Origin of the sequence: Kitasatospora sp. NPDC088548, from assembly GCF_044753005.1 — a bacterium.
In the GTDB taxonomy this organism is placed as follows: Bacteria; Actinomycetota; Actinomycetes; order Streptomycetales; family Streptomycetaceae; genus Kitasatospora.
In genome coordinates, this window is record NZ_JBIVMI010000018.1 from 1 (window position 1) to 54,279 (window position 54,279).

At 72.8% G+C, this 54,279-nt stretch carries 56 protein-coding genes and 1 tRNA gene (1 of these 57 only partly in view); 38 read left to right on the forward strand and 19 right to left on the reverse strand.

Translation table 11 applies throughout. The features are described 5' to 3' along the window. Nucleotides 1-483: 483 nt before the first annotated feature. Both ACIP82_RS22460 and ACIP82_RS22465 read left to right on the forward strand, forming a co-directional pair. On the forward strand, nt 484-1,134 hold the full coding sequence (locus ACIP82_RS22460; protein WP_363606603.1) for a helix-turn-helix domain-containing protein: 651 nt from the start codon (nt 484-486) through the stop codon (nt 1,132-1,134). A 37-nt stretch (nt 1,135-1,171) separates the two neighbouring features. Continuing rightward, entirely contained in the window at nt 1,172-1,978 is an 807-nt protein-coding gene (locus tag ACIP82_RS22465) for a S16 family serine protease (RefSeq protein WP_400655547.1), read from the forward strand. Between the two features lie 42 nt (nt 1,979-2,020). On the opposite strand, the gene ACIP82_RS22470 is transcribed toward ACIP82_RS22465, so the two are convergent. Continuing rightward, the gene (locus ACIP82_RS22470; RefSeq protein ID WP_363606607.1) at nt 2,021-2,584 is read right to left on the reverse strand and encodes an Lrp/AsnC family transcriptional regulator; all 564 of its coding nucleotides are present in this window, start codon (nt 2,582-2,584) and stop codon (nt 2,021-2,023) included. A 200-nt stretch (nt 2,585-2,784) separates the two neighbouring features. On the opposite strand from ACIP82_RS22470, the gene ACIP82_RS22475 reads away from it, so the two are divergent. Continuing rightward, complete coding sequence (locus ACIP82_RS22475) at nt 2,785-3,315, forward strand: VOC family protein (protein ID WP_363606608.1); 531 nt, start codon at nt 2,785-2,787, stop codon at nt 3,313-3,315. A gap of 7 nt (nt 3,316-3,322) precedes the next feature. Here the strand turns inward: ACIP82_RS22475 and ACIP82_RS22480 are convergent, their stop codons facing one another. Then, entirely contained in the window at nt 3,323-3,880 is a 558-nt protein-coding gene (locus ACIP82_RS22480; RefSeq protein WP_400655550.1) for a hypothetical protein, read from the reverse strand. A gap of 178 nt (nt 3,881-4,058) precedes the next feature. Between ACIP82_RS22480 and ACIP82_RS22485 the strand changes: the two genes are divergently transcribed. From ACIP82_RS22485 to ACIP82_RS22500, 4 genes are all read left to right on the forward strand, one after another. Continuing rightward, complete coding sequence (locus ACIP82_RS22485; protein WP_363606611.1) at nt 4,059-4,784, forward strand: response regulator transcription factor; 726 nt, start codon at nt 4,059-4,061, stop codon at nt 4,782-4,784. Beyond that, on the forward strand, nt 4,781-6,322 hold the full coding sequence (locus ACIP82_RS22490; protein ID WP_400655552.1) for a sensor histidine kinase: 1,542 nt from the start codon (nt 4,781-4,783) through the stop codon (nt 6,320-6,322). The genes ACIP82_RS22485 and ACIP82_RS22490 overlap by 4 nt, the downstream gene beginning before the upstream one ends. Before the next feature lie 242 nt (nt 6,323-6,564). Then, entirely contained in the window at nt 6,565-8,163 is a 1,599-nt protein-coding gene (locus ACIP82_RS22495) for a cellulose binding domain-containing protein (RefSeq protein WP_400655554.1), read from the forward strand. Nucleotides 8,164-8,338: 175 nt separating this feature from the next. Next, nucleotides 8,339-9,742, forward strand: coding sequence for a glycosyltransferase 87 family protein (locus ACIP82_RS22500; RefSeq protein ID WP_400655556.1), 1,404 nt, complete (start codon nt 8,339-8,341; stop codon nt 9,740-9,742). Between the two features lie 71 nt (nt 9,743-9,813). On the opposite strand, the gene ACIP82_RS22505 is transcribed toward ACIP82_RS22500, so the two are convergent. Continuing rightward, nucleotides 9,814-10,230, reverse strand: coding sequence for an SsgA family sporulation/cell division regulator (locus ACIP82_RS22505; protein WP_363606615.1), 417 nt, complete (start codon nt 10,228-10,230; stop codon nt 9,814-9,816). Nucleotides 10,231-10,633: 403 nt separating this feature from the next. Here ACIP82_RS22505 and ACIP82_RS22510 point away from each other — a divergent pair, with 403 nt between their 5' ends. Next, nucleotides 10,634-12,148 (forward strand): RDD family protein, encoded by a 1,515-nt coding sequence (locus ACIP82_RS22510; RefSeq protein ID WP_400655559.1) that lies wholly within the window; start codon nt 10,634-10,636, stop codon nt 12,146-12,148. Between the two features lie 78 nt (nt 12,149-12,226). Further along, nucleotides 12,227-12,955, forward strand: a complete 729-nt coding sequence (locus tag ACIP82_RS22515; RefSeq protein WP_363606617.1) for an RDD family protein — start codon at nt 12,227-12,229, stop codon at nt 12,953-12,955. 38 nt (nt 12,956-12,993) lie between these two features. Here the strand turns inward: ACIP82_RS22515 and ACIP82_RS22520 are convergent, their stop codons facing one another. Next, the gene (locus ACIP82_RS22520; protein WP_363606618.1) at nt 12,994-13,251 is read right to left on the reverse strand and encodes a hypothetical protein; all 258 of its coding nucleotides are present in this window, start codon (nt 13,249-13,251) and stop codon (nt 12,994-12,996) included. Between the two features lie 202 nt (nt 13,252-13,453). On the opposite strand from ACIP82_RS22520, the gene ACIP82_RS22525 reads away from it, so the two are divergent. The 4 genes from ACIP82_RS22525 (at nt 13,454) to mycP (ending at nt 17,666) form a co-directional block, all read left to right on the forward strand. Next, on the forward strand, nt 13,454-14,173 hold the full coding sequence (locus ACIP82_RS22525) for an endonuclease V (protein WP_400655562.1): 720 nt from the start codon (nt 13,454-13,456) through the stop codon (nt 14,171-14,173). 139 nt (nt 14,174-14,312) lie between these two features. Continuing rightward, a complete protein-coding gene (locus ACIP82_RS22530) occupies nt 14,313-14,759 on the forward strand; it encodes a hypothetical protein (protein ID WP_363606620.1) in 447 nt (148 codons plus the stop codon). Between the two features lie 37 nt (nt 14,760-14,796). Next, nucleotides 14,797-16,251 (forward strand): WXG100 family type VII secretion target, encoded by a 1,455-nt coding sequence (locus tag ACIP82_RS22535; RefSeq protein WP_400655564.1) that lies wholly within the window; start codon nt 14,797-14,799, stop codon nt 16,249-16,251. A 170-nt stretch (nt 16,252-16,421) separates the two neighbouring features. After that, entirely contained in the window at nt 16,422-17,666 is a 1,245-nt protein-coding gene (gene mycP, locus ACIP82_RS22540) for a type VII secretion-associated serine protease mycosin (RefSeq protein WP_400655566.1), read from the forward strand. A 105-nt stretch (nt 17,667-17,771) separates the two neighbouring features. Here the strand turns inward: mycP and ACIP82_RS22545 are convergent, their stop codons facing one another. Continuing rightward, nucleotides 17,772-18,260 (reverse strand): GNAT family N-acetyltransferase, encoded by a 489-nt coding sequence (locus ACIP82_RS22545; protein WP_400655569.1) that lies wholly within the window; start codon nt 18,258-18,260, stop codon nt 17,772-17,774. A 152-nt stretch (nt 18,261-18,412) separates the two neighbouring features. On the opposite strand from ACIP82_RS22545, the gene ACIP82_RS22550 reads away from it, so the two are divergent. Continuing rightward, nucleotides 18,413-18,991 (forward strand): DinB family protein, encoded by a 579-nt coding sequence (locus ACIP82_RS22550; protein ID WP_400655572.1) that lies wholly within the window; start codon nt 18,413-18,415, stop codon nt 18,989-18,991. A gap of 53 nt (nt 18,992-19,044) precedes the next feature. On the opposite strand, the gene ACIP82_RS22555 is transcribed toward ACIP82_RS22550, so the two are convergent. Together ACIP82_RS22555 and ACIP82_RS22560 are read right to left on the reverse strand one after the other, a co-directional pair. Beyond that, on the reverse strand, nt 19,045-19,488 hold the full coding sequence (locus ACIP82_RS22555) for a hypothetical protein (protein ID WP_363606626.1): 444 nt from the start codon (nt 19,486-19,488) through the stop codon (nt 19,045-19,047). 342 nt (nt 19,489-19,830) lie between these two features. Further along, nucleotides 19,831-19,962, reverse strand: a complete 132-nt coding sequence (locus ACIP82_RS22560) for a hypothetical protein (RefSeq protein ID WP_400655575.1) — start codon at nt 19,960-19,962, stop codon at nt 19,831-19,833. A 36-nt stretch (nt 19,963-19,998) separates the two neighbouring features. Between ACIP82_RS22560 and ACIP82_RS22565 the strand changes: the two genes are divergently transcribed. Continuing rightward, complete coding sequence (locus tag ACIP82_RS22565) at nt 19,999-20,877, forward strand: cation diffusion facilitator family transporter (protein ID WP_400655577.1); 879 nt, start codon at nt 19,999-20,001, stop codon at nt 20,875-20,877. Between the two features lie 39 nt (nt 20,878-20,916). Here ACIP82_RS22565 and ACIP82_RS22570 read toward each other — a convergent pair whose 3' ends face one another. Then, a complete protein-coding gene (locus ACIP82_RS22570; RefSeq protein ID WP_363606629.1) occupies nt 20,917-21,462 on the reverse strand; it encodes a hypothetical protein in 546 nt (181 codons plus the stop codon). A 255-nt stretch (nt 21,463-21,717) separates the two neighbouring features. Between ACIP82_RS22570 and ACIP82_RS22575 the strand changes: the two genes are divergently transcribed. After that, nucleotides 21,718-22,746, forward strand: coding sequence for a hypothetical protein (locus ACIP82_RS22575; protein WP_363606630.1), 1,029 nt, complete (start codon nt 21,718-21,720; stop codon nt 22,744-22,746). Nucleotides 22,747-22,790: 44 nt separating this feature from the next. Here the strand turns inward: ACIP82_RS22575 and ACIP82_RS22580 are convergent, their stop codons facing one another. Beyond that, the gene (locus ACIP82_RS22580) at nt 22,791-23,381 is read right to left on the reverse strand and encodes an isochorismatase family protein (protein ID WP_363606632.1); all 591 of its coding nucleotides are present in this window, start codon (nt 23,379-23,381) and stop codon (nt 22,791-22,793) included. A gap of 161 nt (nt 23,382-23,542) precedes the next feature. Beyond that, complete coding sequence (locus ACIP82_RS22585; protein WP_400655581.1) at nt 23,543-24,859, reverse strand: nicotinate phosphoribosyltransferase; 1,317 nt, start codon at nt 24,857-24,859, stop codon at nt 23,543-23,545. Between the two features lie 145 nt (nt 24,860-25,004). Here ACIP82_RS22585 and clpS point away from each other — a divergent pair, with 145 nt between their 5' ends. From clpS to ACIP82_RS22620, 7 genes are all read left to right on the forward strand, one after another. After that, entirely contained in the window at nt 25,005-25,298 is a 294-nt protein-coding gene (gene clpS / locus ACIP82_RS22590; protein WP_363606635.1) for an ATP-dependent Clp protease adapter ClpS, read from the forward strand. Between the two features lie 57 nt (nt 25,299-25,355). Then, entirely contained in the window at nt 25,356-25,934 is a 579-nt protein-coding gene (locus ACIP82_RS22595; RefSeq protein ID WP_363606636.1) for a DUF2017 domain-containing protein, read from the forward strand. 186 nt (nt 25,935-26,120) lie between these two features. Further along, the gene (locus tag ACIP82_RS22600; RefSeq protein ID WP_363606637.1) at nt 26,121-27,563 is read left to right on the forward strand and encodes an amino acid permease; all 1,443 of its coding nucleotides are present in this window, start codon (nt 26,121-26,123) and stop codon (nt 27,561-27,563) included. A gap of 55 nt (nt 27,564-27,618) precedes the next feature. Next, the gene (locus tag ACIP82_RS22605) at nt 27,619-28,050 is read left to right on the forward strand and encodes a Mov34/MPN/PAD-1 family protein (RefSeq protein WP_400655583.1); all 432 of its coding nucleotides are present in this window, start codon (nt 27,619-27,621) and stop codon (nt 28,048-28,050) included. 139 nt (nt 28,051-28,189) lie between these two features. Beyond that, on the forward strand, nt 28,190-28,309 hold the full coding sequence (locus tag ACIP82_RS22610; RefSeq protein ID WP_363606640.1) for a putative leader peptide: 120 nt from the start codon (nt 28,190-28,192) through the stop codon (nt 28,307-28,309). 102 nt (nt 28,310-28,411) lie between these two features. Further along, a complete protein-coding gene (locus ACIP82_RS22615; RefSeq protein WP_350544771.1) occupies nt 28,412-28,690 on the forward strand; it encodes a MoaD/ThiS family protein in 279 nt (92 codons plus the stop codon). A gap of 89 nt (nt 28,691-28,779) precedes the next feature. Next, the gene (locus ACIP82_RS22620; RefSeq protein WP_400655586.1) at nt 28,780-29,748 is read left to right on the forward strand and encodes a PLP-dependent cysteine synthase family protein; all 969 of its coding nucleotides are present in this window, start codon (nt 28,780-28,782) and stop codon (nt 29,746-29,748) included. Nucleotides 29,749-29,784: 36 nt separating this feature from the next. Here the strand turns inward: ACIP82_RS22620 and ACIP82_RS22625 are convergent, their stop codons facing one another. Then, a complete protein-coding gene (locus tag ACIP82_RS22625) occupies nt 29,785-30,225 on the reverse strand; it encodes a type II toxin-antitoxin system PemK/MazF family toxin (RefSeq protein ID WP_363606644.1) in 441 nt (146 codons plus the stop codon). A 185-nt stretch (nt 30,226-30,410) separates the two neighbouring features. Between ACIP82_RS22625 and ACIP82_RS22630 the strand changes: the two genes are divergently transcribed. After that, nucleotides 30,411-30,602 carry a MerR family transcriptional regulator gene (locus ACIP82_RS22630; RefSeq protein ID WP_363606646.1) on the forward strand — a complete coding sequence of 64 codons (192 nt, stop codon included), beginning with the start codon at nt 30,411-30,413 and terminating at the stop codon, nt 30,600-30,602. Nucleotides 30,603-30,787: 185 nt separating this feature from the next. Beyond that, nucleotides 30,788-31,534 carry an MBL fold metallo-hydrolase gene (locus ACIP82_RS22635; protein ID WP_363606647.1) on the forward strand — a complete coding sequence of 249 codons (747 nt, stop codon included), beginning with the start codon at nt 30,788-30,790 and terminating at the stop codon, nt 31,532-31,534. A gap of 36 nt (nt 31,535-31,570) precedes the next feature. On the opposite strand, the gene ACIP82_RS22640 is transcribed toward ACIP82_RS22635, so the two are convergent. Next, nucleotides 31,571-32,485 carry a branched-chain amino acid transaminase gene (locus tag ACIP82_RS22640; protein WP_400655590.1) on the reverse strand — a complete coding sequence of 305 codons (915 nt, stop codon included), beginning with the start codon at nt 32,483-32,485 and terminating at the stop codon, nt 31,571-31,573. Between the two features lie 142 nt (nt 32,486-32,627). Here ACIP82_RS22640 and ACIP82_RS22645 point away from each other — a divergent pair, with 142 nt between their 5' ends. Next, nucleotides 32,628-33,701 (forward strand): LuxR C-terminal-related transcriptional regulator, encoded by a 1,074-nt coding sequence (locus ACIP82_RS22645; RefSeq protein ID WP_400655592.1) that lies wholly within the window; start codon nt 32,628-32,630, stop codon nt 33,699-33,701. Between the two features lie 52 nt (nt 33,702-33,753). On the opposite strand, the gene ACIP82_RS22650 is transcribed toward ACIP82_RS22645, so the two are convergent. The 4 genes from ACIP82_RS22650 to ACIP82_RS22665 all read right to left on the reverse strand — a co-directional run bounded on the left by ACIP82_RS22650 (nt 33,754) and on the right by ACIP82_RS22665 (nt 39,907). Beyond that, nucleotides 33,754-35,040, reverse strand: coding sequence for an LLM class flavin-dependent oxidoreductase (locus ACIP82_RS22650; protein WP_363606652.1), 1,287 nt, complete (start codon nt 35,038-35,040; stop codon nt 33,754-33,756). Continuing rightward, a complete protein-coding gene (locus tag ACIP82_RS22655) occupies nt 35,037-36,080 on the reverse strand; it encodes an LLM class flavin-dependent oxidoreductase (protein ID WP_400655596.1) in 1,044 nt (347 codons plus the stop codon). Before ACIP82_RS22655 ends, ACIP82_RS22650 begins: the two co-directional genes overlap by 4 nt. Before the next feature lie 407 nt (nt 36,081-36,487). Further along, entirely contained in the window at nt 36,488-37,759 is a 1,272-nt protein-coding gene (locus ACIP82_RS22660) for a PTS transporter subunit EIIC (RefSeq protein WP_363606655.1), read from the reverse strand. Between the two features lie 858 nt (nt 37,760-38,617). Further along, nucleotides 38,618-39,907, reverse strand: a complete 1,290-nt coding sequence (locus tag ACIP82_RS22665; RefSeq protein ID WP_363606657.1) for a PTS transporter subunit EIIC — start codon at nt 39,905-39,907, stop codon at nt 38,618-38,620. A gap of 403 nt (nt 39,908-40,310) precedes the next feature. Here ACIP82_RS22665 and ACIP82_RS22670 point away from each other — a divergent pair, with 403 nt between their 5' ends. The 4 genes from ACIP82_RS22670 (at nt 40,311) to rdgB (ending at nt 42,568) form a co-directional block, all read left to right on the forward strand. Next, nucleotides 40,311-40,544, forward strand: a complete 234-nt coding sequence (locus ACIP82_RS22670; RefSeq protein ID WP_030060521.1) for a glucose PTS transporter subunit EIIB — start codon at nt 40,311-40,313, stop codon at nt 40,542-40,544. Nucleotides 40,545-40,644: 100 nt separating this feature from the next. After that, nucleotides 40,645-41,370: a ribonuclease PH gene (rph, locus tag ACIP82_RS22675; RefSeq protein WP_400655600.1), complete on the forward strand. Its 726-nt coding sequence runs from the start codon at nt 40,645-40,647 to the stop codon at nt 41,368-41,370. Between the two features lie 172 nt (nt 41,371-41,542). Beyond that, on the forward strand, nt 41,543-41,932 hold the full coding sequence (locus tag ACIP82_RS22680; protein ID WP_363606660.1) for a hypothetical protein: 390 nt from the start codon (nt 41,543-41,545) through the stop codon (nt 41,930-41,932). A 30-nt stretch (nt 41,933-41,962) separates the two neighbouring features. Continuing rightward, a complete protein-coding gene (gene rdgB, locus ACIP82_RS22685) occupies nt 41,963-42,568 on the forward strand; it encodes an RdgB/HAM1 family non-canonical purine NTP pyrophosphatase (protein WP_400655603.1) in 606 nt (201 codons plus the stop codon). 67 nt (nt 42,569-42,635) lie between these two features. Here the strand turns inward: rdgB and ACIP82_RS22690 are convergent. Continuing rightward, nucleotides 42,636-42,722, reverse strand: a tRNA-Leu gene (locus ACIP82_RS22690). 272 nt (nt 42,723-42,994) lie between these two features. Between ACIP82_RS22690 and ACIP82_RS22695 the strand changes: the two genes are divergently transcribed. Further along, nucleotides 42,995-45,508, forward strand: coding sequence for a chitinase C-terminal domain-containing protein (locus ACIP82_RS22695; RefSeq protein ID WP_400655605.1), 2,514 nt, complete (start codon nt 42,995-42,997; stop codon nt 45,506-45,508). 132 nt (nt 45,509-45,640) lie between these two features. Here ACIP82_RS22695 and bcp read toward each other — a convergent pair whose 3' ends face one another. Next, complete coding sequence (bcp, locus tag ACIP82_RS22700; protein WP_363606664.1) at nt 45,641-46,117, reverse strand: thioredoxin-dependent thiol peroxidase; 477 nt, start codon at nt 46,115-46,117, stop codon at nt 45,641-45,643. A 144-nt stretch (nt 46,118-46,261) separates the two neighbouring features. Between bcp and ACIP82_RS22705 the strand changes: the two genes are divergently transcribed. From ACIP82_RS22705 to ACIP82_RS22715, 3 genes are all read left to right on the forward strand, one after another. After that, entirely contained in the window at nt 46,262-46,603 is a 342-nt protein-coding gene (locus ACIP82_RS22705; protein WP_363606666.1) for a DUF3618 domain-containing protein, read from the forward strand. Between the two features lie 209 nt (nt 46,604-46,812). Then, a complete protein-coding gene (locus ACIP82_RS22710; protein WP_148645002.1) occupies nt 46,813-47,115 on the forward strand; it encodes a co-chaperone GroES in 303 nt (100 codons plus the stop codon). A 135-nt stretch (nt 47,116-47,250) separates the two neighbouring features. Beyond that, entirely contained in the window at nt 47,251-48,432 is a 1,182-nt protein-coding gene (locus tag ACIP82_RS22715) for a winged helix DNA-binding domain-containing protein (protein ID WP_400655608.1), read from the forward strand. A gap of 31 nt (nt 48,433-48,463) precedes the next feature. Here ACIP82_RS22715 and ACIP82_RS22720 read toward each other — a convergent pair whose 3' ends face one another. Next, a complete protein-coding gene (locus ACIP82_RS22720; protein ID WP_400655610.1) occupies nt 48,464-50,797 on the reverse strand; it encodes a transglycosylase domain-containing protein in 2,334 nt (777 codons plus the stop codon). Between the two features lie 328 nt (nt 50,798-51,125). On the opposite strand from ACIP82_RS22720, the gene ACIP82_RS22725 reads away from it, so the two are divergent. The 4 genes from ACIP82_RS22725 to ACIP82_RS22740 all read left to right on the forward strand — a co-directional run. Next, a complete protein-coding gene (locus ACIP82_RS22725; protein WP_363606669.1) occupies nt 51,126-51,986 on the forward strand; it encodes an ABC-2 family transporter protein in 861 nt (286 codons plus the stop codon). Next, on the forward strand, nt 51,979-52,905 hold the full coding sequence (locus tag ACIP82_RS22730) for an ABC-2 family transporter protein (protein ID WP_363606671.1): 927 nt from the start codon (nt 51,979-51,981) through the stop codon (nt 52,903-52,905). The genes ACIP82_RS22725 and ACIP82_RS22730 overlap by 8 nt, the downstream gene beginning before the upstream one ends. 42 nt (nt 52,906-52,947) lie before the next feature. After that, nucleotides 52,948-53,907 (forward strand): ATP-binding cassette domain-containing protein, encoded by a 960-nt coding sequence (locus tag ACIP82_RS22735; protein ID WP_400655612.1) that lies wholly within the window; start codon nt 52,948-52,950, stop codon nt 53,905-53,907. 201 nt (nt 53,908-54,108) lie between these two features. Further along, nucleotides 54,109-54,279, forward strand: partial view of a DUF445 domain-containing protein gene (locus ACIP82_RS22740; RefSeq protein ID WP_363606674.1) — the 5' portion only. It continues 1,125 nt past the right edge of the window; 171 of the gene's 1,296 nt are visible here — the first part of the coding sequence; its start codon is at nt 54,109-54,111; the stop codon falls past the right edge of the window.

Below are 54,279 nucleotides of genomic sequence, written 5' to 3' on the forward strand. Positions count from 1 at the left end.
ACGTCGGACTCGCCCTGGTCACCAACCAATAGCGAACAGACAGGCGATAACCCGAACGCCACAGAAGATGATCACCGGAGGTAAAACGACAAGCTGAGCCGGCGGGCGTCCGGGGCCGGGCACCCGGGGCGGCCGGTCCGGGCGTGGCGCCCCCCTCCGGTCCAGGTGTCCGAACTTCGGACTGTGTTCGAACTGACACCCGGTCACGCCTTGTGATACGTGGGCATTTGCCCGGATTTGCCGGGCGCGTTCAAATCGATCATGCCCGAATTTTGGACAACCACTTCCGTCGCGACATTTCCTTCACTACCTTTCCCACACGCTCTTCCGCCGGGTAACCCCCGGGGACGGGCGCCGCAGGACCGCCAGGGCGTCAAGGACGACACACCGCGGCCCGAGCGCGGTCACCCACCTGCGCGCGACACCTGAGTCCCGGACCGGCGCCGCCGCTCCGGCGACCGCCGCGGAAAGGAATTGCGCGTCGTGACTGCAGAGACCTCCCAGACCCTGGACCGTGGCGTCCGGGTCCTCAAACTCCTCGCCGACTCCGAGCGCGGGCTGACGGTCACCGAACTGGCCGCCCGGCTCGCCGTCAACCGGACCGTCGTCTACCGGCTGCTGGCCACCCTGGAGCAGCACGGGCTGGTCCGCCGGGACATCGGCGGCCGGGCCCGGGTCGGCCTGGGCGTCCTGCGCCTGGCGCACCGGGTGCACCCGCTGCTGCGCGAGGCGGCCCTGCCGGCCCTGCGCAGCCTGGCCGAGGACCTCGGCGCCACCGCCCATCTGACCCTGGTGGACGGCAACGAGGCGCTGGCCGTCGCCGTGGTCGAACCCAGCTGGACCGACTTCCACGTCGCGTACCGGACCGGCCTGCGCCACCCGCTGGGCGAGAGCGCCGCCGGGCGGGCGATCCTGGAGGCGCGCGGGTTCCCCGGCCAGCGCCGGCCGGACCAGGGATTCGTCATCACCCGTGCGGAGGAGCAGTCCGGGGCGTCCGGCGCCGCGGCCGCGCTGCTGGGGCTGAGCGGGATCGAGGGCAGCGTGGGCGTGGTGATGCTGAACGGACTGGTCCCCGAGCGGGTCGGCCCCCGGGTGGTGGAGGCGGCGACCGAGGTGGCCGACGCCCTGCGGTAGTGCCCGGCGGGAGTGCCGGGTGTGTTTGGATGCCTCTGTGTCCGACTCCAAGCTGCCCAAGGCCCTGACCGCCCCCCGTACCCGCGCGCTGGCGCTGTGCGGGGCGCTGGTCACCGCGCTGTTCGGCGTGGCGGCCTTCGTCCCGCTGCCGTACACCCTCACCTGGCCCGGCGTGACGGCGGACACCCTCGGCAGCTACCAGGACCGGCCGGTGCTCACCATCACCGGAGCGCCGGTCCGGGCCACCGACGGCCAGCTGCGGATGGTGACCATCTCGGCGACCAGCCCGGGGGAGCGCACCACCTTCTGGCGCTCGCTGCAGGCCTGGTTCGACCGGGACGAGGCGGTCCGGCCGACCGACACCGTCTACCCGCAGGGCAATCCGGCCAAGGCCGAGGAGGTCACCGCCCGGCAGATGGCCGAGTCGCAGAACAGCGCCGCGATGGCCGCGCTCTCCTACCTCCACCTCTCGCCGGACCAGGTGAAGGTGAAGGTCGACCTCGGCGACATCGGCGGCCCGAGCGCCGGCCAGATGCTGGCGCTGGGCATCGTCGACAAGCTCGCCGGGGACGGCAAGGGCGGCGACCTCACCGGCGGGCTGAAGATCGCGGGCACCGGCACCATCGACGACCAGGGCACCATCGGCGCGGTGGGCGGCGTACCGCTGAAGACGCAGGCCGCCGCCCGGGACGGCGCGACGGTGTTCCTGCTGCCCAAGGACGAGTGCACGGACGCCAAGGTGAACACGCCCGAGGGCCTGCGGCTGGTCCCGGTGGGCACGCTGGGGGAGGCCGTCTCCGCGCTGGAGGCGCTCAGGAACGGCGGCGGCGTCCCGAGCTGCTGACGGCCGACGGCGGCCGGACGGCGCGGGTGCCGGGCCGGGCGGCTACTCCGCGGCGGCCTGGTCCACCAGCGGCAGGATCCGGTAGGGCACCGGGTTCTCCAGCGCGATCGCCGTCGAGGACCGGACGATCCCGTCGAAGCCCACCACCCGGTCGATCACCCGTTGCAGATCGGCGTTGGAACGGGCCACGATCCGCACCATCATGTCCCCGTGCCCGGTGATCGTGTGCAGTTCCAGCACCTCCGGCACGCCCACCAGGTGCGCCCGCACGTCCGCGCCCTGCCCCTGGGAGATCTCCAGCGTGGCGAACGCCGTCACCGGGTAGCCCAGCGCCGCCGGGTCCACCTCCGGGCCGAAGCCGCCGATCACCCCCTTCGCCTGGAGCCGGTCCAGCCGCGCCTGCACGGTGCCCCGGGCCACCTGGAGGCGGCGGGAGCACTCCAGCACCCCGATCCGGGGCTCCTCCGCCAGCAGCCGGATCAGCCGTCCGTCCAGCGGGTCGATCGCGTCGTTGCCGCCGCCCGCGCCCGCCGGCGGCGCGGAAGGGCTCGGTGCGGCAGGGGAGTCGGCCGAGCCGGGGGAGCTCGGGGAGTTGGCGGGGGGCATCGCGGGCTCCGTCCTCCGGTGGGCATTCTGTACAGCGGTGCGGCCGATTCTCCCGCCCCGGCGCACACCTTGACCAGGAGGAAACGGAACAGTTGCGCGGCGGTCGGCTCGGCGCCACCCTCCAGCCACACCCCCGTGAGCCGGTCCCCGCACCGCGCCCGGGCTGATCGTGGTCCCGTACGCCTACCGGGAGGGCCGTCATGACCGACACCGCCGCCGAACCCGTTCTGCTCGCCGCGGGCCGGGAGGAGCCCGACCTCGTCCCGATGGGGCGCGCCGACGCGGTGGTCTTCGCGGTCGGGGACGCCGAGCGCGCGGCACGCCGCTACGCCGCCGCGCTCGGCCTGCGATGTACCGCCTACGCGGGGCCCGGGACGGGCGAGCCGGAGACCGTCTCGTACGTGCTGCGGGCGCCCGGGACGCGGTTCGTGCTCACCTCGCCGGTCCAGGTCGTCGGCCCGCGCGGGCGGGAGCTGGCCGCGTACCTGGCCCGGCACGGCGACGGGGTGGTGGACCTGGCGGTGGCGGTGCCCGACGTCCACTACGCGTACGACTTCGCCGTCGACCGGGGCGCCGGCTCGCTGGCCGAGCCGTACGAGGTGCGGGACCGCTACGGCACGGTGGTGCTCGCCGCGATCAGGGTGCCCGGCGGCACCCGGCACACCCTGGTCGACCGCTCCCGCTACACCGGGCCCTATCTGCCCGGGTACCTGCCGTTCGAGGGGTGGTGACGGGAGGTCAGCGGATCACCGGGTCGACAATCGGCGGGTGGCCGTTCCAGTAGGCGATGACCGAGTTGGTCTGGTCGTCCTTGGTGAAGTCCACCCGCAGCCACTGCTCGCCGTTCCAGACCCGCATCGTCCAGCCGGGGTCCGGTGTGGCGGAGACCAGCGAGGCACTGTCCGACCGGATGTCCAGGGCCACCTTGCCGCCCGGGACCGGGTAACTGCGCACGGTGGACGTGGGGGTGGCGGTCGGTACGGGCCGACGGGAGGGGGGCTGGGCGGTGGCCGCGGTGACGGGACTGCGCTGGGTGGTCGGGGCGGCGGGCGTGGACGGCGGGGCGGGCGGCTGGGGCTGGGGCGTCGACGACGCCTGCGTCTGGGCCTGCGCGGACGTGGGCGTCGGCGTGGGTGTCGGCCTGGTCCCGCTGGAGGCCGGGGAGGGCAGTGGCAGCGCCGTCGGCTGCTCGAACGCGGCGCCGGTCAGCACCGCGTGCACGCCGAGCCAGGACAGCGCCACCGCCGCCCCGGTGGCTGCCGCCCAGGCGCCGAGCTGTACCAGTCCGTTCCGCATCGTGCGCACATCCTGCCGTATCCCGGGGCGCGGCAGGTGGGCACCCCTGCTATTCGGCAGGGTAGTTGCACAAAACCCCGGCCGCGGGCCGGACCGGGTCCGGCCCCGCCCGCGGCCGGGGCCGGACCCGACCCCGAGGTACAGACCATTGCATGCCGATGGCGTACCGTGCAGCCCCATGGCAACAGTGCTCGTGGTCGAGGACGACCCCTTCGTACGCTCCGCCCTCATCCGGCACCTGGCCGACACCGGCCACGCGGTCCGCAGTGTGGGCACGGCACTTGAGGCGCTGCGCGAGGTCGCCCAGGTCGGCTGTGACCTGGTGATCCTCGACCTCGGCCTGCCCGATCTGGACGGCAGCGAGGCGCTCAAGATGATCCGCGGCCTGACCAATGTGCCAGTCATCATCTCCACCGCCCGCGACGACGAGACCGAGATCGTCCGGCTGCTCAACGACGGCGCCGACGACTACTTGGTGAAACCTTTCTCCGGTGAGCACCTCAGCGCCCGGATGGCCGCCGTCCTGCGCCGGCTCGGCGGCGGCGTGGCCCCCGTGGCCCAGGTGCTCAGAGTCGGCGGGCTCGCCATCGATCTCCAGCGGCGCGAGGCCGCGCTGGACGGGCGGCCGCTGGATCTGACCCGCCGTGAATTCGACCTGCTGGCCTTTCTCGCCGCCCGCCCGGGGGTGGTGGTGCCGCGCAAGGAGATCCTGGCCGAGGTCTGGCGTCAGACCTACGGCGGCGACCAGACCATCGACGTCCACCTCTCCTGGCTGCGCCGCAAGCTCGGCGAGACCGCCTCCAGCCCCCGTTACCTGCACACCGTGCGCGGCGTCGGGGTCCGGCTGGAGGCGGCCGGGCACCCCACCGGTCCCGGGCCGGCCCACGCGGAGCGCCGGACATGAGGAAGTTCGGCCACTCGCTGCGCTGGGCCCTGATCAAGGCCGCCGTGGCCGGTACCACCATGGTCGCGCTGGCCTTCCTCATTCCGCTCGGGCTGATGGTCCAGCAGACCGCCCGCGACCGGGCGTTCACCGCGGCGGAGCGTCAGGCCGCGGCCCTCGGCCCGGCGCTCGCCATCACCACCGGCCAGGAGGCCATCACCCGCGCCGTGGCCAGCACCGACGCGGGCGCGCAGCGCCGGATGGCGGTCCACCTGCCGGCCCCGGCGCGGACCGCCGCCGGGGCGGACGGCGCGGCGGCCACGGCACCGGCCGCGGTGCCGGGCGTCCTGCCCGGCGCGGCACCGACCGCGGTGCCCGGCGTGCCCGCCGCGGCGGGCGGGGAGCCGGCCGGCGCGGGTGAGGGGGGCGGGCCGACCATCGGCGACGCCCACGCGCTCGCCGCCGACGTGGCCAGCGCCGCCGGCCAGGGCCGCTCGTTCACCGTCGAGGTGCCCGGCGGCTTCGCGCTGCTCCAGCCGGTCGCCGTCGACACCGGCCGGACCGCCGTGGTCGAGGTGTTCGTGGCCGACGTCGACCTCACCCGGGGCGTCTCCACCGCCTGGCTGGTGCTGTCCGCCGTCGCACTCGCCCTGGTCGCCATCTCGGTGCTGGTCGCCGACCGGATGGGCGCGCGGATCGTCGCCTCCGCCCGCCGGCTGGCCGGCGCCGCCCGTTCGCTCGGCGCCGGCAACCTCGCGGTCCGGGTGCCCACCGACGGCCGGCAGACCGCCGGCAGCCCCGAGGAACTGCGCGAGGCCGCGCACGCCTTCAACGCCATGGCCGACCGGGTCGTCCACCTGCTCGCCGCCGAGCGGGAGCTGGCCGCCGACCTGTCGCACCGGCTGCGTACCCCGCTCACCGTGCTGCGGCTCAACGCCGCCTCGCTCGGCGAGGGCGACGCCGCCGACGCCACCCGGCACGCCGTCTCCCAGCTGGAGCGCGAGGTCGACCAGATCATCCGCTCGGCCCGCCGGGCGCCCGAGGACGCGCCCGCCGTCACCGTCGGGTGCGACGCCGCCGAGGTGATCCAGGAACGGGTCGGCTTCTGGTCCGCACTCGCCGAGGACGAGGGCCGCCGCTGGCAGCTCGCCGGCGCCGACCAGCCGGCCCCCGTCCCGGTCCAGCGCGGCGACCTCGCCGCCGCCGTGGACGCGCTGCTCGGCAACGTCTTCCGGCACACCGCCGTCGGCACCGCCTTCTCGGTGGACGTGCTCGCCGCCGACAGCTCGGTCATCGTCCTGGTCGGCGACGCCGGCCCGGGCTTCACCGACCCCGAGGCCGCCCTGCAGCGCGGCCAGGGCCACGGCGGCGAGGGCTCCACCGGCCTCGGTCTGGACATCGCCCGCAAGCTCGCCGAGGCCACCGGCGGCGATCTCGCGCTCGGCCGCTCCGCCGTGCTCGGCGGCGCCGAGATCCGGCTGCGGCTGGAGGCGCGCCCCGACGGCGCCCCGGTCCGGGCCGGCCGCCGCCGCAGCCGCAGCGCGCTGTTCCAGCGGTGAACCCCGGCGACGCCCCCGGCCTCTTTCTTAAGCGGGCCCTAAGGGACCTGTACCCCTCGCTCAGCAGGCCGGTTCCGGTCCTCGGGCACCGCTAGCGTCGTCCGCGCCGGTCACCCGACCGAGCCGGGTCGCAGGCCCGCGACGGGTCCACGCACCCTCGCCCGGCCGCTGCGGCCCCACGGCCCCACCTTGCCTCCCCCACCCTTTCGGGCGGGGAGGTTTCCCAGCGGAGGTACGCCCCTATGACGACCCAGCCCAACCGCCGTCCAGGCCGCCGCCGACGCAGCCGCAAGGGGACCGTCATCGGCGCCTCGGCGGTCGCCGCCGCGCTGGTCGCGGGCGGTGTCGTCGTCCTCGCGTCCTCGGCCAGCGCCGCCTCGCTGGGCGCCGTCTACAGCCGCACCAGCACCTGGGACGCCGGCTACACCGGCCAGTACCTGGTCACCAACCCCGACAGCGGCGCGATCGAGGACTGGACGCTCTCCTTCGACCTGCCCGCCGGAGCGAAGATCGACTCGCTCTGGAACGCCACCTTCAGCGCCACCGGGCAGCACATCACCGTCAAGCCCGAGTCGTGGAACAAGCGGCTGGAGCCCGGCAGGAGCGTGGTGGTCGGCTTCGTCGCCCAGGGCTCCGGCGCCGCCCAGGGCGAGCCCGGCAACTGCCTGATCAACAACGTCTCCTGCAAGGCCGGCGACGGCACCGCGCCCACCCCCTCGGGCCGGCCGACCACCTCGCCCAGCGCCAGCGCCACCGCGACCGCCGTCCCGACGTCGGCCACCCCGACCCCGACCGCGACGGCCCAGCCCACCACCGCCCCGCCCAGCCCCACCGCCACCGTCAAGCCCACCACCCCGGCGCCGACGCCGACCACGGTCCCGACGCCCACCGCCACCGCGACCGGCACGCCCGTCCCGGCCACCGGCGCCGGCTTCGCCCCGTTCGTGGACACCTCGCTCTACCCGCCGTACGACCTGGTCGCCACCGCCAAGGCGAGCGGCGTCAAGAACTTCACCCTGGCCTTCGTGGTCTCCGGCGGCGGCTGCGTCCCCAAGTGGGGCGGCGTCAGCGACCTCTCCGCCGACGCGGTGGCCGCGCAGATCGGCGCGCTGCGGGCGATCGGCGGCGACGTCCGGGTCTCCTTCGGCGGTGCCAACGGCAGCGAGCTGGCCCTCGCCTGCTCCTCGGTGGCCGACCTGACCGCCGTCTACCAGAAGACCGTCGACACCTTCGGCCTGACCAAGATCGACTTCGACGTGGAGGGCGGCGCGATCGGCAACACCGCCGCCAACACCCGCCGCGCCCAGTCCATCGCCCAGCTGCAGAAGAACGCCGCCGCCAAGGGCAAGGCCCTGGACGTCTCCTACACCCTGCCCGCGCTGCCCTCCGGCCTCACCCAGGAGGGCGTCAACCTGGTCGCCGACGCCAAGAACAACGGCGTCGCGATCGGCGCGGTCAACATCATGGCGATGGACTTCGGCGACGGCGTCGCCCCGAACCCGCAGGGCCAGATGGGCAAGTACGCCATCGCCGCCGCCACCGCCACCCAGGCCCAGGTGAAGAGCGTGCTCGGCCTGGACGACGCGTCCGCCTGGCGCAAGGTCGCCGTCACCCCGATGATCGGCGTCAACGACGTCGCCAGCGAGATCTTCACGGTCGCCGACGCCAAGCAGCTCGCCGACTTCGCCACCGCCAAGCACCTCGCCTGGCTGGCCATGTGGTCCGGCACCCGGGACAAGGCCTGCGACGGCGGCGCCAAGGCGTACGCCGACGCCAGCTGCAGCAGCATCGTCCAGCAGCCGCTGGACTTCACCCGGGCCCTCGGCGCCTACGCCGGCTGACCCGTCGACCGCCCTCCCCCCGGCCCCGGCCGGCCGCGCACCGACCGCAACGGAGCGTGGCCGGCCGGGGCGTTTCCCTCAGGGTGGACACTCTCCGTGACCGAACGGCGCCGGGCCGGGGTGCCGGGCATCCGGTATCGTCGCTGGTTGGTCGAGCGGTGGACGGAGCGGAACAGTGACAGCGGTGCAAGACGAGCGCAGCCCGGTGCGAACCGCACCCGACCCGGCGCCCGCCCCCCTGTCGAACCGGCTGAAGGCCGCCCTCGGCGCGCCCGTCCAGGCCCTGCGCGAGGCGCCGCGCCGACCACTGCTGGCCGTCTCCGCCGTGGCGCTGCTGTCCCTGGTCGTCTACGCCGTCGTCCGGCACTTCGTCCACACCTCGATGGTCGACATGATCGTCTACCGGGCCGAGGGCGCCGCCGTCGCCAACGGCACCGATCTGTACGGACTGCGGGTCACCGAGTGGAACCTCCCCGCGACCTACCCGCCGTTCGCCGCGATGCTGTTCGTGCCGACCACCTGGTTCCCCGTCCCCTTCCTCCGGGTGGCGATCACACTCGGTAACCTCGGGCTGCTCGCGCTGCTCACCCACCTGTCGTTCAAGCTGGTCGGCTGGCCACGCCGGGAACTGCGCCCGCTCGGCGTGATCCTGGTCACCGGCGGCGGGGTCTGGCTCGAACCCGTCTTCACCACGCTGCGCTACGGCCAGATCAACCTGGCCCTGGCCTGCCTGATCCTCTGGGACCTCACCCGCCCGGACGGGCGCCGCAGCAAGGGCGTCGCGATCGGCATCGCCGCCGGCATCAAGCTCACCCCCGGCCTGTTCGCCGTCTACCTGCTGATCACCGGCCGGGTCCGGGCCGCGCTGGTGGCCGGCTTCACCTTCCTCGGCACCTTCCTGATCGGCGCCCTCGTCCTGCCGGACGCCACCTGGGGCTTCTGGACCAAGTACCTCTACGACTCCTCGCGGGTCGGCAAGACCGAGATCGTCGACAACCAGTCGGTGCGCGGCGCCATCGCCCGCCTGCTGCACACCGCCGACCCCGGCACCGTCGCCACCCTCGCCGGCGTCGTGGTCGCCGTGGCCGGTCTCGGCGTCGCCGCCTGGGCCTCCTACAGCTCCCGCTGGCTGCCCCGCGCCGAGGCGTGGGGCGTCTGCTGCGCCGCCGTCACCGCCGTCCTGATCTCGCCGATCAGCTGGACCCACCACTGGGTCTGGTGCGTGCCGATGCTCGCCCTGCTCGCCTGCGAGGCGTCGATCGAGCACGCCCGCCCGGCCGCCGTCCGCAAGCTGCGCTGGCGCGCCGCCTTCTGGGCCACGCTGGTCGCCTTCTTCTCCTTCGCGATGTGGGCCGTGCCGCACCACGGCGACCTCGACCTGCACCTCCCGCCGGCCAGCCAGCTCCCGGCCTCGGTCTACCCCTGGGTCGGGCTCTGCTTCCTGCTGGCCGCCGGGCTACGCATAAGGGCCAGGAGGCGCGCCGCCGGCGCTCCGCTGGTCCGGCTGCCCGGCCAGCGCGACGGCGGTGGCCACCCGGGCCCCGCGCACGACCGTCAGCAGGCCCCCGCGGCCCGCTGAGTCGTCGGGGCCGCCTGGGCCGGCGAAGCGGTCCGGGCCGCCGGGGTCGTGCGCCCCGGGGGCGCGGCCGGTCACGCGAGCAGCTCGGCGAGCGAACCGTCCAGGTCCAGGGCGGACAGCTCGCTGCCCGGCGGCACCAGCCGGTGCGCCCGCTCCAGCCAGGCCGCGACGGCCGGCAGCGGGGCCTCCAGCAGCGCGTCCCCGGCCGGCGAGCTCAGCGCCAGACAGAGCACGCTGCGCCGGCCCGAGCGGGTCGGCCAGATCCGCACGTCCCCCTGGCCGCACGGCCGGAAGGTCCCCTCGACCAGCAGCTCGCGGGCGAACACCCAGGTGACCGGCGAGCCGGTGTCCAGGTGGAAGGTGATGTGCACCGCGTACGGGTCGTGGCTGCCGTACGACAGCCGGGCCGGGACGGGGACGCTGTGCTCGGGTGAGAGCACCAGGTTGAGTTCCAGCTCGTGCTCGACCACGCTCGTCGCGCGCTCCATGATCGGCTTCCTCTCTGCCTGCGGTTTCGTGCCCGGTTCCGGGCCCTGCCCCCTTCCAGAGCGCGTCCGGGGTCCGTTCTTACTCGGGTTTCCGAGATTTCTTCGCGGACTTCCGTGGACTTCGGTGAGGAGTGGTGAACACGGTGGAGTGAGCGCGTGTTCGTGGGCGCGCGCCGGGGCGACCGCAGGCCGGCCTTACCCCGTTCGAACCCGCTCCGTCCGATGATTGACCAACTTTCCACCTCGGGGCCGCCGAGGCACTACCCTTTGTGACTGTCCGGCGACTGTCCGCCCATGCGGTGGTGCCCCCGAGCGCGCCAACGGCGCAGCCGCCGCCCCGCCCCGGGGCGCCCGCGTGCTCGCCGGGCGCGCCGCATCGGCCCTGCCAGGAAAGAAGACCCCCATGACGGACCGGCCCTTCGTCGGCGGTACGGACACGGCCGTCGGCCCCGCGCCGGGCTACTACCCCGACCCCTCGATCCCCGGCTTCGTCCGCTACTGGGGCGGCACCGCCTGGGTGCCCGGCACCAGCCGGCCCGCCCCCGCGGCGGGTGAGGTGCTGGAGCCGCCCCGGTTCGCGTCCCGCAGGCCGGTGCAGGGGGGTGCCGGAGTGGGTGGCGGTGCGCGGTTCGTGCCGCCGCCGGTGGCGCCGGAGGCCGACGGGGAGGGGGCGGGGTTGCCGCCGGGGGCGGGATCCGGGGAGGCGTTCGCGGCGGGGTCCGCGGTGGCCGCGGGGGAGACCGGGCCGGTGTACCTGGACCAGACCGAGGGCAGGGCGTCGTTCAGCGTCGGGCCGCCGGTGGAGCCTGCGGGCGGCCCGGTGTTCCTGCCCGCGCGTGGTGAGGCGGGGGCGTCCGCGGCGGTGGGGTACGAGTCCGTCCCGTCGGGCTGGCAGGTCGACCCGCGGACCCAGCGCGGACTGCTGGACACGGGTGACGCGCCGCGCTGGGTCTCCTGGGGCGTGCTGTCCGGGGCCGGCCCGGCTCCGGACTCCGTGGACTCCGCGCACTCCATGGGCTCTCCGGACTCCGAGGGTTTCCCGGAGCTCTCGGGCGTCCCGGGCTTTCCGGGCTTCCCGGGTGCGGGCGAGTGCGTCGCGGACGAGCGCGGGCCGGCGGCCGGATCGGGGGCCGCGCTCGGTCCTGTGCCCGGCCCCGGCGCCGCTTCCGGGCCCGGCGCAGGCCCGGTGGCGGTTCGCTCCGTCGTTCCGGCGGCTGCCGTGCCCGGTCCCGTACCGGCTTCCGCGGCCGCCTCGCCGTCCGCCCCGTCCGCCCCGTCGGTCCCGTCCGCCCCGGTGGGGTCGGCCGAGTCGGTCCCGGTGGTACCCCCTCCTGCCGCAGCCGCCGTCCGGCCGGTGGCGGAGGCCGCCCCGCGCCGCCCGACCGCCCCGCGTCGCCCGACCGCCCGGCGCCGCCCCACCCGGCGGACACCCGCCGGCCCGGGGCGCCGGCTGGCCGCCCGGCTGGTGGACACCGCCGTCCTGGCCGTGGTCGCCGCCGCCGCGGGCCTTCCGCTCGGCCGCGAGGTGTCCGCCCACCTTCAGCGGAAGCTCGACCAGGCCCGGATGGCCAGCGTCCTCACCCACCACCAGGTCCAGGTCTGGCTGGTGGACGGCGTGGTGGTGGGCAGGCTCGCCGTTCTCCTCGGCATCCTGGCCTTCGTCGGACTGCTCTACGAGGTGCTGCCGACCGCCCGTACCGGCCAGACCTTCGGCAAGCGCCTGGCCCGGATCCGGGTGGTGGACGCGGCCCCGGCGGCCGCCCGCGCCCGGCTGGGCTTCGGCCGGTCGCTGCTCCGCTGGACCGTCGGGCAGCTCGCGGCCCTGCTGCTGATCGGCCTGGTCTGGCCGCTGCTCGACCGCCCGGCCCGCCGCGGCTGGCAGGACCGGGCGGCGCGCACCCGGGTCGTCCGGGACTAGGACGTGTTGTGCGGGTCGAATAGGCAAAACGGACTAAATATCCCAACCCCATAGAATGCGCGATGTTCTACTCGGGGCATGAGCACCCACGACCCCTCAGGCCCCGAGCCGGAGGGGGGCGGCCAGCCCTCCTTCGACAAGCGGCCCCCGCAGTCGGGCGGCGGCACGCCGGAAGGTAAGCCGTCGGACCCGTACGGAAACCCCCCGCCGTCGTCCGGTGGCCCCGAAGACCGGCCCGGCGCGTACGGCGGTGAGTACGGCGGCGCCCCCGGCGGGTCGCCGTACGGGCAGAGCCCCTACGGCCAGTCGCCGTACGACCAGCCGCCGCCGCCCGGCTACGGCCCGACCGGACACGGCACACCGGGCGCCGGGCCCCTGCCCGGGATGCCGCCGCTCGGCAGCTGGCCCAACCGGATCCTCGCCCGGCTGATCGACTACCTGCTCGTGCAGGTCGTGGCGATCATCGTGGTACTCCCCTTCGCCAGCCTCGGTGACCGCTCCGGTTCGACCGGCGCGTTCTGGCTCGCCTGCGCGCTCTACCTGGTCTACGAGGGTCTGATGCTCAGCCGGGACGGCCAGACGCTCGGCAAGAAGGCGATGAAGATCCGGGTCGCCATGCTGGCCGACGGCAACTCGCCGGCCCCGGCCGCCGCCTGGACGCGGGCCGCCGTCTTCATCGTCCCGGCGGTCGTCTGCTGCGCCGCCCTCTGGTGGCTGATCGACGGCCTGTTCGGCGTCTTCGACAAGCCGTACCGCCAGTGCCTGCACGACAAGGCCGCGAAAACCGTGGTGGTCTCCACGGCCTGAGCGCGAGCCCTTCGGGTCCGGTGCCGCCAGGTGGTGGGTCAGCGCTGCCGGGCGTACTCGTGCCCGGCGGGGCCCGCGGCGGGTGCGGGCGCCTGGGCGGTGGCGCCCGCCGGACGCCGGCGGGCGGCGGTGGACAGCGACAGCAGGGTCACCAGCGTGCCGAGCGCGAGCGCGAAGCCCAGCAGGACGGCGGTCTCCAGGACACCGGTGGCGCCCGAGACGGCCAGCAGCGCCACGGTGGCGGCGACGACGGTGAAGGTGCCGAGGCAGATCTGAGCGGTGGTCGGGCGCGGCATGGCGGTGGTCCTTCGCACGTCGGGGGGAACGGGCGGTGCCGGGGGAGGTGCCAGGAGCCATGCCCGGCACGGGAGTTCGGTACGTTCAGGCTAGCCCGCCGGCTCCGGGGCACAGGGGGCGCACAGGCTCACCCGGGGGTCGTCCGCCCCACTCGGTACGGTGGTCGCGACCCGACCGCCGACCCTCGCAGGGAGAACCGCCGTGCCCGTCCCCGCCGACTGGCCCACCACCGAGGCCGAGGCGCTCGTCGAGCAGGAACGGCTGCGCCCGCTCGTCCAGCCGTACGGCGACAGCCCCACCGCCGACACCGGCGAGCGGCCCGACGAGGCGCTGGTCGCCGGCGTCGACGTCGCGTACGACGACGAGCGGGACCTCGTGGTCGCCGCCGCCGTCCTGCTGGACCGCGACACCCTCGCCGTCGTCGAGGAGGCCACGGCCGTCGGCCGGATCGCCTTCCCCTACGTACCCGGCCTGCTCGCCTTCCGGGAGCTTCCCGCCGTCCTGGACGCCCTGGCCGCACTCACCCGCACCCCCGGCACCGTGGTCTGCGACGGGTACGGCCTCGCCCACCCGCGCCGCCTCGGCCTGGCCAGCCACCTCGGCGTGCTCACCGGCCTGCGCACCCTCGGGGTCGCCAAGACCCCGTTCACCTTCGACCACCGCGCACCGGACGCCGCCCGCGGCTCCTGGACCCCGCTCACCGACCCCGCGACCGGCGAGGAGGTCGGGCGCGCCGTCCGCACCCGGCCCGGCGTCAAACCCGTCTTCGTCTCGGTCGGCCACCGCATCGGCCTGCCCGAAGCCGTCGACACCACCCTCGGCCTCGCCCGCCAGTACCGCCTGCCCGAGACCACCCGCCGCGCCGACTCGCTCTGCCGCCGCGCCCTCGCCGCGCTGCAGGAGAGGACGCCCACGAACTGACCCCGGGTCAGGCGGTGTGGCGTTCACCGGCGATGCCGTTCTGCCGGCCCGGGCCATGTGTTAGACATGTGTTCCCGGGCGCCGCAGAGGGCCGCGCGGGACGAACGTACGGGACGGACGCACGGGGGAGGCGCCGGGAGTGGGCACGGGGACCGGTTCGAGCGGCGGGGCCGGCGGCGGCTACCGCGTCGAGGTCGAGCAGCTGCGGGCGTTCGCCGCCCAGGTCCGGGTGCTGCTGGCCGAGTTCCAGCACTACGCCGACGGCACCACGACGCACGGCCGGAGCGGCGTCGGCAAGAACGCCTTCGGCACCTTCGCCGAGGCCACCGAACTGCACGGCCGGTACCAGGCGATGCGGGACGGCCTGCGGGACGTGCTCAACCAGCTCCAGGAAGCCGTCGACGACGCCCAGAAGAAGGCCGAACTCACCGCCACCAACTACGAGGAGCAGGAGCGCCGCACCGCGGGCAGACTCAAACTCGGCGACGACGGCTGGTCGGTGGCGGTCCCGTCCGCCACCAGCGCCGCCGCGTACGCCCGGACGGTGGCCCCGCCCCGGCACTCCGGCGGGAAGTCCGAACGGTGAGCACCGAACAGCCGAGGAAGAGCGGAGGCGACCACCGGTGAACTACACCGACTTCGGCGCGTACAGCCACGGCCAGCTCCGGAAGATGGCCGAGGCCCTGAACCCCGGCGAGGTCATGGCCGCCAGCGACCCCTGGCGCCGCGCCGCCGACACCCTCAAGGCGATCCGCACCACCCTCACCCGCGCCAGCACCGAGGCGGCCGTCAGCTGGGAGGGCAGCACCAGCGACGCCTTCCACGCCCGCATGCTCCAGCTCGCCGCCACCATCAACAACACCGCCGCCTACGCCAACGACGCCGCCATCACCCTCAAGGCCATGTCCGAGGCCATCGCCAAGGCCAAGCGTGACATGCCCGAAGAACCCAGCGGCTGGGACCAGTTCAAGGACGGCGTCGGCGACACCGTCTCCTCCCTCTTCGGCGGCGACGACGAGGACACCAAGACCGCGGTCGTCGAGCAGAAGAAGGCCGAAGCCGTCGCGGTCATGCAGACCCTCGCCATGCACTACCGCGTGGCGACACCGATGCTGAAGCCGCCGCCTCCGCCGCCTCCGCCCGGAAAGCGCGGGGACAACCGTGATCCGGTCTCGCAGGACGACCCCACCGGCTCGGCGGCGGTCGGTGCGATGATTGCCGGAACCGCCATGGGCAGTACCGGAACGCCCTCTTCGGTGACGAACAGCCCGGCACCGCAGAGGCGGAAGCCTCCGGACCAACTTGCGGCGAAGCGCCCCGCCGCGTCGGCAGCGGCCGCGCCGACCGACTCCGGGATCAAGGGTGGTGCGGCGCGCACACTGCCGAAGTCTCCGGGCACGACCAATATCGGCCCCGGTGTGGGCATTGACGGTACGAACGCGAGCATCCCCGGTAGGTCCGGCAGCGGTCTTCCTGCTTCGGGCACCCAGATCTCTGGAAACGGCTTCTCGAACCCTGCTGGCCCCGCAGGTGGATCTACGGGTGGTGGTCCCGGGGGCGGGACCTTCGGCAGTGCAGGGGGGACGGTTGTCGGTATCCCCGGTGGTATCCCCAGTGGGCCCGGGGGACAGAACAAGGCCGGTGCGCCTGGCGGGGAGCCGCCCGGTCGGGAGAACCTCCCCGGTAGGTCCGCAGTGCGCGGCGGTCAGGCCTTTGGTGCCGGAGAGGTCTACGAGGGTGGCTACGGAGCCGGCGGTCGTGGTGCCCCGCGGCTCAGGGACGGCAGCGGACCGGCAGGGCGGACCGGAGGCGTCATCGGAGAGGGCGGTCGCCCGAGTGTTGGGTCGGGCGGGAAACAGGCGTTCACCGAAGGCGGTTCCGGCCTGGGCGCCCGGAACCGAGTCAGGGGGGAGCTCGGCGCCGGAACGGGGGGTGGGCTTGCTCCGGGTATGCCGTTCGGCGACGCACAGCGGCGTAAGAAGGACAACGGGAAGGACGGCAAGCGCCCTGACTACCTCGTGGAGGACGAGGAGACGTGGGCGTCGGACAAGCCGACCAATCCGAACGTGGTGGAATGACTTCTGTCCGAAGGAGGACAGGCCGATCCGACCGGTCGTCCCGCAGACCCGTGATCTGCGGGAGGCCTCGCTGAGTGGGGTGACCAGGCTTGACGAGCAGCCGACTGGCACGCGGTGCAGCTGTTCTTGCCGCTGGGGCCCTGCTGTGGGGAACCGCTGCCGCACCGGCTTTGGCAGACCAGATCCGTGACAAGCAGTGGCCTCTGGCGTTCCTCGAAGCCGAGAGCAAGGTCTGGCCCGTCAGCCAGGGAGAGGGCGTCGTCGTCGGACTTGTGGACAGCGGCGTCCATCAGGACCACCAGGATCTCGCGGGCCAAGTGCTGCCCGGCGCTGACTTCTCCGGGGCGAAGACGGATGGCCGGGTCGACGGTGACGGCCACGGCACCGCGATGGCGAGTCTGATAGCGGGACACGGACATGGCTCAGAAGCGGGGGTCATGGGCCTGGCGCCGAAGGCGAAGATCCTGCCCGTCAAAATGAGATCGAACGGTGAATCACCGGACCTCCAGCAGAACGATCTCGCGCTGGCCATTCGATTTGCGGTCGATCACGGGGCCAAGGTCATCAACCTGTCCGTCGGTGGGACATCGCGGTTTGATTCCCAGGCACGTGCGGCGGTCGACTACGCGGTGTCCAAGGACGTTGTTCTGGTCGGGGCCGCGGGGAACAGCGGCGGGCAGCTTACGCATGTCGACTATCCGGCGGCATTCCCAGGAGTGGTGGCAGTCGCGGCCGTTGATTCCCAGGGACGTGTATGGGAACGGTCTACGCCAGGTCCTGAGACCACGCTCGCGGCCCCCGGTGCCGAGGTCTATCAGGCCACGGCCAAGTCGACATCGAGCTACGGAATCGGTAATGGCACCTCGGACGCCACCGCCTACGTCTCCGCGACGGCCGCGCTCATTCGGTCGAAGTACCCCGGTCTCTCGGCCGGGCAGGTCATCAACCGGATGATCAAGAGCGCGACTCCGCCCGGCGACGGTTCGGCGGTGCCGAATGACCGGTACGGGTACGGGGTGGTCTCTCCGGCGAAGGCGCTGGAGGCCAATCCGGCGGTGGACGGCGGGCCGAAGGAGAACCCGTTGCTGGGGCGGGCGGAGTCCCAGGGGACTCCGCCGGGGGCGACGACGGCCGTTCCCGGTGGGGAGCCCTCCGAGGACGTGACCGAGCCGCCGATGGCCGCGCCGGTGGCGGGGGCGGGCGGGAACCCGGGGATCACGTACACGTTGGTCGGCGCGGGCGGCCTGTTGGCGCTGGTGGTCGCGGGTGTGGCCGGGGCGGTGGCGGTGCGGGCGCGGCGCCGGAGGCGGGCGGTCGTGGTGCCGGGGTACGGCGGGTACCCGTATGCCGGGCCGACGGCGCCCGTACCGCCCCCGACGCCTCCGGTGCCGCCGTCGGGGAATCCGTATCAGTGAGCGGGCCGTGCGGCGTGTCCTCCGTAGGAGTAACCCTCCGGGTGAACGCGGTGTCGGCGGATTCGCTCGAAGGCGTGACGCGGGAGGCGGCGGTCGGGGAGGGGGTCAGAGCTTCCGGTACATCACGTGCAGGCCGATGTCGCCCTTGTCGGGGTGGTGGAAGGCCTCGGGGACGGTGGTGAGGATCTCGAAGCCGAAGGACTGCCAGAGCGCGACGGCGCGGTGGTTGGTCTCGACGACGGCGTTGAACTGCATGGCGCGGTAGCCGTCGGCGCGGGCCTGGTCGAGGACGTGGGCGCAGAGGGCGCGGGCGACTCCGCGCCCGGAGTGGCGGGGGTCGACCATGAAGCCCGCGTTGGCGACGTGGGAGCCTGGGCCGGCCTGGTTGGGGTGGCTCTCGGCGGTGCCCAGGACGGTGCCGTCCTCGTCGACGGCGACGAAGGTGCGGCCGGGGGCGTGCCTGCACCAGAGGGCGCGGGCCCGTTCCTCGCCGGTGTCGCGGTCCCAGCAGTACGTCTCGCCGGCGGCGACGATCTCACGCAGGAAGTGCCAGATGGCCGGCCAGTCGTCGGGGGTGGCTTCGCGGATGAGCATGGTGTCCAGCATGGACCGGAGCGCCCCGGTTTGACCAGGGGTTTCCGGCCTGCGGGCGGTCGGTGCGGCCCGGCGGCGGGCTGGCAGTATTTCGGCGGCCGCTGGCGGTAAGGCCGCTGGCCGGGGCGCCGGCCCGCCGTCATCCTGGATGCATGACCACCGCCGAGAACCCCGCCGCCGTCGTCCCGGACACCAAGGACTGGACCTGGGTCCTGGAGCGCCCCTGCCCGGACTGCGGCCTGGACGCCCGGTCCGTGGCCCGGGAGGAGGTCGCCGGGATGATCCGGGCCAATGCGGACGCCTGGCTGGCCGTGCTGGCCGGCGAGGAGGACGCGCTGCGCCGCCGCCGCAGTCCGGAGATCTGGTCGGACCTGGAGTACGCCTGCCACGTCCGGGACGTCTTCCGGCTGTTCCACGTCCGTCTGAACCTCATGCTCGACCACGAGAACCCGATCTTCCCGAACTGGGACCAGGACGAGACGGCCGTCGCCGACCGCTACGGGGAGCAGCGTCCGCAGGACGTGGCCGACGGGCTGGCAGCTGCCGCGCAGACGCTGGCGGCCGCCTTCGAGGAGGTCGCGGACGGGCAGTGGCAGCGTATGGGGGGCCGCAGCGACGGCGCGCGTTTCACGGTGGAGTCGTTCTCCCGCTACCTGATCCATGACCCGGTCCACCACCTGTACGACGTCACGGGCGAGCGGGCCCGGGCCGCCGGGCGGCGGGTGGTGTAGGGGAGTTCAGCCGGTGGGCAGGCCTCCGGCCGGGGCCTGGGCCCGTGCCGGGGTCACCAGTCGGAGGCCTCGCGCAGCATGGTCCGGCGGAGCCGGCCGGCCACGCTGGCGGTGTCGGTGCCGATGACGTCGGCGATCTCGGGCGCGGCGAGACCGACGACGTAGTGCAGGATCGCCAGGTCGTCGTCGACGGGGTGGCGGACCGGTTCCGGCGGCCGGGACAGCCGGGTGTGATCGGTGACGATGCCGCGCAGGATCTGCCAGGCGTGCGCGGTCGGGTTGGAGCTGCCCAGCAACTCGCGCCAGCGGATCGCGATTTCGGCGAACGCCTGTTGGACCGCGCCGGCCGCCTCGGCCTGTTCCGGCAGCCAGACCCGGGCGTAGCTGAGGTACCGAGGCCGGTGCAGCTCACAGAAAGCCGTGAACTCCAACGGCATGTCGGGTGGTTCGCCGGGCCCCGGAGGGGGTTCGGCGGTGCTGTCATGACGAATTGTCATCTCGACTTCTCGGCAAGGGAGATGGATTTCTGACGGTCGATCATCTGTGCTCACTCTACGGTAGGCGCTCGGTGCGCTGGGTTACCAATCGGCCGGAGCGCCCGGCGTGCGCCGTCGCCCGGCCGGTTCCGGTGGCGGCCGGCGGGGCGGGGCGGACGGAGGGTTGGCGAGGGAGCGGTCGTGGCGTGGTGCGCAGTAGCGCCACGGGTGCAGGTGCGAGCGCGTCGCACCTGGTCAGGAGGTGTAGGACGGCAATAGCTGCAAGGCAGTTGATGTGCCACCGTAGGCCGTATGGAGGCTCACGTCCACGACCACGGCGCGAAGCCGCGCCCGCACAACCATTCACACGACCACCCGCACGGTGGTGATGCCGATGATCATGCTGACGCCCATCAGGTGCAAGCTCGCCGCTCCGGCCGCGGCGATCACGGGCGAACCCGTGCGCACGGTTCCCCGCGCCACCGTCTCGGCCATCTGCTGCGTCCGCACTCGCACGACGCGGCGGACCGGGTGGACGCCGCCCTGGAGGCCTCCGCGGACGGTCTGCGCACGCTCTGGATCTCCCTCCTGGTGCTCGGCGCCACCGCGCTGGTCCAGGCCGCCGTGGTGCTGTTCTCCGGCTCGGTGGCGCTGCTCGGCGACACCGTGCACAACCTGGCGGACGCGCTGACGGCGGTCCCGCTGGCGGTGGCCTTCCTGCTCGGCCGCCGGGCGGCGAACCGCCGCTACACCTACGGCTACGGGCGGGCCGAGGATCTGGCGGGTGTCGCGATCGTGCTCGCGGTCGCCGCCTCGGCCGGGTTCGCCGGGCTGGCCGCGGTGGACCGCCTGCTGGACCCCCGGCCGGTGGGCCACCTCTGGGCGGTGGCCGGCGCGGCGGTGGCCGGCTGTGTCGGCAACGAGTGGGTGGCCCGCTACCGGATCAGGACCGGCCGGCGGATCGGCTCGGCGGCCCTGGTGGCGGACGGTGTGCACGCCCGTACCGACGGCCTGACCTCGCTGGCGGTGCTGGCCGGCGCGGTCGGCGCCGGACTCGGCCTGCCCTGGGCGGACCCGCTGGTCGGCCTGCTGATCACGGTGGCGATCCTGTGGGTGCTGCGGGGTTCGGTGCGCGAGGTCGGCCGCAGGCTGATGGACGGGGTGGATCCGGCTCTGGTGGACGCCGCAGAGGGCGCGTTGCGCGAGGTGGAGGGCGTGCGCGGGGTGGGCGCGCTCCGAATGCGCTGGATCGGGCACACGCTGCGGGCCGAGGCGGACGTGGTGGTGGACGGCACGCTCTCGGTGGTGGCGGCGCACCGGGTGGCCGAGGCGGCGGAGCAGGCGCTGGTCCGGGCGGTCCCGCGCCTGCTGGCCGCCACCGTGCACATCGACCACGCTCCGGCGGCCTGAGGCCGAATCGCGAAGCGCGGCCGTGGGTGTGATCGCTCGTCAGTTCTGGCGTCCGGTCTCCGCCGGGGTGATCCGGTCGTCCGCCGCGGTGCGCCGCTCGACCTGGGCGGGGAACGATTCGAGGGCTCGCCGGCGGGCCAGTTGCGCCGCTGCGGCGGCCGCGGCGCCGGCGGCGCTCGCGAGTCTCGCGGTGTCGGCCTCGTCCCCGCCGTGCACGGTGAGTCTCGCGAGGTCGGCCCCGGTGCCCCGCCGGTCGCGGCCGACGGCGCTGCGCGCGGCGTGTTCCTCGGCCGCCTGTCTCGCGGCCAGATAGGCCTGGACGGCGGCCATCCCGTACACCGGCTGGATCAGCTGGTGGCCCTTGAAGAAGGGTCTGGCCGGGGCGAACCCGGCGGCGACCACGAGGTCGCGAATCTCGGCTATCTCCGCCTCGCTGCGGGCGGTGAAGCGGACCTCCCAGCCTTTCTTGTACGTATGGCCCTGTTCGCCGCTCCGGCGGGCCGGGTCCGGCCGGCGGACGTATCCGGGCAGGCGGCCGAGGCGGAGTTGGGCCGCGCGGAGGCCGGCGGTCTCGTCACGTGACATGAAGTAAGGGTAGGCAATCCGGAGGGCGGGAGTGACTCCCGGAGGGGCTTCGGCGTATGCCCTTGGTCACCCACGGTCAAACGCCCTGGTCGGCGATCGGCTTCGATCGGTGATGACAACCATAAGGCCGACCATTGCTCCGAATGGGTGAGGGTATGGGGACTTTAGTGCGGGCTGATCCCGGTTTCGCGACGGTTGGGTAACAGTGCGTCAGGCGCCTGATGGCCGGTCGGTGCTGTTGGGGATGGTGTCGGCATGAGCTACCGGATTCCCTCGCCGCCGCCTTCCCTGGAGGAGCTGGCGAAGCGTCAGCAGAATGTTGTCACCGCCAGCCAGTTGCGCGCCCGCGGCGTGCCGGCCCGGGTCGTCAGTGAGCACTGCCGCCGTGGTGGCCCGTGGCGGCGGCTGCTGCCCCGCGTCTACCTGTTGCAGGACGAAGGGCCGACGCCGGAGCAGCGGATGTGGGCCGCCCTGCTGTACGCCGCGCAGAACGGCCGGGAGGAGGGCCGCCGCGAGGGCGCGGTGATCACCGGTACGGCCGCGCTCGCGCTGTACGGCTTCGCGGCCGCGCCGCGGCTGACCGCCGTCACCGGGGTGGACGTCCTGGTGCCCCGGCAGCGCCGGCTGAAGGACGCCGGTGAGGTGCGGATCCGGCGCACCGAGCGGGAGTTGGTGGCCCGGTCCGTACAGGGCCTGGCGTGTGCGCCGGTCGCCCGGGCGGTCGCCGACGCGCTGTGCGCGTGGACGGCGGACGGGGCCGCGCCGGGCGTCGCGGCCGGCCCGCGGCTGGTCCGCGAGGTCCTGCGCGAGGCCGTGCACCGGCCGGACGTCCGCTGCACGGCGGGGGAGTTGGTCGCCGAGCTGACCGAGTCCGGGCTGATCGCCGACCCGGCCGTGCGGGCCGCACTGGACGAACTGCTGGCCGCCGAGCGGGATGTGGCGCTGGACCGGGTCGGCGAGGTGGTGGACGCGTGGCTGCTGCCCGCCCCGCTGGCCGGCCCCGAACTGCGGATGCGCGGCGGCACCTACATCGCCGTTCCGGACCTCTACTGGCCGCAGGCGGGCGTGGCGGTGGAGGTCGACTCGGAGCTGCGCTGTGTCAGCGAGGGGGAGACCGCCTGGGTGCGCGGCGGCCAGCAGCGGATGGAGTACCTCGGGGTCCGGGTGGTCCACCTCTCCGGCGCGCGGCTGGCCGCCGACCCGGACGCGGTCGGCGCGGAGCTGCGCGAGGCGTTGTTGCGGGGTGGTACCGACGTGGTGGAGCTGATGGTCACCGAGTTCTGAACCGCGTGCCGAACCGCGTGCCGAGCGGTCTGCGGAGCAGGGGCTCAGCTCCGCACCACCGGGGAGCCGACCAGCTCGACCCCGGCGGCCCGCAGCTCCTCCAGCGCGGCGGAGACGGTCGCCGGCATGACGCCCGCCGTCAGGTCCAGCAGGACGCGGGTGGTGAAGCCCGCCCTGGCCGCGTCCAGCGCGGTGGCCTTGACGCAGTGGTCGGTGGCGAGGCCGACCACGTCCACCTCGGTGACCTGCCGCTCGCGCAGCCACTCCACCGGTCCGCGGTTGTTCTCGTCGATCCCCTCGAACCCGCTGTACGCCGCCGCGTAGGCGCCCTTGTCGAAGACCGCCTCGATGGCGCCCGAGGTGACGGAGGGCGCGAAGTTGGGGTGGAAGCCCACACCCTCGGTGCCCGCCACGCAGTGCACCGGCCAGCTGTTGATGTAGTCCGGCCGGTCGGAGAAGTGGTCGCCCGGGTCGATGTGGTTGTCGCGGGTGGCGAGGATGTGCTGGTACCCGGGGGAGGACTCGGCGATCAGGTCGGTGATCGCGGCGGCCACCTCGGCCCCGCCGGAGACGGCCAGGCTGCCGCCCTCGCAGAAGTCGTTCTGCACGTCGACGACGATCAGTGCCCGGTGCATGGCTCGCATCCTCGGTTGTGGGGGGTCTGCGCCCCGGCGGTGGGAGCCCTCGGGAGGTCCTCGGGAGCTCCGCGGGAACTCTACGGCTGACTCTAGGGAGTGGCGCGCGGAGGCGGAAGGCCCGGGCCCGCCGCCTCCGCGCGAGACCTGCGTTCGAACGTTCAGACGATCAGTTCGGTGGGCAGCACCGGATCGCCCTTGGACAGCTGGGTGGCCGACAGCGGCAGCGCCGCCCGGGCCCGGACGTGCCGCTCGCGGGCCGCGCTCAGGGGTTCCCGGCCGACCACCTCGCCCGCCCGGACCAGCGGCACCTGCATCAGGTGCGGCTCCAGCCCGGCCGGGACGGGCCCGGTGCCGACCACCTCGGCCTCGGCGACGCCCTCCCCGTCGGGCCGGCGCGCCGCCCACTTGCGGCCGCCGATGCTGGTCTTGCCGCCGGCCGCGCGCTTGGCCACCGGGGCCAGCGGCCCGTCCGCCGACGTGGCCCGGGCGACCAGCTTGTAGACCATCGCGCAGGTCGGGTGGCCGCTGCCGGTGACCAGGCTGGTGCCGACGCCGTAGCCGTCCACGGGTGCGGCGGCCAGCGCGGCGATCGCGTACTCGTCCAGGTCCGAGGTGACGATGATCTTCGTCCGCTCGGCGCCGAGCTCGTCCAGCTGGCGGCGGACCCGGTGGGCCAGCAGGGTGAGGTCGCCGGAGTCGATCCGGACCGCGCCCAGCTCCGGTCCGGCCACCTCGACGGCGGTGCGCACCGCCTCGCGCAGGTCGAAGGTGTCGACCAGCAGGGTGGTGCCCTTGCCCATGGAGGCGATCTGCGCCCGGAACGCGTCGCGCTCGCTGTCGTGCACCAGGGTGAAGGCGTGTGCGGCGGTGCCGGTGGTCGGGATGCCGTAGGTGAAGCCGGCCTCCAGGTCGGAGGTGGCGCCGAAGCCGGCCACGTAGGCGGCCCGGGCGGCCGCGACGGCGGCGTGCTCGTGGGCGCGCCGGGCACCCATCTCGATGCAGGGGCGCCCGCCGGCGGCGGCGGTCATCCGGGAGGCGGCGGCGGCGATCGCCGAGTCGTGGTTGAGGATGGAGAGGATCACCGTCTCCAGGATCACCGCCTCGGCGAAGGTGCCCTCGACGGTGAGCAGCGGCGATCCGGGGAAGTAGACCTCGCCCTCCGGGTAGCCGTGGATGTCACCGGTGAACCGGTAGTCGGCCAGGTAGCGCAGGGTGTCCTCGTCGGCCACGCCCTGGCCGGCCAGCCAGTCGAGCTGTGCGGCGGTGAAACGGAAGTCCTCGACGGCGTCCAGCACCCGGCCGGTGCCGGCCATCACGCCGTAGCGCCGGCCGTTCGGGAGCCGGCGGGTGAACACCTCGAAGACGGAGCGGCGGTGCGCGGCCCCGCTGCGCAGGGCTGCCTGCAGCATGGTGAGCTCATAACGATCGGTGAACAGCGCGGTCGAGCCGGCCGCGCGCACGGAAGTGGCGTCCATGTGGATGATGCTACTACCACTTAGCGTCAGAGTGACGATTTCTCGATCGCGGTACCTGGGGCGGAATCGCCCGCGGGTCCCCCGGATGGCAGCATGGGGGCTGGAAGGGCATGTGGGAGAGAGCACAGCGAGGGAGGACCCAGCGGTGAGTGTCGCGCCCGCGGAGATCGAGCGCCCGGAGGTCGAAGGCCTGCCGGTGGTGGAGCCGGACACGCCCTGGGTGACCATCGTGCACAACGATCCGGTCAACCTGATGAGCTACGTCCAGCACGTCTTCCAGGCCTACTTCGGCTACCCGAAGGACAAGGCGAGGAAGCTGATGATGGAGGTGCACAGCAAGGGCCGGGCAGTGGTCTCCAGCGGCTCCCGCGAGGAGATGGAGCGCGACGTCCAGGCGATGCACGGGTACGGCCTCTGGGCCACCCTGCAGCACGACTGACCCGCCGGCGCGGGCTCCGCACACCACCGAATCGACGAGACGGGCTGACCGATACAGATGGCTGGGTTGTTCGAGAGTGCCGGCGGCGGGAGCGCGGCGATCGCGCTGGACGAGCTGGAGGCCTCCATCCTGCGCTCCCTGGAGGTGCAGATGCTGGAGCTGATCGGCCCCGGCCCGGCGGCGGAGGGCGGCGGCGACCCGCTGGCCGCGCTGTTCGCCGAGGGGCCCACCGAGGCGCCCGCCGATCCGGCGCTGGCCAGGCTCTTCCCGGACGCGTACGGCGATCCGGAGCGGCCCGAGGAGGCCGAGGACAAGGTGGCCTCCGCCGAGTTCCGCCGCTACACCGAGCTGGACCTGCGCGCCCGCAAGCGCGAGGACGCGCTGCACGTGGTCCGGGCCCTGGACGGGCTGGGCGGCGAGGGCGGGGTGCTCAAGCTGGCCGCCGCCGACGGTCTGCGCTGGCTGGGCGCGCTCAACGACCTGCGGCTGACGCTGGGCGTGCGGCTGGAGGTCACCGAGGAGGACGAGCAGGGGCTGTACGACCTGCCGGACACCGACGAGCGCAAGCCGCTGGTGATGGCCTACCTCTGGCTGGGCGCACTCCAGGAGTCGCTGCTGGAGGCGATCGCGGACTGATTCTCCCGCCGCCGGGCCGCCCCGACCATCTGTCCACATGATGGACCGATGGTCGGGGCATTTCTGTCTAAAACGGGCGAAAACCTACCAGGTCATGCTCAAATGTCGCTCAGATGAACACCGCTATTCGGAGCCTGCGTGGTACGACTTCCTCCTCCCCACGAGACCCACCCAGGACGGTGAACCATGGCCGAACAGCTCTACGACGAAGTCGTCGACGCCAAGCCGGACGAGGAGGGTTACCAGCGGGGGCTGGGCAGTCGCCAGATCCAGATGATCGCCATCGGTGGCGCCATCGGCACCGGCCTCTTCCTCGGTGCGGGCACGGCGATCTCCAGGTCGGGGCCGAGCCTGATCCTGTCCTACGCCGTCGCCGGCGTGGTGATCTTCGTGATCATGCGGGCCCTCGGCGAACTGCTCACCTACCGCCCGGTGTCGGGCAGCTTCGCGGAGTACGCGCGGGAGTTCCTCGGCCCCTTCGCGGGTTATGTGACCGGCTGGACGTACTGGCTCTTCTGGGTGGTCACGGGCATGGCGGAAACCACCGCCGCCGCCGTCTACATACGGTTCTGGGCGCCCGACATCCCGCAGTGGATCAGCGCGTTGACCTTCCTGGTCATCCTGTACGCGGCCAACCTGATCTCGGTGAAGCTGTTCGGCGAGATCGAGTTCTGGTTCTCCATGGTCAAGGTGACGGCCATCATCGGCATGATCCTGATCGGCATCGGCGTGCTCACCCTGGGCTTCAGCAAAGCCGGTGACACCGCGTCGATCACCCACCTCTGGGACAACGGCGGCTTCTTCCCCAAGGGCATCGGCGCCACCGTGATGACGTTGCAGATCGTGATGTTCGCCTACCTCGGCGTCGAACTCGTGGGCGTCACCGCCGGGGAGAGCGAGAACCCGCAGAAGACCCTGCCGCGGGCCATCAACACCCTGCCCTGGCGCATCGTGCTGTTCTACATCGGCGCCCTGACGATCATCCTCGCGCTGGTGCCGTGGACCGAATTCCAGCCCGGCGTCAGCCCGTTCGTCGCCGCTTTCGGCAAGATAGGCATCCCGGCCGCGGCCGGCATCATCAACTTCGTGGTGCTCACCGCCGCGCTCTCCTCCTGCAACTCCGGCATGTATTCCACCGGCCGCATGCTGCGCGACCTCGCCCTGCGCGGCCAGGCCCCCGGCCGGCTCACCGGCCTCAACGCGCGCCGCACCCCCGCCGTCGCGATCACCGTCTCCTCGCTGCTGATGGGCGTCGGCGTGGTGCTCAACTACCTGGTGCCGGCCAAGGCGTTCGAGTACATCACCTCGGTCGCCACCGTCTGCGGGCTCTGGACCTGGGCGATGATCCTGATCTGCCAGATCCGCTACCGCCGGGCCTGGCGGAACGGTCACCTGCCACCGCCCAGCTTCAAGGCGCCCGGCGGTGTCTGGAGCAGCTGGGCCGCTCTCGCCTTCCTCGCCCTGGTCGTCGTGCTGATCGCCTTCGACCCGATCAGCCGGATCTCGCTCTACGTCTTCCCGGTCTGGGCCGTGCTCCTGGTCGTCGGCTACCAGGTGCTCAAGCGCACCCGCCCGCAAGCCGTCCACGGCACCGCCCATGACCACCTGCACGTCGGCGACAGCGGCTGAGCCGGGCCGTGGACGCCCCGGCGGACACCGGCCGGGGCGTGGCTATCCTGGCCGCATGCTGACCATCACCCGAGAACTGCGCGACGCGATCGTCGCCCACGCCCGCGCCGACCATCCGGACGAGGCCTGCGGCGTGGTCGCCGGACCGGCCGGCAGCGGACGGCCGGAGCGGTTCATCCCGATGCTCAACGCCGCCCGGTCGCCCACCTTCTACGAGTTCGACTCGGGTGACCTGCTCAAGCTCTACCGCGAGATGGACGACCGGGACGAGGAGCCCGCGATCGTCTACCACTCGCACACGGCCACCGAGGCCTACCCGTCGCGCACCGACGTGAGCTACGCCTCCGAGCCGTTCGCCCACTACGTCCTGGTCTCCACCGCCGAGGGCAACGGCGCGGACGACCCGTACCAGTTCCGCTCGTTCCGCATCGTGGACGGCGCGATCACAGAGGAAGACGTCCAGGTAGTCGAGGCCTACCCGGCCTGACCAGCACCCACCTGGGCGGGGCCCGCCGACTGTCCGCGAAGCGGTCGGCGGGCCGTGCTGTCTCAGCAGCAGAAACGGAAACATCCGGATCCCGAGACGGGCATGTCGGAGCGGGCCCGGGAATCTATACGATGAGTCCATGCGTTCCGTCGATGTGAGCAACCAGGCCCCGGGCATCCGCCTTGTGGCGCGCCTGCACGTCGACCTGTGCCGGCTCGCCAGTGCGATCTGTCCCGGCACGCCGGCGCGCTCGCGCTGAGCCGCCCGTCCAGGCCCGCCGTCGGCCCCAGGCCCCGGGCCCACCCCGCCCTGCCGCGTCCGCTGCGGCCCACCACCCCACCACTCGCACAGGAGCGCACCCATGGCCATCGAGGTCCGCATCCCGACCATCCTCCGCACCTACACCGACGGCGCCAAGGCCGTCGAGGGCACCGGTAGCAACCTCGGGGAACTCTTCCACGACCTCGACGCCCGCCACCCGGGCATCGCCGCCCGCCTGCTGGACGGCGGCGAGCTGCGCCGCTTCGTCAACGTCTACCTCAACGACGAGGACGTCCGCTTCCTGGAGGGCATCTCCACCGCCCTCGCCGACGGTGACAGCGTCACCATCCTGCCCGCCGTGGCCGGCGGCGCCCGCTGATCTCCCGCTCTCCCGCCCGATCGCCCACCGGGCGGCGCGGGCGGGAGAGCCGCCGCACCCGACCCTCACCGCCGTTGCCGGAGGCCCCCTTGCGTTACGACAGCCCGCTCGAAGCCGTCGGCAACACCCCGCTGGTCCGCCTGCCCCGACTCTCCGCCGCGCTCCCCGGCAACGCCGACGGCCTGGTGAGCCTCTGGGCCAAGCTGGAGGACCGCAACCCCACCGGGTCCATCAAGGACCGCCCGGCGCTGCACATGATCGAGCGCGCCGAGGCCGCCGGCCGGCTCACCCCCGGCTGCACCATCCTGGAGCCCACCAGCGGCAACACCGGCATCTCGCTCGCCATGGCCGCCAAGCTCAAGGGCTACCGGATGGTCTGTGTGATGCCCGAGAACACCAGTGAGGAACGGCGCGAGCTGCTCCGCATGTGGGGCGCCGAGATCATCGCCTCCCCGGCCGCCGGCGGCTCCAACACCGCGGTGCGGATCGCCAAGGAGATCGCCGCCGAGCACCCCGACTGGGTGATGCTCTACCAGTACGGCAACCCGGACAACGCCGGTGCCCACTACGCCACCACCGGGCCCGAGATCCTCGCCGACCTGCCCACCGTCACCCACTTCGTGGCCGGCCTCGGCACCACCGGCACCCTGATGGGCGTCGGCCGGTTCCTGCGCGAGAAGGTCCCCGGCGTGCAGATCGTCGCCGCCGAGCCCCGCTACGACGACCTGGTCTACGGTCTGCGCAACCTCGACGAGGGCTTCGTCCCCGAGCTGTACGACGCCGAGGTGCTCACCACCCGCTTCTCGGTCGGCTCCGCCGACGCCGTCCGCCGCACCCGCGAGCTCCTCCAGCAGGAGGGCATCTTCGCCGGCGTCTCCACCGGCGCCATCCTGCACGCCGCCATCGGCGCCGGCCGCAAGGCCGCCGCGGCCGGCCGCCGCGCCGACATCGTCTTCGTGGTCGCCGACGGTGGCTGGAAGTACCTCTCCACCGGCATCTACACCGCCGAGACCACCGAGGACGCGGTCGAGGCCCTTCAGGGCCAGCTCTGGGCGTAGGGCCCTTCCCGCCGGACGGGCCGGACGGCCCGACCGCTAGACCCCGGCCGCGTGCCGGGCCCGGGCCCAGGTCTGCCCGTCCACCGCACCGGCCCGGCGGCGGAAGGCCGAGAGCGGCACCTCGCGCAGCTCGTCGGTCTCCAGCCAGCTGCTCCGGCCCTGCCGGTCGGCCACCGTGCCGGGCGGCAGCGGCAGCACCCCGGGGCGGTCGGCGTGGTGCTTGCTGGTGATCTTCGCGACGGTCGCGACCCGGCCGTTCACCCGCAGCACCAGACAGGGGCGGTCCTTCGACCCCGGGCCGTCCTCGAACGGGACCTCGGCCCACCAGATCTCCTGCGGCGCCGGTCCGGGACGGCCCTTCGCCGGCCGTGGCGCGGCCGGTGCGGGCGCCTGCCGGGCCCGCCGGACCAGCGCCGGCACGACGAAGGCCAGGGCCGCGACCGCCGCCACCGCCAGGACCACCCAGATGCCAGTCATGCGGCCGACCGTACCGGGCACGCGGCTCCCCGCACCACTGTGACCGTCGCCGCGGCCGGGTATTTGTCCGGACTCTGCTTCCGGTTCGTCACGGAATGACCACAGAGTCCGATCTTGGGCGAGGATGCCCCCAGCCCCCGGAAAGGCTGCTCACGAACGTTTCCCGACGCAAACGGAGTGACCCCGTGAGGCACAGCACCGACCTGTGGACCTACACCGAGATCGCCCGCCACATCAAGGTCCAGCCGGAGACCGTCCGCAACTACCGCAGGCACGGCCTGCTGCCCGCCCCCGACGTCGTCGACGGCAGCGGCCACCCCCGCTGGTACCCCGCCACGATCAGGACCTGGGCCCGCAGGCGCCCCGGCCACCGCTGAACCGGAGACGCCGCCCCCGGCCCAGGCGTTCTGGTGATTCCAGCCACAGCGCGGCACGGAGACGGGGGCAAAGTGCCGCTCCCCCCTTACTCTCGACACGCGAACGCAGTGCTACCGGCCGGTTCACCGGCCCGTACTGCCATTGACCAGCAGCAGCCAGGACGTGTCGGGGCGGAGGGGCTCGGATGAAACTGACCGTGGTGGGGTGCTCGGGGAGCTTCCCGTCCGCCGACTCGCCGTGCTCCAGCTACCTCGTCGAGGCCGACGGCTACCGGGTGGTGCTCGACCTCGGCAACGGCGCGCTCGGCGCCCTGCAGAAGTACGCCGACCTCTACGAGGTGGACGCTGTCCTGCTCAGCCACCTCCACGCCGACCACTGCATCGACCTCTGCGCCTACTGGGTCGCGCGCAACTACCGTGCCGGGGGCTGTCCCGACCCGATGCCGGTCTACGGCCCGGCCGGGACCGCCGAACGGCTCGCCCGCGCCTACGACATGCCGGAGGACCCCGGCATGAAGGAGGTCTTCGACTTCCGCACCCTCACTCCCGGCGGCTTCGACCTCGGCCCGCTGCGGATCGGGGTCGCGCAGGTCAACCACCCGGTCGACGCCTTCGCCTTCCGGCTCGAACACAACGGCCGGGCCCTCGTCTACTCCGGCGACACCGGGGAGAGCGCCGAACTCGTCGAGCTCGCCCGCGACAGCGACCTCTTCCTCTGCGAGGCCGCCTACCTCGACGGCCGGGACACCTACCGCGCCGTCCACCTCAACGGCCGTGAGGCCGGTGAACACGCCACCGCCGCCCGCGCCCGGCGCCTCGTGCTCACCCACATCCCGCCGTGGACCGACGCCGAGCACAACCTGCGGGACGCCGCCGAGGCCTTCGCCGGCCCGGTCGAGGTCGCCCGGGCCGGCGCGGTGTACGAGATCTGAGTCCGCACCCGGAGACCGTCCGGCCTCCGGGCGGGTTCACTCCACCGGGGTCAGCCAGTGCCGGTACCGGGGATCGGCGCCCGAGACCGCCGCCTCGTAGGCCGCCCGCAGCCGGGCCGTCAGCGGGCCGGGCGCGGCCGGCAGCTCCCGGTCGTCCAGCGACCGCACCGGGACCACCCCGGCCGCCGTCCCGCAGACGAACACCTCGTCCGCCGCGTACAGATCCGAGCGCAGCAGCCGTTCCACCCGCACCTCCACCCCCAGGCCCCGGGCCAGCGCCAGCACCGTGTCCTGGGTGATCCCCTCCAGCGCTCCCGCGCTGGTCGGTGGGGTACGCAGCACCCCGTCGCGCACCGCGAACACGTTCTCCCCGGTGCACTCGCTCACCGAGCCGTCCGGGCCGAGCAGCAGCGCCTCGTCGTACCCCGCGTCGGTCGCCTCCCGGCGGGCCAGCACCGAGTTCAGATACGGGCCGGTCGCCTTCGCGGCGGGCGGCACCGTGTTCGGGTCGTTCCGCCGCCAGCTGCTCGTCTTCACCCTGATCCCCGCCTCCGCTTCGGGGAGTTGGGACTGCCACTCCCAGCTCGCGATCGACGTCGAGACGGGGGAGGAGCGCATGTCCATCCCCATCGAGCCGTAGCCGAGGAAGGCGAAGTGCCGCAGATAGCAGGACCGGTGGCCGTTGGCGCGCACCAGTTCGATCGTTGCCTTGGTCAAGTCGTCCACGGTGTAGGGGAGTTCCATGCGCAGCATGCGGGCGCTGCGCTCCAGCCGGCGCAGATGCTCGGGCAGCCGGAACACCGCCGGGCCGTCCGCCGTCGCGAACACCCTGGTGCCCTCCAGTACCCCTGTGCCGTAGTGCAGTCCGTGCGTCAGGACGTGCACCCGCGCCTCCTGCCAGGGCACCAGTGCGCCGTCCAACCAGATCGTCGAAGCTTCGGGAAGAGCCATGGGGCCATCCTGGCCACCGCCGGACCGCGGGTCAGCCGCCCCGGCGCTGCCGGAACCGGCCATGACCGGGAGCGGAAGGGGCGGCCGTCTCGCTCCTCGGAAACCCCGGACCCACCCGCCGCCCCCTCACTACGCTGCGCTGATGGAGAGCCCCGACGGCCGCCCCGACAGTGACGCCACCCTGCTCTACGCCCGCCTGCTCGCCGAGCCGGGACGCCCGGCCGTCGCCCTCGGCCTGGGCTGGGACGAGAGCCGCCTCGCCGCCGCGACCGGCGAGCTTCTCACGCTCGGCCTGCTCCAGCCGACGGCCGGCGGTCGGGGCGCGGGCCAGGAGGCAGGTCGGGGCGCGGGTCGGGGGCCGGGCCAGGGCGCCGACGGCGTCGGCGATCACGCTGCCGGTCATGCGGCGGTCTCCGTCGACACGGCCGTCCGCCAACTGCTCCTCGACGCCGACCAGCAGGTCGGCGCCCTGGTCACGGCCCTGCGCCGGGCCCGCGACTCCGTCGACCGCCTGCACACCGGCTACCTGCCGGTCCAGCACCGCCACCACGCCGGTACCGCCCTCGAGCTCGTCCGCGGGGCCGACCGGATCGCCGCCCTGCTGGAGGACGCGGCCCGCGGTGCCCGCACCGAGGCGCTCTCCCTGCGCCCGGGCCAGGACCTGTCGGGTCCGGCCCTGGCCGGCAAGCTGGCCCGCGAACGGCTCGCCCTCGCCCACGGCACCGCCCTGCGCACCATCTACCCGGCCGCCGCGCTGCGCCGGCCCGCCGTGCTCGCGCACGTCCGGGAGCTGACCGGCGCCGGGGCCAGGATCAGGGCCGCCCACTCGCTGCCGCTCTGGCTGATCGTGGTGGACGCCCGGCTGGCGATCCTGCCCGCGCCGGGCGCCGGTCCGGACGGCGACGCCCCGGTGGCGGAGGCGGCCGTGGTGGTCCGCGAACCGGCCCTGGTCGCACTGGTGGCGGAGCTGTTCGAGTACTTCTGGTCGGCCGCCTGGACGCCGCCGGAACTCCTCTCCGACGCGACGGAGATGACCGACCGTCATCTGGAGGTGCTGCGGCTGCTCGCGGCCGGCCGTACCGATGCGGCGATCGCCCGCAAGCTGGAGGTGTCCGAGCGTACGGTGCGCCGGCTGGTCGCCGAACTGACCGCCGGCCTGGGAGCGGAGAGCCGCTTCCAGGCCGGTGTGCACGCGGCCCGCCTCGGCCGGATCTGAGGCGGGATCTGAGCCCGGATCCGAGGCGGGCCGCGGTGCGGGTGCGTTCGGCTCAGCGCCGTCCGGGCACGGGCAGGCCGAGGTGGTCGCGCAGCGTCGTCCCGGTGTACTCGGTGCGGAACACCCCGCGCTCCTGGAGCAGCGGCACCACCTGGTCGACGAAGTCGTCCAGGCCGCCGGGGGTGAGGTGGGGGACGAGGATGAAGCCGTCCGCCGCGTCGTTCTGCACATAGCCGTTGAGCTGCTCGGCGACCGTCTCGGCCGAGCCGATGAAGGACTGCCGCCCGGTCAGCTCGATCACCAGTTCGCGGCTGGTCAGTTTCTTCTCGGCGGCCACCGCACGCCATCGGGCGGCGAGTTCCAGTGGGTTCCCGGCCCTGACCCGGCCCTGGACGAGGGTGCTGTCCGGGTCGGGGTCCACGGCGGGCAGCGGACCGTCCGGGTCGTGGTCGGACAGGTCGATGCCCCAGACCTGCTCCAGGAAGGCGATCGCCGTCTGCGGTCCGACCTGGGCGCGGCGGATCTCGGCGGCGCGCTCGGCGGCCTCGGCGTCGGTGTCGCCCAGGACGTAGGTGACCCCGGGCATGATCTTCAGCTCGTCGGGCTTGCGCCCGTACCCGGCCAGCCGCCGCTTGACGTCGGCGTGGAAGGCCTGGCCGTCGGCGAGGGTGGAGTGCCGGCTGAAGATGACGTCGGCGGCCGAGGCGGCGAACTCCCGCCCCTCGTCGGAGTCCCCGGCCTGGATCACCACCGGATGGCCCTGCGGCGGGCGGGGGAGCGACAGCCGGCCCTCGACCTCGAACTGCGGGCCGCGGTGCCGCACCGCTTCCTCCTCGCCGTCCCAGAACTCCCGGACCAGCTGGACGAATTCGGCGGCGCGGGAGTAGCGGTCGGCGCGGTCGAGGTAGCCGCCGCGGCGGAAGTTCTCACCGGTGAAGGCGTCCGAGGAGGTGACCACGTTCCAGGCCGCCCGGCCGCCGGAGAGGTGGTCGAGCGAGGCGAACCGCCGGGCCAGCTCGTACGGCTCGTTGAAGGTGGCGTTGACGGTGGCGGCCAGCCCGAGGTGGGTGGTGACGGCGGCCAGCGCGTTGAGCACGGTGATCGACTCGGGGCGCCCGACCACGTCCAGGTCGTGGATGCGGCCCTTCAGCTCGCGCAGCCGCAGGCCCTCGGCGAGGAAGAAGAAGTCGAACCGGCCGCGCTCGGCGGTTTCGGCGAGATGGCGGAAGGAGGAGAACTCGATCTGGCTCCGGGAGGCCGGATCGGTCCACACCGTGGTGTTGTTGACGCCCGGGAAGTGCGCGGCGAGGTGGATCTGCTTGAGCGGTCGGTCCGTCATCGGGTCACCTCGGCGGGGGCGGCGGCAGCGGGGGCGGCGGTGCTGGAGAGGGCGTAGCGGCTGGCAGGGCGGATCAGGCCGAGGTGGTCGCGCAGGGTGCGGCCGGTGTAGCGGGTGCGGAACAGCCCGCGCTCGCGCAGGGCCGGGACCACGTCGTCGGCGAGGGCGGCCAGGTCACGGGCCGGTTCGGCGGGCACCAGATGGAAGCCGTCCACGCCGCCTCCGCTCCCGGCTATCTCTGCGACCAGCGCGCGGGCCGCGGGCGCGTCGGGGAGCGCGGCGTCGATCCGGGCGAGGATCCGCAGGCTCTCGCCCGCGTGCAGCCGCAGTTCGGTGGCGGCGGTCAGCCGGGCGGCCGGGCCGGGGGCGTCCAGCAGGACCACGTCCGCGTACCGGGCCGCGGTGCGGACCCGGGCGCGGGCGCCGGCCGGGGCGTCCGGCGCGAGGTCCGCCGCGGCGACCGGGACCACGATGACCGGGCGGCCCTGCGGCGGGCGCGGGGTGATGGACGGCCCGCGAACGGAGAAGTGCGGGCCCTCGAAGTCGATGTAGTGCAGCTTGTCGCGGTCGATGAAGCGGCCGGTGGCGACATCGCGGATCTCCGCGTCGTCCTCCCAGCTGTCCCAGAGCCGGGAGGCGACCTCGGCGGCGTCGGCGGCCTCGGCCCAGAGCACGTCGGCCGGGGCGACGGCGCGCCGGCCGAAGGCCCTGGCCTCCGCCTCCGTGTCGGAGACCCCGACCAGCCAGCCGGCCCGGCCCTCGCTCACCCAGTCCAGCGTGTTGACGGAGACCGAGGTGTGGAACGGCTCGGTGTGGGTGGTGGTGACGGTGGGGACGAGGCCGAGGCCGCCGGTGACCGGTGCCAGCCGGGAGAAGGTGGCGAGGGCGTCGAGGCGGCGCGGCTCGGGGGTGTACGAGTCGTCGAGGGTGGCGAAGTCCAGGGTGGCCCGTTCGGCGAGGCGGGCGAGGGCCGCGAAGTGCCCGGCATCGACGTGGCCGGGGCTGTCGAGGGCAGCGGAAAGGTGCAACTGGCGGGGCATGTGAGGCCTTGACTTTCCTCGTGCGGGTGCGTGCGGGCACGGGTCGGACCTGCGCGGGCACGCGGGGGTACGTGGCGGTGGCCCGGACAGAGCGGGCGGACACGAGAGGCGGGAAGCAACGGGGCCGGGCCGGGCGGGGTCGTCAGCCGGGCGGCGGCGGGGGAACGGTCAGGTCAGGCGCAACACGCCGCGGACCACACCCGACCGAAGTCGATGTGGCTGCGGGTGACCAGAATGCGCGGGGCGTTCACCGCTTCAGTTGACCAGCGATCTTGCCGGTTCGTCAACCACCGTCTCGCCGGGCGGGCCAGGATCCGGGACGGCCGGAGACGGGACGACCCCGCCCCGCCGCTCGGGGGAGCGAGCGGCGGGGCGGGGTCGTGAGTGGTGCGGGGTGATCCTCGGCGTCAGGCCTTGGTCACGTCCTCGATCTCGTCGTCATCCTCGCGACCGGGGGTCTTGATGTCGAACTTGATGATCGCGAAGCGGAAGAGGAAGTAGTACAGCGCGGCGAAGACCAGGCCGATCGGGATGATCAGCCACGGGTCGGTCGCGAGGTTCCAGTTGAGCAGGTAGTCGATCAGGCCGGCCGAGAAGCCGAAGCCGTCGTGGACGCCGACGGCCCAGGTCACGGCCATCGACAGACCGGTGAGCAGGGCGTGGATGACGTACAGCACCGGCGCGATGAACATGAAGGAGAACTCGATCGGCTCGGTCACACCGGTGACGAAGCTGGTCAGGGCGACCGAGATCATCATGCCGACGACGGCCTTGCGGCGCTCGGGGCGGGCGCAGTGGGCGATGGCCATCGCGGCGGCCGGCAGGCCGAACATCATGATCGGGAAGAAGCCGGACATGAACTGGCCGGCGCTCGGGTCACCGTGGAAGAAGCGCGGGATGTCGCCGGTCCAGACCTGGCCGGAGGCGTCGGTGAAGCTGCCGACCTGCTGCTGGAAGAAGGTGTTCAGGAACTGGTGCATGCCGACCGGGATCAGCATGCGGTTGGCGACGCCGTAGATCCCGGCGCCGCCGGCGCCGAGGCCGGTGAGCCAGTCGCTGGCGTTGGTCAGGCCGGTGCCGATCGGGCCCCAGGCGAGACCCATCACGACACCCAGCAGGGTGCCGACGAAGGCCATCAGGATCGGGACCAGGCGGCGGCCGTTGAAGAAGCCCAGCCAGTCCACGAGCTTGGTGCGGTGGTACTTCTGCCAGATCATGGCGCTGAGCAGACCGACCACGATGCCGCCGAAGACGCCGGGGTTCTGCGGCTTTCCGTCGGGCAGCGCCGCGGTGACCGTCCCGTCCATCGGGAAGGCGGTGAGCACGTTGTGGTAGACGAGGTAACCGACCAGGGCGGCCAGCGCCGTGGAACCGTCCGCCTTCTTGGCGAAGCCGATCGCCACGCCGACGCAGAACAGCAGCGGGAGGTTGCCGAACACGGCGTCACCGGCGGTGGCGAAGACCTTGGCGACCTTGCCCCAGCCGAGGCCGTCCGCGCCGAAGACATCGGGCTGGCCGAGGCGCAGCAGGATGCCCGCTGCCGGCAGCACGGCCACCGGGAGCTGGAGGCTGCGGCCGATCTTCTGCAGACCCTGAAGCAGGTTCTGGCCGAACTTCTTGGTGGGACTTGGCGTGGCCGGAGCCGCGGCGGGCGCCGGTGCCTGCGCAGACTGACTCATGGGGGTGGGTTCCTAACGACAGGGGCGGGTCGGTCGGGGGTAGGTGCACAGGGGGCCGAACCGCGAACTGGTCTACACCACACGTGGTGTAGACCAGTTTTGTAGCACGGGTGGAGAAGGGGGGGAACCCCTGAAAGCGGTGCTGGTGAGAAGCGCTATGAAATCGAAACCTACTTGCGGATCAACGATCATGATTACCCGCCGTGATTGGGATTTTGGCTATTTGCGCAACAAAAAGGCCCGGGCGCTCGGCGGGTGGTGCGCGGAGGCCCGGACGGGGCCGGACAGTGGACGAATGGTCGGCCGGGCCGGGCGGTGCCGGCGGACCTCGGTCCGGGTCGGGGTCCGACTCGGTGGGGCGGGCCGGACGGCGGGGCCGGGCGCGGGGTGAGGTGGCGGCCGCGGTCGGCGGCGGGCCGGCCGGGACCGTCGCCGGTCAGCGGCGGCGATCGTCGGCGTGATCGCGGGACGCCGCCCGCCCCCGTCCGGGTGCCCGGTATTTCCTGACACATTGAGATCGGTCTCGGCGCAGGTGTCCCGCCTTCTCGGTGAAACCGGCGGTAGCGCCCGGGGGCGGCGGCGGTGGCCGATTGCCGAACGCGGTATCGCCGGCGGTGGTGATCTCTCCCCCCACCCGGGCCCGCTCCCGCCGCCGTGGGCGCTCCGGCGGCCCCGGGGCAGGCCGCCCACGGCCGGTCCGGCTCCGGGCCCCGGGCGTCCGGCGGGCCCCGGATCACCCTGGGAGGGATATCTCCGTCCTTTTCGTGGCCATCGGAACCGGCTCTTTTCGGATATGCCGAAGGCCCCCGGGCCGATGCTCCGGAGGCCTTTTTCGGATGGCGCGTGGTGACGCTCGGTTTATGCCTTGGTCACGTCCTCGATCTCGCTGTCGTCCTCGCGTCCGGGGGTTTTCAGGTCGAATTTCAGGATGATGAACCGGAACAGCGCGTAGTACACGGCGGCGAAGCAGAGCCCGATCGGGATGATCAGCCAGGGCTTGGTGGCCAGGCTCCAGTTGATCACGTAGTCGATCAGGCCGGCCGAGAAGCTGAAGCCGTCGTGCACCCCGAGGCCCCAGGTCACCGCCATCGACGCACCCGTCAGTACGGCGTGCACGCCGTACAGCGCCGGGGCGATGTAGGCGAAGGAGTACTCGATCGGTTCGGTGACGCCGGTGACGAAGGAGGTGAGCGCCACCGAGGTCATCAGGCCGTAGATCTCCTTGCGGCGGTGCGGCTTGGCGCAGTGGGCGATGGCCATCGCGGCGGCGGGCAGCGCGAACATCATGATCGGGAAGAAGCCGGAGGTGAACTGGCCCGCGGTGGGGTCGCCCGCCAGGAAGCGCGGGATGTCGCCGTGGACGATGCTGCCGTCGGGCTTGGTGAAGTCACCGAACTGGAACCAGACGAAGGTGTTCAGCAACTGGTGCATGCCGATCAGCAGCAGCGCGCGGTTGGCCAGGCCGAAGATGCCGGCGCCGCCCGCGCCCAGATCGGAGAGGTCCTGGCTGAGGTCGGTCAGGCCGCGGCCGATCGGCGGCCAGACCCAGAGGGCGACGCACGCGGTGGCCAGGCCGACCAGGGCGGTGATCATCGGCACCAGGCGGCGGCCGTTGAAGAAGCCCAGCCAGTCCACCAGCCTGGTGCGGTGGAAGCGGACCCAGAGCCAGGCCGTCATCAGGCCGATCAGGATGCCGCCCAGCACCCCCGGGTTCTGGTACGTCGCCGCCGCCGCCCGCGCCGAGGTGTAGTCCACGCACTGGTCGCTGACCAGTACCGTCGGCGGCTTGCAGTGCTCCGGGAAGGCGTGCAGCACCTTGTAGTAGACGAGGAAGCCGACCACGGCGGCCAGCGCCGTCGAGCCGTCCGCCTTCTTCGCCATGCCGATCGCGACGCCGATGCAGAAGAGCAGCGGCAGCCCCAGCGAGGAGTCCAGCAGGGCGCCGCCCGCCGCCGCGAAGACCTTGGCCACGTCGTCCCAGCCGAGGCCGTCCTTGCCGAAGACGTCGTCCTGGCCGAGCCGGTTGAGGATGCCCGCCGCCGGCAGGACCGCCACCGGCAGCTGGAGCGAGCGGCCCATCTTCTGGAGTCCGCCGTAGAAGGTGTGCCACCACGTGGTCTGCGGGGCTGTGGCGCCTGCCGAACTCATCCCTGGCCCTCCGAGAGCAGTTGCCGATCGCTGGCCCCGTGGGGGACCCTCGGACGGGGCTCAGGAACGCCCGGGGCGCTTCCTGCGTTCATCGGAGTACCCATATATTGGTGTAGACCACTTTTGGGTTGCAGGCCGCGCGCGCCGGGGCGCAAGCCCCACTGGTCGTCATCCTCGGACGAAGATCCAGACCGTGCGCGTCGGAATGGGCCAAAAGTGGACTAACGTGGCAGATCGGTCCTGCTCGGGTGATGCTTGTCGCGCTGCCGCGCGGCGCGACGACGGCTGAATCCGCATCAGCACCGACAGCGATCCTCCCCGGTCTTCGGCCGGGGTACCCCCGCACAGCGCAGGACGGCACCCGGCAGAGCAGCCGACGGGCCGAGACAGAGGGAGAAATCAGATGGCCAGCAAGGCTGAGAAGATCGTCGCCGGTCTGGGCGGCATCGACAACATCGAAGAGGTCGAGGGCTGCATCACCCGCCTGCGCACCGAGGTCAAGGACGCCTCCCTCGTCGACGAGGCAGCCCTGAAGGCCGCCGGCGCCCACGGCGTCGTCAAGATGGGCACCGCCATCCAGGTCGTCATCGGCACCGACGCGGACCCGATCGCGGCCGACATCGAGGACATGATGTGAGCTGAGCCCACCGGGCTCGCCCTCCCCGGCCCGCCGACCCCAGGTCGGCGGGCCGAGGCATCCCCGGGGCACCCGTGCGAAGCGACTACGCTCGATGCCTATGTCACGCATCGACGGCCGCACCCCCGACCAGCTCCGCCCCATCACCATCGAACGGGGCTGGAGCAAGCACGCCGAAGGCTCCGTCCTCATCTCCTACGGCGACACCAAGGTGCTGTGCACCGCCAGCGTCACCGAAGGCGTCCCCCGCTGGCGCAAGGGCAGCGGTGAGGGCTGGGTCACCGCCGAGTACTCCATGCTCCCGCGCGCCACCAACACCCGCGGCGACCGCGAGGCCGTCAAGGGCCGCATCGGCGGGCGCACCCACGAGATCAGCCGCCTCATCGGCCGCTCCCTGCGCGCCGTCATCGACCACCGCGCCCTCGCCGAGAACACCATCGTCCTCGACTGCGACGTCCTCCAGGCCGACGGCGGCACCCGCACCGCCGCCATCACCGGCGCCTACGTCGCCCTCGTCGACGCCGTCTCCTGGGCCCGCGAGAAGAAGATCCTCCGCGCCAAGGGCCAGCCCATCACCGGCGGCGTCAGCGCCGTCAGCGTCGGCATCATCGACGGTGTCCCGATGCTCGACCTCCAGTACGAGGAGGACGTCCGCGCCGAGACCGACATGAACATCGTCTGCACCTCCGACGGCCGCTTCGTCGAGGTCCAGGGCACCGCCGAAGGAGCCCCCTTCGACCGCGCCCTGCTCGACCAGCTCCTCGACCTGGGCACCCTCGGCTGCGCCGAACTCGACGAGATCCAGCGCAAGGTGCTGGAGGGCTGAGCCGCTCCCCGGCCGCCCAACGGGCCCCGGTGCCTGGCCGGTTGTACGGCGTCGCTGCTGTACAGGCCGGGCCCGGAGCCCGTACGGTTCCCGCAGCACCCCCGTTGCGGGAACCGCGCACCCCTCGGCGCGCGTCCCCTCCCTTCGGAACCCGCGCACCCAGGAGGACCGGATGCCCCCGAGCATCGCCCGCCCCGCCACCCTCGCCGTGGCCGGCCTGATCGCCATCCTCCCGCTCAGCGCGGTCAGTTGCTCCGCCGCCCAGAAGGCCCTCGACTGCGGCAACACCGCGGTCCGGATCACCGGCGACCTCGCCGACGTGACCAGCGCCTACGACAACGCAAGCAATGACGCGGCCGCCGCCGGGCAGGCCCTGCAGAAGCTGAAGAACGACCTCGACCAACTGGGCAGGAACTCCAAGGACACCGATGTCGCCAAGGCCATCAGCGACCTCCAGACCCAGGTCGACAAGGTCCAGAAGGCCGTCAACGACAAGGAGGTCCCGGACCTCAAGCCGCTGGGCGACGCGGCCGGGAACCTCACGCAGGTCTGCGGCAGCTGACCGGCGGTGACGGTTGGCTAGGGTGGGGGCATGTCCACCCGACTGATCCTCGCCACCCGTAACCAGCACAAAGTAGCCGAACTTCGCGCCATTCTCGGCGCCGCCGGCCTGGACGTCGAACTGGTCGGCGCCGACGCCTACCCCGAGATCCCGGACGTTCGCGAGACCGGTGTCACCTTCGCGGAGAACGCCCTGCTGAAGGCGCACGCCCTGGCGCGGGCCACCGGGCTGCCCGCGGTCGCCGACGACTCGGGCCTCTGCGTGGACGTCCTCAACGGTGCCCCCGGCATCTTCTCGGCCCGCTGGGCCGGCAAGCACGGCGACGACCGCGCCAACCTCGACCTGCTGCTCGCCCAGCTCTCCGACATCGACGCCCCGCACCGCGGCGCCCACTTCTTCTGCGCGGCCGCCCTCGCGCTCCCCGACGGCACCGAGCGGGTCGTCGAGGGCCGCCTCCTCGGCACCCTCCGGACCGCCCCCGCGGGTGACGGCGGCTTCGGCTACGACCCGATCCTGCAGCCGCTCGGTGAGGCCCGCACCTGCGCGGAGCTGACGGCGGACGAGAAGAACGCCATCAGCCACCGCGGTCAGGCCTTCCGTGCCCTCGCCCCGGTGGTGAAGGACCTCCTCGGCTGACGAGGCCTCGGAGAACGACGAAGGCCCACCCGGAGATCGCCTCCGGGTGGGCCTTCGATGTGAAGGCTGGTGCGGCCTGAGGGACTCGAACCCTCACGGGATTTCTCCCATGGGCACCTAAAACCCAGGCGTCTGCCAATTCCGCCAAGGCCGCTTACACCATTGCCTCTCATGCTACTGGGACCATGCGTGCGGTCGCACCACCCTTTCCCCGGCGTGGTCGGCGGCGGGTCTCCGGCGGCCCCCCGGCCGGGTCCGCGCCGGGCCCTCGGCGGGCCCTTGACCTGACCCCCGGTGAGTGCGTGGTTGACCGGCGATGTTTGGGATTTGATTACCAATTGGTACAGACCTATTGACCTATGTGGTTCAGACCACATAGCTTCAGCGCCAATCTGCAATCCCCCACGTGCGTGCTCCCCCACAGGCATGCGCCGGCACTCTCTCCCGGAGGACCGAGTGTTGATCAGAACCACGGCGGAGCAGCGTCCCACCGCTGTTCGCCGCCGCAAGAACCCGGCCGCCCGGGCAGGCGTGGCCTCGCTGGCGGCAGCCGGTCTGGCCGGTCTGCTGCTGGCGACGCTCGGCGCGGCGCCCTCGCAGGCGTCCGCCACCGTCGACAACGCCGCCTGTCGTCCCGACGGCATGTACCAGACGCCCGGCGTGGACGTTCCGTACTGCAACGTCTACGACACCGCCGGCCGCGAGAAGATGGGCGCGGACCACCAGCGCCGCATCATCGGGTACTTCACCGGCTGGCGTACCGGCAAGGACGGTACGCAGCCCTACCTGGTGAGCGATGTCCCCTGGGACAAGGTCACCCACCTGAACTACGCGTTCGGGCACGTCGGCGGCGACAACAAGCTGTCCGTCGGCACCGACAACGACAAGAACGAGGCCACCGGGATCTCCTTCCCGGGCGTGCCCGGCGCCGAGCTGGACCCGTCGCTGCCCTACAAGGGCCACTTCAACCTGCTGACGAAGTGCAAGAAGCAGTACCCGAACGTCAAGACCATGATCTCGGTGGGCGGTTGGACCGAGACCGGCGGGTACTTCGGTGACGACGGCAAGCGCGTCAACAGCGGCGGCTTCTACTCGATGACCGTCAACCCGGACGGCAGCGTCAACCAGGCGGGCATCGACACCTTCGCCAGCTCGGCGGTCGACTTCATCAAGAAGTACGGCTTCAACGGCGTCGACATCGACTACGAGTACCCGACCTCGATGAAGGACGCCGGCAACCCGCTGGACTGGCAGCTCGCCAACAGCAAGCGCGGTTCGCTGGCCAAGGGCTACGCGGCGCTGATGAAGACGCTGCGGGAGAAGCTCGACCGGGCCGGCGCCACCGACGGCAAGCACTACCTGCTCTCGGTCGCGGCCCCGTCGTCCGGCTACCTGCTGCGCGGCATGGAGACCTTCCAGATCGCGCAGTACCTGGACTACGTCGACATCATGTCGTACGACCTGCACGGCTCCTGGAACAAGTACGTCGGCCCGAACGCCTCGCTGTTCGACGACGGCAAGGACGGCGAGCTGGCGGCGGCCAACGTGTACGGCACCGGCCAGTACGGCGGCATCGGCTATCTGAACGCCGACTGGTCGTACCACTACTTCCGCGGCGCGATGCCGGGCGGCCGGATCAACGTCGGTCTGCCGTACTACAGCCGCGGCTTCAAGAACGTCACCGGCGGCACCAACGGCCTCTGGGGCACCGCGTCCGCGACCACCTGCCCGGTGGGCTCGGGTCTGACCGCGTGCGGTGACGGCGCCGTCGGCATCGACAACATCTGGAACGACAAGGACGACGCGGGCAAGGAGTCCCCGGCGGGCTCGAACCCGATGTGGCACGCCAAGAACCTGGAGAAGGGCATCGTGCCCGACTACCTCTCCAAGTACGGGGTGAAGGACACCGCGCTCCAGGGCACCTACACCCGCAACTACAGCTCCACCCTGGTGGCGCCGTGGCTGTGGAACGACACCAAGAAGGTGTTCCTCTCCACCGAGGACGAGCAGTCGGTGGGCGCCAAGGCCGACTACATCGTCAACCAGGGCGCCGGCGGCGCGATGATCTGGGAGCTCGCGGGCGACTACAAGTGGGACGCGACCGCCAACGGCGGCAAGGGCCAGTACGTGCCGGGCTCGACGCTGACCTCGCTGATGTACGACAAGTTCAAGGCGGCCTCGCCGTACGGTGCGACCCGCTCGACGATCGCGCTGCCGCAGCAGACCCTGCCGATCGACGTGTCGTTCACCAACTTCGCGCTGGGTGACTCCAACTACCCGATCAACCCGAAGATCCACATCGTCAACAACTCGGCGCTGACCCTGCCGGGCGGCACCGAGTTCCAGTTCGACTACAGCAACTCGGCTCCGGGCAACGCCAAGGACCAGTCCGGCTTCGGGCTCCAGGTCATCAAGCAGGACAACCCGGGCCCGGGCAACGTGGGCGGCCTCAAGGGCACCTACAACCGGGTGTCGGTCAAGCTGCCGGGCTGGCAGTCGCTGGCGCCGGGCGCGTCGATCGACATGGACTTCGTCTACTACCTGCCGGTGACGACCCCGTCCAACTGGACGGTCAACGTCGGCGGCACGCTGTACGGCCTGAAGGGCGACCTGACCCGGGGCGCCGTGGACGGTGGCACCCCGTCGCCGACCCCGACCCCGACGGCCACCGCGACCGTGTCGCCGACCGCCTCGCCGACCGCCACCGCCACCGCGACCGCGACCGCCACGGCGACCGCGACCGCCACGGCGACCGCGACCGCCACGCCGACCCCGGGTGCCTGCACGGGCGCGCCGAGCTGGGACGCGGACACCTCCTACGCGAGCACCACCAAGGTGTCGTGGAAGGGCCACTACTACCAGAACAAGTGGTGGACCAAGGGCGACGACCCCAGCGCCAGCGGTGCCTGGGGGGTCTGGAGCGACCTCGGGACCTGCTGATCGGTCGATCCGATGAGCATGGCTCTCTGAGGTGAGAGACGGCGGTGGCGGTGCACCCGGTCGGGGGGTGCGCCGCCACCGCTGCCGTCTGCCCGGGGAGACGCCGGACCGGGCGTCAGGGGGCTTCGGGCGTCAGGCCGCGTCGACCTTGAGGTCGCGCAGCAGCTTGGCGACGTGCCCGGTGGCCTTCACGTTGTACAGGGCGTGCTCGACCTTGCCCTGCTCGTCGACGATCACGGTGGAGCGGATCACGCCGGTCACCGTCTTGCCGTACAGCTTCTTCTCGCCGAACGCGCCGTACGCCTCCAGCACCGCCTTCTCCGGGTCGGAGAGCAGGGTGACCTTGAGGTTCTCCGCCTCGCGGAACTTGCCGAGCTTCTCCGGCTTGTCCGGCGAGATGCCGATGACGTCGTACCCGGCGCCGGCGAAGACCTCCAGGTTGTCGGTGAAGTCGCAGGCCTGCTTGGTGCAGCCGGGGGTGAGCGCGGCCGGGTAGAAGTAGACGATCACCTTGCGGCCGAGGTGGTCGGCAAGGGACACCTGCGTGCCGTCGGCGTCGGGCAGGCTGAAGGCCGGCGCGGTGTCACCGGGCTGGAGACGCTCACTCACGGTTGGACTCTCCTGGTGCGTGGACGGGCGGTCGTACCACGGCAAACTTACCTCCGATGGTGGGTGGGGCCGCGCGGCCCTGCTCGGCAGCTGACAAACTGGTTCAGTCGTACAGGACAACATCAGTGAATTGGGGTGGCCCGAGTGGGCGAGGCGAGCACGAAGGACAAGTCGACGCGGACGACCGCCCAGATCGAGGCGGACATCTCCCGGACCCGCACCCAGCTGGCGGCGACCCTGGACGAGCTCGCCATGCGTGTCCACCCGAGCACCATCACCGCCCAGGCCAAGGCGAAGGCCGTGGCCGCCGTGGAGGAGAAGGCCGGCCGGGCGTACGTGGCGGCCAACGGCGCCGTCGAGAAGCTCAGGGCCCAGTTCGTGGACGAGAAGGGGCAGCCGCGCAAGGAGCGGATCGTCCCGGCCGCGCTGGTCGGCGTCGGCCTGGTGCTGCTGGTCGCCTCGGCCCGGAAGCGCCGCAAGGGCTGACCCGCGGAAGCGCGGGCCCGCGAGGGGCTTACGAGGGGCCGGGCGCGTGCGCGCCCGGCCTCCCGGATGCCGGGCCGGCGTCACACCGGTCGCCCCGGGGCGGTACCTTCGGGGTCGTGAGTACGAACGACGAACCGACCCGGCAGTCCGCTTCGCCCGAGCACGACTCCCCGCGCCACGACCGGCTCGGCGAGAAGCTGCCGATCAAGATGCTGCACGACCGCGTCCTGGTGAAGACCGAGGGCAGCGAGGGCGAGCGCCGCTCGACCGGCGGCATCCTCATCCCCGCCACCGCCGAGCTGTCCAAGCGCTGCACCTGGGCGGAGGCCGTCGCGGTCGGCCAGAGCGTGCGCTCGGTGGAGCCCGGCGACCGGGTCCTCTACGACCCCGAGGACAAGCTGGAGGTCGAGGTGCGCGGCGCCACCTATGTGCTGCTGCGCGAGCGCGACCTGCACGCGGTGGCCGCGATGCGGTTCGGCGACACCGAGGGCTCGACCGGGCTCTACCTCTGAGCCTCTGAGCTTTGAGCCTCTGAGCCTCTGGGCCCAGGGCGCTGGTCCGGGCGCTCCGAGTCGCCCGGACCCTCCGGCGGGGCTTCCGACCGGTGACGACCCGGCGTTGTCAGTGGGCGGCAGTAAAGTCCCGGCATGACCAGCCGCATGCCTCTGATCAGTGATGAGCAGCGTCGCGCCCGGGTGGGGCGGCGGCACCTGCTGGCGCCCGCGGAGCGGGCCGCGGCCGTCGAGGAGGTGGCCGGCGCGGTCGTCGGGCTGCACGCCTCCGACGCGGCGACGGTGTACCTGTCGGCCTGCGCGCGGCTGGCGGAGCCCTCGGCGGCGGAGGTGGAGCGGGCACTCTACGAGGACGTCACGCTGGTGAAGCTGCTGTCGATGCGGCGGACGATGTTCGCGGTGACGGAGGAGTTCGCGCCGTATGTGAGCGCGTCGAGCGCGCGGGCGATCGCCGCCCGGGAGCGGGCCACGCTGCTCAAGCACCTGCGGGAGTTCGCCGAGGGCTGGGACGAGCGGCGGCTGGCCGAGACGGAGCGCGCGGTGCTGGCGGCGCTGGAGCGGCGCGGCGAGGCGACGACCGGCGAACTCGGCGCGGACGTCCCGGCGTTGCGCGAGACGATGCTGATGTCGGCGGGCAAGCCGTACGAGGCGAAGCAGAGCGTGGGCAGCCGGCTGCTGCGGCTGCTGGCCTCGGACGGGCACGTGCGGCGGTGCCGTCCGCGCGGGTCCTGGCTGAGCAGCAGCTATCCGTGGGCGCCGGTGCCGCCGTGGCGGGACGTGCCGGTGCGGGAGGCGAAGGCCGAGGTGGTGCGGCGCTGGCTGGCGGCGTACGGGCCGGCCACGGTCGAGGACGTGAAGTGGTGGACGGGCTGGACGCTTGGGGACACCCGCAAGGCGCTGGCGGACGTCGCGGCGGAGGACGTCCGGCTGGCGGGCGGGGTGGCCGGGCTGGTGCTGCCGGGGGACGCGGAACGGGTGGTGGAGCCCGAGCCGTGGGCGGCGCTGCTGCCGGGCCTGGACCCGACCACGATGGGCTGGCGGGTGCGGGACTGGTACCTGCGGGCGGAGGACGTCCCGGCGCTGTTCGACCGGGCGGGCAACGCCGGCCCGACGGTCTGGTGGTGCGGCCGGGTGGTGGGCGGCTGGGCGCAGCGCCCCGACGGTGAGGTGGTGTGGCGGCTGTTCTCGGACCTCGGGGCGGAGGCGGAGGCGGCGATCGGGGCGGAGGCGGCGCGGCTGGCGGGCTGGCTCGGCGAGGTGCGGGTGACGCCGCGGTTCCGGACGCCGCTGGAGCGGGAGTTGGTGTCGGGGGTGTAGCGGTCGCTGCGGTGCGTCACCGTCCGGCGCGTCATGGCCCGGCCGGTGGGGTGGAGCCGGCGGCGGGTGCGGTGGCGGTCGCGCTGGGCGGGGCGGTCGGCCGGGGCGAGGTGGGCCGGCTGGTGGGGGTCGGCTGTGTCGGGGTGGGCGCGGCCGGGCTGGGCGCCTGCGGGGTCTGGTTTGTCGTCGGCTCGGGGACCGCGGTGGGCTGGGTGGTCGGGGCGGTGGGCGGCTCCGGGGTGCCGGGCGGCGCGGTCGTGGCGGTGGCGCTCGGGGAGGAGGAGGGCGAGACGGTGGCGGTGGCCGTCGGGCCGCTGCTCTGGCCGGTGCTCTGGCCGGTGCCGTGGCCCGGCTGGAGGTCGAAGTGCTGGACGGCGGTGCCGTCCAGGGCGTCGGACATGTAGGCGGTCCAGATCCGGGTGGGGAAGGCGCCGCCGTTGATCCGGGTGAGGCCCGCGGTGCCGGCCAGCGGCTCCTTGGCGTGGGTCTTCGGGTTCTCCCGGAACAGGCCGACGGTGGTGGCGAGTTCGGGGGTGAAGCCGGCGAACCAGGCGGAGAGGTTGGAGTCGGTGGTGCCGGTCTTGCCGGCGGCGGGGCGGCCGAGGTCGAGGGCGGCGGCACCGGTGCCGCGCGGGCCGACGACGTCGCGCAGCACGTCGGTGACGGCGTCGGCGGTGCCCCGGTCGAGCGCGGTGGTGGGGACGTGCTCGGGCATCTTGGGGACGTCGATGGAGCCGGAGTCGGCGTTGAGGCGTTCGAGTTTGACCACGGACCACGGGGCGTACGCCGCACCGTGGTTGGCGAAGGCGGCGTAGGCGCCGGCCAGGTCGAGGGCGCTGGGGGTGGCGGTGCCGAGGGTCATCGAGGTGTTGGCCGGGTCCATGCCGGGGACGTTGTCGGGGATGCCGAGCCGGACGGCGGTCTCCCGGACGTGTGCGAGTCCGGCGTCCACCCCCTCCTGCGCGTACACCGAGTTGACGGACTTCGTCATGGCGTAGCGCAGGGTGATGTTGCCGTAGTCGATGTCGTCCTCGTTGGGCGGGGCGTAGGGAGTGGGGCCACCGGTGACCGGGCGTTCGCTGGTGCCGTCGTAGCGGGTCTCGGTGGTGATCGGGCGGCCGTCGCCGCTGCTGCGGCCGGAGTCGAGCCCGGCGGCGAGGTCGATGGGCTTGAAGGTGGAGCCGATCTGGTTGTCCTGGCGCAGGGCGTCGTTGTAGGGCTGCTTGGCGTAGTCCGGGCCGCCGTAGACGGCGACGACGCGGCCGTTGCCGGGTTCGACGGAGGCGCCGGCGACGCGGACGTCGGTGTCGGTACCGGGCCGGGCCCTGGGGTCCAGTTCGTCGGTGAGTTCCTGTTGGACGGCGTGGACGAAGGCGTCCTGCTTGTTCTTGTCGAAGGTGGTGGTGATGCGCCAGCCGCCGGCCTTGAGGGTGGCGGTGTCGACGATCCCGGCGGAGGTCAGGTAGTCGTCGGCGACGCCGACGAGGTAGCCGGCCTGGCCGCTGAGGCCGGTGGCGGGCTGCGGGTCGATCGGGTCGGGGAAGGCGGTGGCGGCGCGGTCGGCCGGGCTGAGGAAGCCGAGTTGGACCATGCCGTCGAGGGTGTAGTTCCAGCGGGCGACGGCCTTGTCGCGGTTGGCCGGGGTGGCGGTCTTCACGTCGTAGGCGCTGGGGGCCTGGAGCAGGGCGGCGAGGTAGGCGCCCTGGGCGAGGGTGAGGTGGGAGACGTCGGTGCCGTAGTAGGCGTGGGCGGCGCTCTGGATGCCGTAGGCGTTGCGGCCGAAGTAGCTGCTGTTGAGGTACCCGGCGAGGATCTCGTTCTTGTCGCGCTGCTGGTCGACCTTGAGGGCGATGAACAGTTCGCGGCCCTTGCGGGAGATGGTCTGGTCCTGCGTCAGGTAGTAGTTCTTGACGTACTGCTGGGTGATGGTGGAGCCGCCCTGCATGCCCTTGCCGAGGAGGGTGTTCCAGCCGGCCCGGAGCATGCCCTTCAGGTCGATGCCGCGGTTCTGGTAGAAGGTGCGGTCCTCGGCCGAGACGACGGCGTGCTGGATGTCGGGCGGGATCCGGTCGATCGTCACGTCGGTCCGGTTGACGGCGCCGGTGCGGGCGATCTCGGTGGTGCCGTCGGAGTAGAGGTAGATGTTGTTCTGCGCGACGGCGTGGGCGTTGGGGTCGGGCACCGGGACGAGGACGTAGAGCACCGCGAAGGCGCCGACGGCGAGCAGCAGGACGGTGGTGAGGGCGCCGAGGGTGACCCGCCAGGTGGGCAGGAGCCGGCGCCAGAACGGGAGGGCGCGTCGGGCCTGGCGGCGAGCGGCACGTTTGGCCCGGCGGCGGGTGCGGCGATCTGCCCTCATGGTCATGCCGCGATTATGTGCTATTTGATCCGGAATCAGGCCCTTCTCTTTTGGCCCAACGGCCGTGGCGGCCGGGTTTGGTTCCGTTCGTCCGGAGTCGGTGGCGGGCGGGGCCGGGGCCTGCTCCGGGCCGGGGTGGGGGAAGGGCGGAAAACCCGGTGCGCGGGGTGATCGTCGGCGGTACGGTGAAAGGTGCAAACCACATAGCGCACCCACTTCGTGCAGCTCCGCCCGCCCTGCCCGGCACCCCCGGGTGGTGCCGGTCGGAGCCGGTCCGGCGTGCGCTGACGCCTACGGGCCGATGCTTGCCCGTATTTGTCGACAAGGAGACAATATGCCGAATGTCGAACCCCCTGAGACGCGGCTCGGGCCCCCTCCCGATCCGGCCGGTCCGGTCGGCCTCTACCTGGCCGTCGCCCGGGGAGCCTTCCGGCGCTACTCCACCTACCGGGCCGCCACCCTGGCCGGCGCCTTCACCAACACCGTCTTCGGCTTCATCCTCGCCTACACCTTCGTGGCCCTCTGGCAGGCCCGCCCCGGGCTCGGCGGCTACGACCAGAGCCAGGCCGTCACCTACATCTGGGTCAGCCAGGCGCTGCTGGTCACCGTCGCGGTCTGGGGCGGCGGGTTCCAGGACGACGTCCAGGACCGCTTCCGCAGCGGCGACATCGCCATCGACCTCTACCGCCCGGTGGACTTCCAGGGCTGGTGGCTGGCCACCGACCTCGGCCGGGCCGGCTTCCACCTGGTCACCCGCGGTGCGGTGCCCATGGTCGCGGGTGCGCTGGTCTTCCGCATCCGACTGCCCGAGCAGCCGCTGACCTGGGTGTTCTTCCTGTTCTCCGTGTTTCTCGCGGTGGTGGTCAGCTTCGGGCTGCGCTTCCTGGTCTCGCTCACCGGCTTCTGGCTGCACGACTCGGAGGGGGTCCGCTCGGTGATGCTGGTGGTGTCGATGTTCTTCTCCGGGATGCTGCTGCCGCTCTCGCTCTTCCCCGGCCGGCTCGGTGACCTCGCGCCCGTGCTGCCGTGGGCCGCGCTGGTACAGGTGCCGACCGACGTCTTCCTGGAGCGCTCGACCGGGGCGGGGCTGCTCGGCCCGCTCGGCTTCCAACTCGCCTGGGCCGCGGTGCTGCTCGCCGCCGGCCGGGCCGTCCAACTGCTCGCGACCCGCAAGGTGGTGGTCCAGGGTGGCTGACCTGACGACAGCGGCCGACCGGGCGGCGTCAGACCCGGCGGCAGCGGCCGACCGGGCCTCGTGGGCCGCCGGGACCTCGTGGACCGACCCGACGACCGGGACCCTGCTGGGCCGGACGCGCTGGGCGCTGAGCTGCTGGCGGCTCACCGCCGGGATGTGGATGCGCGCGATGATGTCGTACCGGGCCTCGTTCCTGCTGATGCTGGTCGCCAGCATCGCCGTCACCTCGCTGGACTTCGTCGTGGTCGTGCTGATGTTCCAGCACACCGACCGGCTCGGCGGCTGGACCCTGCCGGAGCTCGGCTTCCTCTACGGCACCTCCGGCTTCGCGCTCGGCACCGCCAACCTGCTGGTCGGCTCGATCGAGGGCCTCGGCCAGCGGATCAAGGCCGGGACGCTGGACACCGTGCTGATCCGGCCCGCACCCGCGCTCGCCCAGCTCTGCGCGGAGCGCTTCTCGCTGCGGCGGCTCGGCCGTCCGCTCCAGGCGCTGGCGGTGCTGGCCTGGGCCCTGCCCGCGCTGGACGTCTCCTGGACCTGGGACCGGGTGCTGCTCGTGCCCGTCCTGCTGGTCTGCGGCACGGCCATCTTCGGGGCGATCTTCGTCGGCGGCGCGACCTTCCAGTTCTGGTGGGGAGAGGCCAAGGAACTGCAGAACTCCTTCACCTACGGCGGCGCGACGCTGCTGCACTACCCGCCGACCGTCTTCGCCAAGGAAATGGTGGCGGGCGTGGTCTTCGGCGTCCCGCTGGCCTTCGTCAACTGGCTGCCCGCCCTGCGCATCCTCGACCGGCCCGACCCGCTCGGCCTGCCCGCCGCCTTCCAGTACGCCTCGCCGCTCGCGGCGGCGCTCAGCCTGGCCGCAGCCGGCCTGGCCTGGCGCGCGGGGCTGCGGGCGTACCGCGGTACCGGCAGCTGACGGCTGCTCGCTTCCCTCGTCCCCTCTGAACGGAGAACTCCCATGGCACTGATCGAACTCGAAGACGTCCGCCGCACCTTCACCGTCCGCGCCAAGGCCGGCCGGCTGAAGCGGGAGAAGCGCGAGGTGCGCGCGGTGGACGGGCTGAGCTTCGGCATCGAGGCCGGCGAGTGCGTCGGCTACATCGGCCCCAACGGCGCCGGCAAGTCCACCACCGTCAAGATGCTCACCGGCATCCTGGTACCCACCGGCGGGCGGCTGCGGGTCGCCGGAGTGGACCCGGCCCGGGAGCGGGTCACCCTCGCCCGGCGGATCGGCGTCGTCTTCGGCCAGCGCACCACGCTCTGGTGGGACCTGCCGCTGCGCGACTCCTACGAACTCGCCCGCCGCATCTACCGCATCCCCGACCAGCGATATCGCGCCAACCTGGAACGCTGCGTCGAACTGCTCGACCTCGGCGCGCTGCTGGACACCCCGGTACGGCAGCTCTCGCTCGGCCAGCGGATGCGCGGCGACCTCGCGGCGGCGCTGCTGCACGACCCGCAGGTGCTCTACCTGGACGAGCCCACCATCGGGCTGGACGTGGTCAGCAAGGGCAAGGTGCGCGAGTTCCTGCGCGAGGTCAACCGGGAGCAGGGGACCACCGTGCTGCTCACCACCCACGACCTGACCGACATCGAGCAGCTCTGCGACCGGGTGATGGTGATCGACCACGGCCGGGTCGTCTACGACGGCGGGCTGGACGGTCTGCACGCGGCCGGTGAGAGCGAGCGGACCCTGGTCGTCGACCTCGCCGAGGCCCGTCCGGCGATCGAGGTGGCCGGTGCGCGGGTGGTGAAGGTGGAGGGCCCGCGCCAGTGGCTGGCCTTCCCGGCCCAGCAGAGTGCCGCCCCGATCGTGGCCGCGGTCGCGGACCGCTACCCGCTGGTCGACCTCTCGGTCCGCGAGCCCGCCATCGAGGACGTGATCGCCCGGATGTACGCCGAGGTCGCGATCGGCTGACCGGGCCCGCGCCGCGGGCGGAGCGCGCCCGGCCGGGCGGGGCCGGGCGCGTGGCCGCTCGTCGGTGTGCGTCGGTGTGCGTCGGCGGGTGGCGGCGGTTGAGGGCGCGTGAGGGCAGTTGGCGGCGCTCGAAGCGTTCGCCCGGCGTGCTCAGGTGGGGCACGCCGTCCGCTCGCGCCGGGCAACGGGCAGACTGGCGGGGTGAGTGACGAAGCCTTCAGCGGGACCGGCCCCGGGGTCCGGTTCACCGCGGCCGATGAGGAGAAGAGACGTGGCGTCCGCCGGATGAAGACCTTCGCGACCGGCCTGCTGGCCTTCGCGACCCTGGTCTTCGCCCTCGCCACCTGGGCGCAGGCGGCCGGCGCCGGCGCC

Excerpts from the sequence above, each read along its gene's own strand:
- ACIP82_RS22470 (WP_363606607.1), bottom strand. The coding sequence starts at position 2,584 with ATGCCCCCCGCCAACTCCCCGAGCTCCCCCGGCTCGGCCGACTCCCCT.
- ACIP82_RS22475 (WP_363606608.1), top strand. The coding sequence starts at position 2,785 with ATGACCGACACCGCCGCCGAACCCGTTCTGCTCGCCGCGGGCCGGGAG.
- ACIP82_RS22480 (WP_400655550.1), bottom strand. The coding sequence starts at position 3,880 with ATGCGGAACGGACTGGTACAGCTCGGCGCCTGGGCGGCAGCCACCGGG.
- ACIP82_RS22485 (WP_363606611.1), top strand. The coding sequence starts at position 4,059 with ATGGCAACAGTGCTCGTGGTCGAGGACGACCCCTTCGTACGCTCCGCC.
- ACIP82_RS22490 (WP_400655552.1), top strand. The coding sequence starts at position 4,781 with ATGAGGAAGTTCGGCCACTCGCTGCGCTGGGCCCTGATCAAGGCCGCC.
- ACIP82_RS22495 (WP_400655554.1), top strand. The coding sequence starts at position 6,565 with ATGACGACCCAGCCCAACCGCCGTCCAGGCCGCCGCCGACGCAGCCGC.
- ACIP82_RS22505 (WP_363606615.1), bottom strand. The coding sequence starts at position 10,230 with ATGGAGCGCGCGACGAGCGTGGTCGAGCACGAGCTGGAACTCAACCTG.
- ACIP82_RS22510 (WP_400655559.1), top strand. The coding sequence starts at position 10,634 with ATGACGGACCGGCCCTTCGTCGGCGGTACGGACACGGCCGTCGGCCCC.
- ACIP82_RS22515 (WP_363606617.1), top strand. The coding sequence starts at position 12,227 with ATGAGCACCCACGACCCCTCAGGCCCCGAGCCGGAGGGGGGCGGCCAG.
- ACIP82_RS22520 (WP_363606618.1), bottom strand. The coding sequence starts at position 13,251 with ATGCCGCGCCCGACCACCGCTCAGATCTGCCTCGGCACCTTCACCGTC.
- ACIP82_RS22545 (WP_400655569.1), bottom strand. The coding sequence starts at position 18,260 with ATGCTCATCCGCGAAGCCACCCCCGACGACTGGCCGGCCATCTGGCAC.
- ACIP82_RS22550 (WP_400655572.1), top strand. The coding sequence starts at position 18,413 with ATGACCACCGCCGAGAACCCCGCCGCCGTCGTCCCGGACACCAAGGAC.
- ACIP82_RS22555 (WP_363606626.1), bottom strand. The coding sequence starts at position 19,488 with ATGACAATTCGTCATGACAGCACCGCCGAACCCCCTCCGGGGCCCGGC.
- ACIP82_RS22560 (WP_400655575.1), bottom strand. The coding sequence starts at position 19,962 with ATGGCCGAGACGGTGGCGCGGGGAACCGTGCGCACGGGTTCGCCCGTG.
- ACIP82_RS22570 (WP_363606629.1), bottom strand. The coding sequence starts at position 21,462 with ATGTCACGTGACGAGACCGCCGGCCTCCGCGCGGCCCAACTCCGCCTC.
- ACIP82_RS22575 (WP_363606630.1), top strand. The coding sequence starts at position 21,718 with ATGAGCTACCGGATTCCCTCGCCGCCGCCTTCCCTGGAGGAGCTGGCG.
- ACIP82_RS22580 (WP_363606632.1), bottom strand. The coding sequence starts at position 23,381 with ATGCACCGGGCACTGATCGTCGTCGACGTGCAGAACGACTTCTGCGAG.
- ACIP82_RS22585 (WP_400655581.1), bottom strand. The coding sequence starts at position 24,859 with ATGGACGCCACTTCCGTGCGCGCGGCCGGCTCGACCGCGCTGTTCACC.
- ACIP82_RS22595 (WP_363606636.1), top strand. The coding sequence starts at position 25,356 with ATGGCTGGGTTGTTCGAGAGTGCCGGCGGCGGGAGCGCGGCGATCGCG.
- ACIP82_RS22600 (WP_363606637.1), top strand. The coding sequence starts at position 26,121 with ATGGCCGAACAGCTCTACGACGAAGTCGTCGACGCCAAGCCGGACGAG.
- ACIP82_RS22605 (WP_400655583.1), top strand. The coding sequence starts at position 27,619 with ATGCTGACCATCACCCGAGAACTGCGCGACGCGATCGTCGCCCACGCC.
- ACIP82_RS22610 (WP_363606640.1), top strand. The coding sequence starts at position 28,190 with ATGCGTTCCGTCGATGTGAGCAACCAGGCCCCGGGCATCCGCCTTGTG.
- ACIP82_RS22615 (WP_350544771.1), top strand. The coding sequence starts at position 28,412 with ATGGCCATCGAGGTCCGCATCCCGACCATCCTCCGCACCTACACCGAC.
- ACIP82_RS22625 (WP_363606644.1), bottom strand. The coding sequence starts at position 30,225 with ATGACTGGCATCTGGGTGGTCCTGGCGGTGGCGGCGGTCGCGGCCCTG.
- ACIP82_RS22635 (WP_363606647.1), top strand. The coding sequence starts at position 30,788 with ATGAAACTGACCGTGGTGGGGTGCTCGGGGAGCTTCCCGTCCGCCGAC.
- ACIP82_RS22640 (WP_400655590.1), bottom strand. The coding sequence starts at position 32,485 with ATGGCTCTTCCCGAAGCTTCGACGATCTGGTTGGACGGCGCACTGGTG.
- ACIP82_RS22645 (WP_400655592.1), top strand. The coding sequence starts at position 32,628 with ATGGAGAGCCCCGACGGCCGCCCCGACAGTGACGCCACCCTGCTCTAC.
- ACIP82_RS22650 (WP_363606652.1), bottom strand. The coding sequence starts at position 35,040 with ATGACGGACCGACCGCTCAAGCAGATCCACCTCGCCGCGCACTTCCCG.
- ACIP82_RS22655 (WP_400655596.1), bottom strand. The coding sequence starts at position 36,080 with ATGCCCCGCCAGTTGCACCTTTCCGCTGCCCTCGACAGCCCCGGCCAC.
- ACIP82_RS22660 (WP_363606655.1), bottom strand. The coding sequence starts at position 37,759 with ATGAGTCAGTCTGCGCAGGCACCGGCGCCCGCCGCGGCTCCGGCCACG.
- ACIP82_RS22665 (WP_363606657.1), bottom strand. The coding sequence starts at position 39,907 with ATGAGTTCGGCAGGCGCCACAGCCCCGCAGACCACGTGGTGGCACACC.
- ACIP82_RS22670 (WP_030060521.1), top strand. The coding sequence starts at position 40,311 with ATGGCCAGCAAGGCTGAGAAGATCGTCGCCGGTCTGGGCGGCATCGAC.
- rph (WP_400655600.1), top strand. The coding sequence starts at position 40,645 with ATGTCACGCATCGACGGCCGCACCCCCGACCAGCTCCGCCCCATCACC.
- ACIP82_RS22680 (WP_363606660.1), top strand. The coding sequence starts at position 41,543 with ATGCCCCCGAGCATCGCCCGCCCCGCCACCCTCGCCGTGGCCGGCCTG.
- rdgB (WP_400655603.1), top strand. The coding sequence starts at position 41,963 with ATGTCCACCCGACTGATCCTCGCCACCCGTAACCAGCACAAAGTAGCC.
- ACIP82_RS22695 (WP_400655605.1), top strand. The coding sequence starts at position 42,995 with ATGCGCCGGCACTCTCTCCCGGAGGACCGAGTGTTGATCAGAACCACG.
- ACIP82_RS22710 (WP_148645002.1), top strand. The coding sequence starts at position 46,813 with ATGCTGCACGACCGCGTCCTGGTGAAGACCGAGGGCAGCGAGGGCGAG.
- ACIP82_RS22715 (WP_400655608.1), top strand. The coding sequence starts at position 47,251 with ATGACCAGCCGCATGCCTCTGATCAGTGATGAGCAGCGTCGCGCCCGG.
- ACIP82_RS22720 (WP_400655610.1), bottom strand. The coding sequence starts at position 50,797 with ATGACCATGAGGGCAGATCGCCGCACCCGCCGCCGGGCCAAACGTGCC.
- ACIP82_RS22725 (WP_363606669.1), top strand. The coding sequence starts at position 51,126 with ATGCCGAATGTCGAACCCCCTGAGACGCGGCTCGGGCCCCCTCCCGAT.
- ACIP82_RS22735 (WP_400655612.1), top strand. The coding sequence starts at position 52,948 with ATGGCACTGATCGAACTCGAAGACGTCCGCCGCACCTTCACCGTCCGC.